The sequence below is a fragment of the Pseudomonas sp. HD6515 genome, assembly GCF_024971855.1.
GTDB classification, from domain to species: Bacteria; Pseudomonadota; Gammaproteobacteria; order Pseudomonadales; family Pseudomonadaceae; genus Aquipseudomonas; species Aquipseudomonas alloputida.
On the sequence record NZ_CP079827.1, the window covers coordinates 5480343 to 5538013 of the forward strand.

At 58.4% G+C, this 57671-nt stretch carries 43 protein-coding genes and 6 pseudogenes (2 of these 49 cut by a window edge); 22 read left to right on the forward strand and 27 right to left on the reverse strand.

Annotated features, from left to right (window positions below; translation table 11 throughout):
* On the forward strand, positions 1–559 hold the 3' portion of the coding sequence (locus KW568_RS25290) for a HEPN domain-containing protein (RefSeq protein ID WP_033968774.1). 89 nt of this gene lie to the left of the window's left edge; only the last 559 of its 648 coding nucleotides appear in the window; its start codon lies off the left edge, out of view; it ends in the stop codon at positions 557–559.
* A gap of 239 nt (positions 560–798) precedes the next feature.
* Here KW568_RS25290 and KW568_RS25295 read toward each other — a convergent pair whose 3' ends face one another.
* The 3 genes from KW568_RS25295 to KW568_RS25305 all read right to left on the reverse strand — a co-directional run bounded on the left by KW568_RS25295 (position 799) and on the right by KW568_RS25305 (position 3075).
* Positions 799–1467 (reverse strand): inovirus Gp2 family protein, encoded by a 669-nt coding sequence (locus KW568_RS25295; protein ID WP_060546511.1) that lies wholly within the window; start codon positions 1465–1467, stop codon positions 799–801.
* Positions 1468–1956: 489 nt separating this feature from the next.
* Positions 1957–2136, reverse strand: a complete 180-nt coding sequence (locus tag KW568_RS25300; protein WP_023442851.1) for an AlpA family transcriptional regulator — start codon at positions 2134–2136, stop codon at positions 1957–1959.
* 78 nt (positions 2137–2214) lie between these two features.
* On the reverse strand, positions 2215–3075 hold the full coding sequence (locus tag KW568_RS25305) for a hypothetical protein (protein WP_124084220.1): 861 nt from the start codon (positions 3073–3075) through the stop codon (positions 2215–2217).
* A 661-nt stretch (positions 3076–3736) separates the two neighbouring features.
* On the opposite strand from KW568_RS25305, the gene KW568_RS25310 reads away from it, so the two are divergent.
* The 3 genes from KW568_RS25310 (at position 3737) to KW568_RS25320 (ending at position 11091) form a co-directional block, all read left to right on the forward strand.
* The gene (locus KW568_RS25310) at positions 3737–4417 is read left to right on the forward strand and encodes a hypothetical protein (protein ID WP_259537129.1); all 681 of its coding nucleotides are present in this window, start codon (positions 3737–3739) and stop codon (positions 4415–4417) included.
* Positions 4418–6142: 1725 nt separating this feature from the next.
* Positions 6143–9388: a DUF726 domain-containing protein gene (locus tag KW568_RS25315; RefSeq protein ID WP_034100798.1), complete on the forward strand. Its 3246-nt coding sequence runs from the start codon at positions 6143–6145 to the stop codon at positions 9386–9388.
* Entirely contained in the window at positions 9388–11091 is a 1704-nt protein-coding gene (locus KW568_RS25320; RefSeq protein ID WP_259537132.1) for a LeoA/HP0731 family dynamin-like GTPase, read from the forward strand. Before KW568_RS25315 ends, KW568_RS25320 begins: the two co-directional genes overlap by 1 nt.
* A 25-nt stretch (positions 11092–11116) precedes the next feature.
* On the opposite strand, the pseudogene KW568_RS25325 reads toward KW568_RS25320, so the two are convergent.
* From KW568_RS25325 to KW568_RS25360, 8 genes and pseudogenes are all read right to left on the reverse strand, one after another.
* A pseudogene (locus KW568_RS25325) lies at positions 11117–11455 on the reverse strand (Mu transposase domain-containing protein); the annotation flags it as partial.
* A 164-nt stretch (positions 11456–11619) separates the two neighbouring features.
* Positions 11620–12690, reverse strand: coding sequence for an Ldh family oxidoreductase (locus KW568_RS25330; RefSeq protein ID WP_232435445.1), 1071 nt, complete (start codon positions 12688–12690; stop codon positions 11620–11622).
* Between the two features lie 152 nt (positions 12691–12842).
* Entirely contained in the window at positions 12843–13676 is an 834-nt protein-coding gene (locus tag KW568_RS25335; protein ID WP_004576158.1) for an ABC transporter substrate-binding protein, read from the reverse strand.
* A 57-nt stretch (positions 13677–13733) separates the two neighbouring features.
* Positions 13734–14393: an amino acid ABC transporter permease gene (locus KW568_RS25340; RefSeq protein ID WP_004576157.1), complete on the reverse strand. Its 660-nt coding sequence runs from the start codon at positions 14391–14393 to the stop codon at positions 13734–13736.
* On the reverse strand, positions 14390–15031 hold the full coding sequence (locus KW568_RS25345) for an amino acid ABC transporter permease (protein ID WP_004576156.1): 642 nt from the start codon (positions 15029–15031) through the stop codon (positions 14390–14392). Before KW568_RS25345 ends, KW568_RS25340 begins: the two co-directional genes overlap by 4 nt.
* Positions 15031–15840 (reverse strand): amino acid ABC transporter ATP-binding protein, encoded by an 810-nt coding sequence (locus KW568_RS25350; protein ID WP_004576155.1) that lies wholly within the window; start codon positions 15838–15840, stop codon positions 15031–15033. The genes KW568_RS25345 and KW568_RS25350 overlap by 1 nt, the downstream gene beginning before the upstream one ends.
* A 13-nt stretch (positions 15841–15853) precedes the next feature.
* On the reverse strand, positions 15854–17161 hold the full coding sequence (locus KW568_RS25355; RefSeq protein WP_004576154.1) for a Xaa-Pro peptidase family protein: 1308 nt from the start codon (positions 17159–17161) through the stop codon (positions 15854–15856).
* Between the two features lie 101 nt (positions 17162–17262).
* Positions 17263–19299, reverse strand: a complete 2037-nt coding sequence (locus KW568_RS25360; RefSeq protein ID WP_004576153.1) for an NADH:flavin oxidoreductase — start codon at positions 19297–19299, stop codon at positions 17263–17265.
* Positions 19300–19422: 123 nt separating this feature from the next.
* Between KW568_RS25360 and KW568_RS25365 the strand changes: the two genes are divergently transcribed.
* Positions 19423–20070 carry a TetR/AcrR family transcriptional regulator gene (locus KW568_RS25365; protein ID WP_004576152.1) on the forward strand — a complete coding sequence of 216 codons (648 nt, stop codon included), beginning with the start codon at positions 19423–19425 and terminating at the stop codon, positions 20068–20070.
* Positions 20071–20198: 128 nt separating this feature from the next.
* Here the strand turns inward: KW568_RS25365 and KW568_RS25370 are convergent, their stop codons facing one another.
* From KW568_RS25370 to KW568_RS25395, 6 genes are all read right to left on the reverse strand, one after another.
* Positions 20199–22592 (reverse strand): TonB-dependent siderophore receptor, encoded by a 2394-nt coding sequence (locus KW568_RS25370; RefSeq protein WP_004576151.1) that lies wholly within the window; start codon positions 22590–22592, stop codon positions 20199–20201.
* Positions 22593–23080: 488 nt separating this feature from the next.
* Positions 23081–23833, reverse strand: a complete 753-nt coding sequence (locus KW568_RS25375; protein WP_004576150.1) for a hypothetical protein — start codon at positions 23831–23833, stop codon at positions 23081–23083.
* A gap of 478 nt (positions 23834–24311) precedes the next feature.
* Positions 24312–24764: a hypothetical protein gene (locus KW568_RS25380; RefSeq protein ID WP_004576149.1), complete on the reverse strand. Its 453-nt coding sequence runs from the start codon at positions 24762–24764 to the stop codon at positions 24312–24314.
* Between the two features lie 360 nt (positions 24765–25124).
* On the reverse strand, positions 25125–26516 hold the full coding sequence (locus tag KW568_RS25385; RefSeq protein ID WP_259537135.1) for an amino acid permease: 1392 nt from the start codon (positions 26514–26516) through the stop codon (positions 25125–25127).
* Between the two features lie 560 nt (positions 26517–27076).
* Positions 27077–28423 carry a glucarate dehydratase gene (gene gudD / locus KW568_RS25390; RefSeq protein ID WP_003249861.1) on the reverse strand — a complete coding sequence of 449 codons (1347 nt, stop codon included), beginning with the start codon at positions 28421–28423 and terminating at the stop codon, positions 27077–27079.
* Between the two features lie 19 nt (positions 28424–28442).
* Positions 28443–29795, reverse strand: a complete 1353-nt coding sequence (locus KW568_RS25395; RefSeq protein WP_033726620.1) for an MFS transporter — start codon at positions 29793–29795, stop codon at positions 28443–28445.
* A 259-nt stretch (positions 29796–30054) separates the two neighbouring features.
* On the opposite strand from KW568_RS25395, the gene KW568_RS25400 reads away from it, so the two are divergent.
* The gene (locus tag KW568_RS25400) at positions 30055–30756 is read left to right on the forward strand and encodes a FadR/GntR family transcriptional regulator (protein WP_004576146.1); all 702 of its coding nucleotides are present in this window, start codon (positions 30055–30057) and stop codon (positions 30754–30756) included.
* 88 nt (positions 30757–30844) lie between these two features.
* On the opposite strand, the gene KW568_RS25405 is transcribed toward KW568_RS25400, so the two are convergent.
* The 4 genes from KW568_RS25405 to KW568_RS25420 form a co-directional block, all read right to left on the reverse strand.
* On the reverse strand, positions 30845–31855 hold the full coding sequence (locus KW568_RS25405; RefSeq protein WP_004576145.1) for an NAD(P)-dependent alcohol dehydrogenase: 1011 nt from the start codon (positions 31853–31855) through the stop codon (positions 30845–30847).
* 164 nt (positions 31856–32019) lie between these two features.
* Positions 32020–32610, reverse strand: coding sequence for an HAD family hydrolase (locus KW568_RS25410; protein WP_003249853.1), 591 nt, complete (start codon positions 32608–32610; stop codon positions 32020–32022).
* A complete protein-coding gene (tesB, locus tag KW568_RS25415; protein ID WP_003249851.1) occupies positions 32607–33476 on the reverse strand; it encodes an acyl-CoA thioesterase II in 870 nt (289 codons plus the stop codon). The genes KW568_RS25410 and tesB overlap by 4 nt, the downstream gene beginning before the upstream one ends.
* A gap of 149 nt (positions 33477–33625) precedes the next feature.
* Positions 33626–34195: a GNAT family N-acetyltransferase gene (locus KW568_RS25420; RefSeq protein ID WP_003249850.1), complete on the reverse strand. Its 570-nt coding sequence runs from the start codon at positions 34193–34195 to the stop codon at positions 33626–33628.
* A 179-nt stretch (positions 34196–34374) separates the two neighbouring features.
* Between KW568_RS25420 and KW568_RS25425 the strand changes: the two genes are divergently transcribed.
* A complete protein-coding gene (locus KW568_RS25425) occupies positions 34375–35061 on the forward strand; it encodes a histidine phosphatase family protein (RefSeq protein ID WP_003249848.1) in 687 nt (228 codons plus the stop codon).
* Positions 35062–35398: 337 nt separating this feature from the next.
* Here KW568_RS25425 and KW568_RS25430 read toward each other — a convergent pair.
* Positions 35399–35809: pseudogene (locus tag KW568_RS25430) on the reverse strand (DDE-type integrase/transposase/recombinase); the annotation flags it as partial.
* A 133-nt stretch (positions 35810–35942) separates the two neighbouring features.
* On the opposite strand from KW568_RS25430, the gene KW568_RS25435 reads away from it, so the two are divergent.
* The 11 genes from KW568_RS25435 to KW568_RS25485 all read left to right on the forward strand — a co-directional run bounded on the left by KW568_RS25435 (position 35943) and on the right by KW568_RS25485 (position 51072).
* A complete protein-coding gene (locus tag KW568_RS25435; protein ID WP_033725392.1) occupies positions 35943–38774 on the forward strand; it encodes an ATP-binding protein in 2832 nt (943 codons plus the stop codon).
* Positions 38761–39957: an EAL domain-containing protein gene (locus KW568_RS25440; RefSeq protein ID WP_003249842.1), complete on the forward strand. Its 1197-nt coding sequence runs from the start codon at positions 38761–38763 to the stop codon at positions 39955–39957. Before KW568_RS25435 ends, KW568_RS25440 begins: the two co-directional genes overlap by 14 nt.
* Before the next feature lie 79 nt (positions 39958–40036).
* Positions 40037–43258 carry a hybrid sensor histidine kinase/response regulator gene (locus KW568_RS25445; RefSeq protein WP_004576143.1) on the forward strand — a complete coding sequence of 1074 codons (3222 nt, stop codon included), beginning with the start codon at positions 40037–40039 and terminating at the stop codon, positions 43256–43258.
* Between the two features lie 64 nt (positions 43259–43322).
* On the forward strand, positions 43323–43970 hold the full coding sequence (locus tag KW568_RS25450; RefSeq protein WP_003249839.1) for a response regulator: 648 nt from the start codon (positions 43323–43325) through the stop codon (positions 43968–43970).
* Positions 43971–44632: 662 nt separating this feature from the next.
* A complete protein-coding gene (locus KW568_RS25455) occupies positions 44633–45217 on the forward strand; it encodes a fimbrial protein (RefSeq protein ID WP_003249837.1) in 585 nt (194 codons plus the stop codon).
* Positions 45218–45274: 57 nt separating this feature from the next.
* Positions 45275–45997, forward strand: a complete 723-nt coding sequence (locus tag KW568_RS25460) for a molecular chaperone (protein ID WP_033725390.1) — start codon at positions 45275–45277, stop codon at positions 45995–45997.
* Positions 45998–46110: 113 nt separating this feature from the next.
* On the forward strand, positions 46111–46482 hold the full coding sequence (locus tag KW568_RS25465) for a FimD/PapC N-terminal domain-containing protein (protein ID WP_259537141.1): 372 nt from the start codon (positions 46111–46113) through the stop codon (positions 46480–46482).
* A gap of 12 nt (positions 46483–46494) precedes the next feature.
* On the forward strand, positions 46495–47475 hold the full coding sequence (locus tag KW568_RS25470) for an IS5-like element ISPa41 family transposase (protein ID WP_003117291.1): 981 nt from the start codon (positions 46495–46497) through the stop codon (positions 47473–47475).
* 89 nt (positions 47476–47564) lie between these two features.
* Positions 47565–49793 carry a fimbria/pilus outer membrane usher protein gene (locus KW568_RS25475; protein WP_259537144.1) on the forward strand — a complete coding sequence of 743 codons (2229 nt, stop codon included), beginning with the start codon at positions 47565–47567 and terminating at the stop codon, positions 49791–49793.
* A gap of 26 nt (positions 49794–49819) precedes the next feature.
* Positions 49820–50818, forward strand: a complete 999-nt coding sequence (locus KW568_RS25480; RefSeq protein WP_003249830.1) for a fimbrial protein — start codon at positions 49820–49822, stop codon at positions 50816–50818.
* A 14-nt stretch (positions 50819–50832) separates the two neighbouring features.
* Positions 50833–51072 carry a DUF2076 family protein gene (locus KW568_RS25485; RefSeq protein ID WP_227743111.1) on the forward strand — a complete coding sequence of 80 codons (240 nt, stop codon included), beginning with the start codon at positions 50833–50835 and terminating at the stop codon, positions 51070–51072.
* Positions 51073–51166: 94 nt separating this feature from the next.
* Here KW568_RS25485 and KW568_RS25490 read toward each other — a convergent pair.
* Positions 51167–51402 (reverse strand): annotated as a pseudogene (locus KW568_RS25490) (chromate transporter); the annotation flags it as partial.
* 231 nt (positions 51403–51633) lie between these two features.
* Here KW568_RS25490 and KW568_RS25495 point away from each other — a divergent pair.
* From KW568_RS25495 to KW568_RS25510, 4 genes and pseudogenes are all read left to right on the forward strand, one after another.
* Positions 51634–52080 (forward strand): annotated as a pseudogene (locus tag KW568_RS25495) (histone deacetylase); the annotation flags it as partial.
* Between the two features lie 148 nt (positions 52081–52228).
* A pseudogene (locus KW568_RS25500) lies at positions 52229–52615 on the forward strand (NAD(P)/FAD-dependent oxidoreductase); the annotation flags it as partial.
* A 182-nt stretch (positions 52616–52797) separates the two neighbouring features.
* The gene (locus KW568_RS25505; RefSeq protein WP_004576004.1) at positions 52798–53712 is read left to right on the forward strand and encodes a histone deacetylase; all 915 of its coding nucleotides are present in this window, start codon (positions 52798–52800) and stop codon (positions 53710–53712) included.
* Between the two features lie 148 nt (positions 53713–53860).
* Positions 53861–55099, forward strand: a complete 1239-nt coding sequence (locus KW568_RS25510; protein ID WP_103518006.1) for a TIGR03862 family flavoprotein — start codon at positions 53861–53863, stop codon at positions 55097–55099.
* A gap of 234 nt (positions 55100–55333) precedes the next feature.
* Here KW568_RS25510 and KW568_RS25515 read toward each other — a convergent pair whose 3' ends face one another.
* The 4 genes and pseudogenes from KW568_RS25515 to KW568_RS25530 form a co-directional block, all read right to left on the reverse strand.
* A complete protein-coding gene (locus KW568_RS25515) occupies positions 55334–55462 on the reverse strand; it encodes a hypothetical protein (RefSeq protein WP_256873205.1) in 129 nt (42 codons plus the stop codon).
* A gap of 72 nt (positions 55463–55534) precedes the next feature.
* Complete coding sequence (locus KW568_RS25520) at positions 55535–56866, reverse strand: DEAD/DEAH box helicase (RefSeq protein ID WP_003249817.1); 1332 nt, start codon at positions 56864–56866, stop codon at positions 55535–55537.
* 43 nt (positions 56867–56909) lie between these two features.
* Positions 56910–57452, reverse strand: a pseudogene (yedA, locus tag KW568_RS25525) (drug/metabolite exporter YedA); the annotation flags it as partial.
* Positions 57453–57570: 118 nt separating this feature from the next.
* Positions 57571–57671, reverse strand: the 3' portion of a protein-coding gene (locus KW568_RS25530; RefSeq protein ID WP_004576857.1) for a PolC-type DNA polymerase III. It continues 535 nt past the right edge of the window; 101 of the gene's 636 nt are visible here — the last part of the coding sequence; its start codon lies beyond the right edge, outside the window; its stop codon occupies positions 57571–57573.

Genomic DNA, 57671 nt, shown 5'->3' on the forward strand with positions numbered 1-57671 from the left:
CTGGCTGAATCGCGCCGAGCAGGCGGATGATCTTGATGGGCGCTTTATCTTTCTGTGGATCGCCTTCAACTCTGCCTATGCCACGGACATTGATGAGCAGTTCCGACTTTCCGAGCAGTCCACGTTCAAGGCGTTCCTGGACAAACTCTGTGCGCTAGACACGGCCAACCTGATCGAGAACCTGGTCTGGTCCGAGTTCTCAGGCAGTATCCGCGCATTGCTGGACAACCCCTACGTATTTCAGAGTTTCTGGGACAACCAGAACGGCAAGATCAGCGAGCAACAGTGGACCGAGCGGTTTGCCAGCGGTCGACGAGCAGCGCAGCAAGCGTTAGCCAACCGCAATACCCCAGCAGTACTCGGTGTTCTGTTCAATCGAATCTATACATTGCGTAACCAGGTAATGCATGGGGGCGCAACCTGGAACAGCAGTGTGAACCGGGATCAACTGCGCGACTGCTCGAACCTCCTCGGCAAGCTGGTGCCTGTGATTATTTTGCTGATGTTGGATAACCCGGAAACGCTATGGGGTGATGCTTGTTATCCGGTTGTTGCTTAGGCAGACCACATTCCAATCCCACGATGACCGGTGACAAACCAAGTGATTCCGCTTGCTGCTTACACTGAGTGGAAGGCGTTCACACGCGTTTGAATATGCGCGAATGCTTTGCCTGTAGGAAGTCAACGCAACAAGAATTTGAATTAGGGGCTCGAATTTGTCCTCAGTGACAAAGCCCTCCAAGCCCTCAGGAAGGCAAACTGACCTGAGGGCTGGACTGGGAACAAGCTACTTACCCTCTATCCTCGGCTGAATCCGAAGCCATGAGCGCCCTCCCCATAACGCTTCGTCGCAGCTTTACAAAGGTAGCTGGCACGATGAAACAGATCAGGTAAGTAATCCACATTCCCTGGCCGGACCTCCCGGTCTACTCGGTATTCCGCATTAGACGGGATATGTACCAAGCCCCTCACTTGCTCAACCTCGCACTTCAACGCACTGGCCCAAGCCTCCTGCATGCGGCTGATCATGTTCGGCCTCTGTGGCTGCAACCGCCCGATTGTGTAGTAGGCGTCCCTGTTGAGCAGGATCAGCAGGTGGTAATGCTGTCGCCCTGCCTCGCTCCTCTCTCTCGCCCAGACGTAACGCACCCTGCAGTCATGGGCGTACTTGTTCTGCTCACGTGCTTTCTCACGATTGTGCTCAATTTTTGCTTTGAACGACTCGACGAACCTACTAATCACACGGTTTGACAACGCATCATCCGGAATACCCCCAAAACGCGGAAGACGCAGGTCCACCCTGAACGCAATCACCCTAGGATACTGATCAAGTGCAAGGTTGATGGTGCGACTCAGGGCTTCAAGGTATCCAAGTATAAAAGGGCCTTTTTCACCCATTATCGGCAGGCCCTGAAAAGTATCTGCTGAGTACAAACGAAGATTACGGTTCTCTGAAAAACGACGCATGGTTACTACCTACTCTACTGAAGTTCATACCTTCAGTCGGCTTGGTAGTTATTTACACGTTCACCGCAACCCATTGAGCTAGACCTCAACGAGCTCATCACGCAGATACCAAAGTTCAATATCGATCATCTAAACCATACTGCCAACCGCAAGGTATAAAGTAGACATTCATGATAGATACCCGTTAGAGGGACATCTATGACCTTAACCTAATGATTCAATATCAGGCCCTGCATGAGTGATAGGCAGGAGTTATTAAACAGTAGCGCTTAGAACACTAAAGCATACTACCCGCACCGAAAGCTCCAAAAGCATAAACCCTAGAGAAAGTTAAAGCATTCCTGTTCAGAGCCAGAAAAACAACGCCACCAAAAGGTCCGGCAAAAAAACATCATGTCCGGGAGTCAACCGGACATGATGTTTTCATTGAAAGAAAATAAAGCAAACAAGAAGCAGACCAGCTGCCAAGAACAAGCCCATCAAGACCTACTAATTTCGCTCAACTAGCCTAGACTGAATCCAGGAATGAACCTCTGACTCCAACCAGCCAACAGAGCGCCCGCCTAACGAAATAGGCTTCGGAAATATCCCTTCAGCAACGTACTTATACACCGTAGATCGGGCCAGACCAGTAATTTCAATAACTGTTTTCATTCGAAGTATGCGCATGACCAACTCCTCAAATCCGTACACAGGATCTAGGAGGCCGGTAAAGAGTTACTGACCATTACTGGCATACAGAGCGATTTACCCCCGATACCGATAGCGCGTGGGAGTATGAACCTGAAAAAGAAGGCCAAAACGATAACGGTCAATCTCAGGCATCTCCTCCTCACTTGAAAACCTCTCACACGTAGGCTCGCCAAGATTGCTCTCATTCATGACATAGCACTCTCCTGCTCGAAAACTATTACCAGGAACAATCAACAGAGACCGGCCAACAGCAAACCGCCCAAAGTATGTACCGGGCTCAAAACTCGGCAGGATCTGCAACCCGGCAATTTCGTACGCAAAACCCTTAGCACTTAAAACCAAACTCTGCACACGCCGAGCCATCAAAACAGCGACTACATAAACGAACTCAAAAAACAGCTCGCTTCGAAGGACATCATCCTTGAAATCTCGCCCTGTGCCCGTTCCTTTACTGAAATCTTTCTTGATTCTCAGTTGCAATTCATCATCAGAATTAAACTGACCTAGTTCCAAGGCTTTCCAATGCTTGGACAGTAGCCCTGACGCGTACTCCTCCAATCTAACCTGAAGCGCCCTCGACGAGCTTCTATCCTTGGCTAAAGAAGAAAACAACCCCGCCAGCGCATTAAATCTATCGCTATCAGGCAGTATTCCAGAAAACTTTTTATGCCTCTCGAATTCCAGCCCTTTGCCAAGCCCCGCAGAGCCAATGATGGCTGCAACCTCACTCATCTCCCCCGAATCCCCACTGGATTTCGAGACGAAAGTTAGCACGATCGCTCCCGAACTACCTTTTTGAAAAAACCCATGATGAAAATTAATAAAGTAAACTGACTTTGAAACGCCCAATACAACAGATGTTGCAACACCCGGAATCACCCCTCTCATGACCCTCAGAGCGATCAGCTTGTGCACCTGGGCCTTTATTCGATCTCGATTCAGACCAGTAGCCTGGGACAGCCTGGATACTCCGATTCCCCGTACAATCCCAAATTGATCGGCGTATAGAAGCAGAGTGGACAGTAGCAACCGATTACAAACACTCAAGCCACCCTTACAATTTTCCGCAGAAGGGTTCAGTACGTGGTCAATTCTCGGTCTATTTATCACATGGAGCTTTTTGTTTTCGTCTTCTAACAACCTAGACAACTTACTTGACGCCCGATACCCACTCTTGGGGCGTCCCCGCCCGCAGACGATAGGTGTGCGTATCAAAAGATCTTCGGCCACCAATTCAGACAGAGCGCTAGTTACCACACGATCCGTAGCACCTGAGGCCTTGGCTAACTCCTTAACCCCGATTGTGATCGACTCCCACAGCCCGTACAGCTGCACGAACCTTACAAGGACAAGCTTCGTCTCAGGGCTGATCTCAGCCAATTCCATCCCCAACAGAACGCAGTGCATCACCCACCCTCACCTTTTCAGGAAGGCAGCTATTAAATCGCAGAATAACACCCTGTTTCAAGAGCATAAAAAATAGACTACGCTACTACGTAACGTCACTCCGTAACGCAACATTAAAAATCATTCTATATAACCTTTAGTTCTAATAAACGCATTAGCGAGGGATTCATTGAAAAAAGCACAAAACAGACTTGGATGGATAGAAAAAGACAACCCAAACATGCTGAAGTGGGCCATCCGATACCTAAACAACCACAGAGCAAATATTCCCGAGCAAACCACCTACGACGGGCTTATAAGGGAATCTGAGAAATGGCCTGAAAGCAGTGAAATACGAGAGCTTTTAAGAAAAATGAAAGGCGCCTGGCGCCAAAAGAAACTGAGAGAAAGCCTAAATGGGAAAAAGCCCAGCAACTTCATACTTTCGGCTTCAGCAAAAAAATGCCTGGAAAATTTAGCCAAATCAAGACGCAGCAACATAACTGAAACACTGGAATGGTTAATTAAAAATGGACTTGAAGTAAAAAGCCAATACCGCGACCAACTCAACGAATTAAACAAGTCCCACCGCAAACAACTCGACAGTTATCAAGTAGCAGCTGTCACTCTCACTGAAAAACTAAGCGAAGCCCTAACCGAAAGCTGCAAATTAACGCTTCAAATTGAAACACTAACCCCTTCCCCAGAAAGTCTCCCAACCCCACAAAAGGACCAGATCGAAAAACTTTTCAGAAAGAAAAAATCAACACTCTTGAAATCAAATACAATCATCAAAAGAGACGCCATACGAACACACGAAAGACAGATACAACCAACAACCCATTACCTTGAGCAGGAGCAGGAGCAATGAAGAGATCATAGAAATCACCCGACCAGTTTTGCAACCGAAAAATCATCAATAACCAGGACGATAGGCGCGCCCTGCGCTCTGCATTTTATATCCGTTTTATAGTTATCCTGTGATCGTTTTTTATTTCGGCACAGCACTGTAATTACACCGGTAATTTTCAATAAAATTCACTTGCCAGCCCGATGCTTCCTACTTCTGAAGATACGACTTGGAGAAGCACCAAGACCAATCTTTAGCATATCATCCACCACCTTCTTACGGACTTCCCTAGCCTGACCACTGGTACCAAATCACACCCATACTGGGAAAGCACCCCTGCCATAACCAAGTTCTCAGAAGTATTCCGTCAAGTCTATTACGGGAGATGCTGCGCTATCACTTTAGGTAGTCTTGAAGGAAGCTCCGCCAGTTTAGCAGCACTAGTCAGATCCATTTTTTTAGTAATTTCAAAACCCTCAAGGTCTATCTTCATATAGACGACAAGAAAACACTTAAAAGCTAAACCTCGATCAAAGTTTTCCGAGCCTGCTCTTCATTGATTGGCCATTTCAGTCAAGATACCCCCAACACCTGAGCGTTCGGACCGACAGAAACATTCCGAGGTAGCAGCTAATAGAAAATACAAATTCTTTATGCCTCGCAAGGTGGGTGCCTTCAGGGTGACGACTGACCCATCGCATATATTCGTAAGCGTCAAGAAAGGTCATACTAATCGCATGACTAGCTCATTACAGTCGAGCGAAAGCCAATTTCCTGCTAGAAAATGAGTGATCAACCACCAAGGACATCCTTATACAACCAAAAACGAAGACATCAATCACGCTTTATCATTCGTGACCATAGCGTCGGCCATGTAAGCCTAAGACTGCATCACCTGACGAAACTCGGCGAGATATCCAGCCTGATTATAACTTGTCCGGATTTTTTGCTTCTCTCGGCATGCGCCAATTCACCCTCGATCACGTCCGAGCGAGATCCCATCTAGTTGAGCATGGTCCAGGCGCTGACGCGAATGCCATGGGCTGAAAAGCCGATGTGGTCCTTACCATTCAATGCCTTCGGGTGTTCGACTCAATGTCGTTGCTGTCATGCACTCGTTCGGCTTGCGATAGTTAGGAAATAGCAGCCGACGCCCTACATACAGGTGGGCAGCTCACGTAGCAACTCGACCGCCGGAAGACGTCATTCGACAGGATCCAGATCAAACCCCGCTCACTGCGCGCATCAGCCAGGCCGATCTCCAGGTAAGTGGTAAAGGAACGATATAGCAAAAGCACCACATCAAGACGCCCCAGGGTACCAAGCAAATCCTATCGGTATTCCAAATGGCATCCCCAAAAACTACCTATTCAGTACTTGTAAAATCACTAGCTTACTCTATCTGTTCAGATTAACCCCGGCGCTCGACTTACCCTACCCAGTCGTCCCCCCTTCAGCCCGAAGTGCATGCAACAACCTCGCTAAGGCTCCCTCCCCCAACATTTCTCTCCTTCCGGGCAAGTCCGGTAACCATGGCAAACAGCCATTAAAACAAGGTAAATTCGCCACAGAAATAAGGTCAACAACCACCGCCCGGCTCAAGACAACAAGGAAGTAGCGATGCTCATCCCTAGGGAACCCCCTCCCAAGCACCTGCCCCTGCCGCACCTGACTCCAGCCATCCCGTACTACCGCTCTCCACAAATGCTGCTCGAAAAGCAGCATGGCCGTAGATAGGAAGCCTTCATGCCTCAACCATTCCGTTTCCAGAGTGCACTGCCCGCCGGCTCCAGCGCCACAGAAGCTAACATCTTCATCCACGGCTACAGCGCCGGGCATAGCGATGAGGACAAGCAGCTTCTTCTCGACAAGATCCCCGAGCAGCTAAAGCACTACACCAACATTTTCGCGTTCTGGCCTTCGAATCATATCTTCCGGTTCGACAAATCTTCGCTCTGGAAAATTGGTTCAGCTGGTCTAGGTGCCGGAGCCACGTTCATCGGCGCGCCCATGGGTTCTCTAGGACTTGTGGGCACTCTCGCCCGAGACCGGTTGGGTAACTTCACTCAGGCTCGCGCACGCGCGGAAAGCATGGGTACGGTATTACTCGACCAACTTCAGGACTACCTGAACAGCCACCATCCACAGATCAAGACCATCAACCTGATCGGCCACTCGCTCGGCGGCCGACTGGTCATCAGCAGTCTGAAAAGTTTTTCGAGCAGGCAACAGTTGATCATCAACGATGTACTGCTGATGGCGGCAGCCGTCGAGGTCACCGCTATCGAGGCACGCAAAATGCGCGGCGCACTTCAGGGCCGATTGATCAATGCCTATTCGAAGGCAGACAAGACCCTGCTGCTGAACGTGGGTGAATCTTGCCTAGGGCGTAACGAAGCCGAGCACTTCGAGAGCATCGAGATGAATGACTTCGGCCACACCGATTACTGGGAGCGGCTGCCCGAAGTACTGACCAAATCACGCTTCAAAGCGTGCTTACCGCCCTCCCCAGAGCCCACTCAATCATCCGCTCCAGAAAAAAAGCCAACCCGCGCGCCCAAACAACCCGCCAAAGCAAACACGATGAAACTCGAACTGAACAGCCCACGTGACGTTTACCAGCAAATCAATGATGAACTGGCACTGATCATTGCTGAACTGCGACACCCTTCGGAAGACGAGGCCTTGAACCAGGCCCGAGAAGAGGCGCTCCAGCGCCTCAACGAACATCGCACAGCCCTTTACGAGCGGCTCGCCGAACTTGAGAAGAACGCCGAGTGGAACACATTCACCATTGCATTCTACGGAGAGACCGGCGCGGGCAAGTCGACCCTGATCGAAACCTTGCGCATTCTGCTACAAGAGCCCGGCAAGCGGGCCAGCCAGCAAGCATTCCGCAAGTTGCGCGAGCAGTATGGGATGACCGAAGAAAAACTGCACCAGCTGCAACAGGACATCAAGCAAACCGAAGCGCAACTTGACGAACTGACGCAGCAACTGAGTGCCACAATGCGGCAGTTCGAACAACCCTTCAGTGAAGCCCAGAGCGCACTCGACCAAGCTGATGCCCGATCCAGCGAATTGCATCAACAACTTGGGACGGAGTTCGAACAACACGAGCAGGCGCATAAGGATGCCCTCGCGGCCGTTACCAGGCTGCATGCGCTTCTCGCCACACGCAAAAGCACCGCCTCTCTCTGGCAGAAGCTCTTGAGTCTGTTCAGGAAGATGCCCGAAGAAATCGAGCTGAACAAGGTCACCGCCTCACTGGCCGAGACCACTCAGGCACGCGACAACGCCGCAGCTATCCTAAACGCCGAACAACAGAAGACCCGCCAAGAACGCCTTGCGCTAGAGTGGCAACTGGATTCGGTAACTGTGGCGCGCGACGACGCCAGTGCGGCACTTGCCGCCCAACAGGCACAGGCAGCCCAACAGCAACAGACGCTCGTTCAGCAGCGCCTGGAAAGTGAGAGCCAGCTGGCAGACCTGGTTGGACAGCTACAGCTGCATGCCGATGGTGAAATCATCGGTGACGGCCGTGCCGACTATACCCGAGAGACACAGCGCTACGAGTTCGAGCTAGACGGCCAGCCATTCGCACTGCTGGATGTACCAGGTATCGAGGGCAAGGAAGGCCTGGTACTCGAGCAGATAGAACGTGCAGTGCAGACGGCTCATGCAGTGTTCTATGTCACTAACCAGCCAGCACCGCCTCAAACGGGCGATGGGCAACACCAAGGCACACTGGAGAAGATCAAGCAGCACCTGGGGGCGCAAACCGAAGTCTGGGCCATTTTCAACAAGAAGATCACCAGCCCCAGGCATTCTTTGGGCAACAGACCGCTGGTTTCCGATGACGAAAGCATCAGCCTTGCTGGGCTGAACGAGAAGATGGGCGAGCAGCTTGGCAAACACTATCAGGAGGTGTTTCCACTAAGCGCGCTGCCGGCATTCCTCGCCTCCACCGACCATCTTGCGCCAGGCTCGCAGAATGCCAAACGTCGCATCAAAGCGCTTGAGGACTTCGGCGCCGACGAGTTGCTGGAAAAGTCCCGCCTGCGTGCCTTCCTGCAGTTGCTGGGTGACCGGTTGATCCTCAACGGCAAAGCCAAGATCGTCCGGGCCAACTTCAACAAGGCCAATGATGCGCTCAACCAGACCACCACGACACTTTCAGGCGTGCAACAAACCCTGAGCGCCCTGTCGAGAAAGCTCTCTCAAGAAGAGCAAAGTGCCAAAAGTCAGCTGAGCAGTAGCTACCAAGCGCTGAAAAAACGGCTGGAAGCCTGCGGCGAGACTTTGATCGATGACTTCGCCAGCACCGTGCGCAACAGTGTCTACAAACAAATCGAAGCAGATATCAGCAACGACGCGTTCAAAAGCACCTTGGCCGAGGAGCTTGAAACCCAGCAAAAACTGCTGGGCAAGCAGCTACCGGTGGCTGTGAACGCAGAAGTCGGCAAATTCCAGAAGGCGGCCGAAGATATTCTCAAACGCTTCGAAAAACATGCTCAGGAACTGACTGCAAGCTATGCAAAGCTGGGCAGCATGCGCTTCAACGAGCATTTCAACCTCAACATAAAAATCGATAACGGCATCAACGTGATCGGGCTACTGGCCAGTCTTGCGGGGATCGCTGCGGCACCATTTACTGGCGGGGCCAGTCTCTGGTTCGTCGGCGCCTCGGTAGTTGCCGCACTCGTCTCGGTCGGTAAAGCCATTTTTAGCGCGCTCAGCTCGGACTACAAAAAGTCCCAACAACGTCTGGCCCTTGATAAGAATCTGCGCAGCGCTACCGAGCAACTGCGCGAAACACTACACGCAAGCCTGGACGCTGCCCTAAACGATATGCAGGAAACGATCGAGCAACTCGACCACGCACTGGAAGCACCTGCCAAACAGGCTGCAAACCAGGTGAACACGCTGACTCGCTCGACCAACCGCCTGAAAATCCTCTCCCGCCAAATCGAAATCGCAGGAAACCTGTAATGGAAAACACCCTCAAGACGTTCAAGGCCCAACAGGCGAGCGCACTGACATTGCTCGACAGGCTGCAAGAGTTTCTCGGGCAAGGCGCACAGGCCGGAATACCGATTGATCCTGCGTTGATCGGCAAGCTGCAGAATGTCATCAGTGGTATGTCTGGTGAAAAACTCAAGGTCGCTCTGATTGGAGGCTTTTCCGAAGGCAAGACCTCTATCGCGGCGGCCTGGATGGAGAAGCTGGATAAGACCAGCATGAAGATTAGCCATCAGGAGTCCTCCAATGAGGTGAAAGTCTACGAGGTCGGCGAAGACTTCGTGCTGATCGACACCCCTGGGTTGTTCGGCTTCAAGGAGCAGGAAAATGCCGAAACGCACAGCCTCGAAAAGTACAAGGACATTACCAAGAAGTACGTGAGCGAATCGCACCTGGTGCTTTACGTGATGAACTCGACCAACCCTATCAAGGAAAGCCACAAGGATGACCTGACCTGGTTGTTCCGCACTCTGGGCCTACTGCCCCGCACAGTGTTCGTCCTCAGCCGCTTCGATGAGGTGGCCGATGTAGAGGACGAGCAGGACTACCAGTCCAACCTGCAGGTCAAACGCGACAACGTGGTAGGTCGACTTCGTGAACAGATCGGACTGACTGACAAGGAGGCGACCGAGCTGTCCATTGTCGCCGTCGCCGCCAACCCCTTCGACCTGGGTGTCGAACACTGGCTGGCCAACCTCGAGCAATTCAAAGAGTTGTCGCATATCGAAACCTTGCAGACGGCTACCACAGGCAAGATCCAGCAGAACGGAGGCAGCGTCGCGCTGGCCAACGAAATGCGCGCCAGCGTGATCCGTGACGTGCTCAACAACCAACTGCCTGTTGCCATCGAGAACGATGAGAAGGTTGCACAGGAGGTTGGCCGGCTTGACGAGCTCAACACGCGTCTGGTCAAACAGCTGGCAGTGACTGGGCAGCAAATCGAAGATGCACGCATCAACCTACGCAACTTTGCCACACGCTACTTCTCTGACCTGATCCTTCAAGCCAAGGGTTCCAGCCTGGAAACCTTCGGTGACTTTTTCGAGCGAGAAATTGGCGCAGAAGGCATTATCGTGTCCACTCGCCTGCAGAACGAGTTCAGCCGTCAAACCCAGTCGATCACGCTTGAGGTCGAGAAAATGCAGGTTGGCTTCGACAGTGAGGTCAACCACTTCAATACCACCGTCAAGGCGCTGGGCAAACAAGGCATCAACCATGTGCTCAAAGGCAACTTGATAAACAACACCACGGTACTGGCCGCGCGCGATGGCCTGACGACGATTGCCAAGACGGTGGGCATGGATATCGGCAAGTACCTGAAGTTCAAGCCATGGGGCGCCGTGAAGTTTGCCAAAGGAGCAAACGGAGCACTGGCCTTTATCGGGGTAGCGCTTGAAGCCTGGGATAGCTGGGAACAATACAAACGCGAAGAAGCGTTCAAGAAGACTGTCGTTGAAATAGTCAGTAATTTCGAGAAGCAGCGTCAGGACTTCCTTGACCTGGTCAACTCCGAACGCTTCAAAGAGCAGTTCTTCCCCGACTACTTGCTGCTCAACACACGTCGACAAGAGCTGCAGGCCAATGTGGATGAAAGCCGTTTACGTCAACAGCGCTTCCAAGCCTGGCGCGTTGAGGCCGAAGCCATCGACGCAGAATTCAAGAGATTGAACTGACTGGCTTCAAGCGCCTGCTGCAAAACGCAGCGGGCGCCTGACGACTGAGCGACCCGCTCGGAGACCAGTCGTAGCTGACCTGATCTCGATCAAACAGTCGCTCATGGCTGACAATCACACCATCATCGGCAATAACGACGATCCGAGGGGGATAGAGCCAACTGCTGACCCACTTTCCAGCACAATCGCAGGGTACTGAATAGCGATTGCGAGCCAAGTTGATCAGGGATGTGCTGGAAACACGAACCGTGCCCTCTACATAGCTGTCGAAAGGCGTTGGCATCGGCATCATTCCGACGCGCTCCAGTTCCAAGACTTCGACGACGGTAAGGCCGCTGTACTGCGGGTGGATCAGCTCGTACCACCTGGATCAGTTTTCGATCAGCAGCGACTAATAGCACCACATCAGGACGCCCAAGGCGCCAAGCAAATCCTATCGGCATTCCAAATGGCATTCCAACGAAAAAAATCAACCGATATTATTTATTAAAATCAATATATTAAACAATCTGTTCAGATTACCCCGGCTCAGCTACAGCCCCCCCCCCGATCCGGTAGGCTACCGCAGCCGGCGATGGCAAAGGATGTAACTACCCCAACTGCCCCCCTAAACGCATCGTACGCCGCTAACGGCAAGCTGATCCCCTCACGAAGCGCACGAGCATAAGCTTGCTCTTTACCCTTCCCCGGCAAGTAAACCCCCAAGGCTTCAAGCCGAGCCATCTGCTCATCCAACCGTGAAGCAAAGCACTCATCCAGCAACCTGGGAGCAATACCAATCACCAGCATCCCAGCCCCTGGCGATTCACTACCAGCACGAAAATCGCCTGCATCCAGCGACCAATTAGCCCCCGTCACCCCCGCCGCAAGCACCTCAACCATCAACGCAATATTAGCCCCACGACCGCCCCCAAACGCCAGCAACGTCCCATGCAGTGCCTCCCGCGCGCTGTGCGTTTCATTGCCTTGCCCATCAACCGCCCAGCCTGCCGGTATCGCCTCCCCTGCTTCAGCGGCCCGCAGCAGGTTTACGTAAGCAGTGGCGCTGCTAGCTTGGTCAATCGCCAGTAACCGCCCCGTGTCACTGGCGGCGGCAAATGCGATGGGGTTGGTGGAGTACAGCGGCCGGCTTTGGCCGGCCACGGTGAGCAGCGGTGAGCCATTGGTGAACGCCAACGCAACCAGGCCCTCGCGCGCCAGGCGACGGGTGTAATAGCCCAACTCGCCGCAGGTGAACGCGTTGAACTGCGCAAACAGGGCGATACCCAGTTGATGCGCATTGCTGCACAGCGCTGGGAAGGCGCGATCGAACCCCAGTTGCGCGATGCCTCGGGCGGCGTCGCAGCGGATCATGGCTGGCGCGACCTGGGTCACGATGGGCTCGGCAGCCGTGGCGATTCGGCCGGCGGCAAAGCCGCTGAGGTAGTCAGGCAAATGGCCGAAACCGACTTCGTGTTGGCCATGGGCCTGGGCTGATACGGTGGCGTTGGCAAGCGCCGTGGCCACGGCGTAGCTGGTGCCGTGGGCCAGGCACAACTGCTGTGCGAAGGCGGTGGCATCGGTCAGCGACAGGCGCTTTTCGGGTTTGTCGTCGTCCATGGGGGCTTCGGTGCTCTCGGGTTGAAGGTGTGCCGCAGCCAGCGAACCTGCAAGGGCGGCGGTAGCCGCGAATGAACGATAACGCGTCATTCCTGAGAGCTCGCGGTGCGTTCATTCGCGGCTAAAGCCGCGCCTACGGGATTTGATTACCTTTACTGAATCATCCTGGGCTCACCTACTTTTGCAGCCTCGCGGTCCAGGCCAAACGAGGCGAGGATTTCTGCGATTTCGCCCGAGGCATGCAAGGCCTGGATGTTCTTGCCCAGTGCCTCGCCCAGGGCGGCGTTGGCCTTGGTGTACGGGAAGGCGCTCTGCCCGGGCTCAAGCGTGGCCTTGACCCGTTGATCGGGCTCGGACACCTTGATGCTCTTGCCGGGGTAGCCGCCCTTCTGCTGCGAAGACACGGCCACCGCGAAGCTGTCCGCGCCAACCTGGATGCGCCTGGACGCCAGGTCCTGGGCCATGGCCACGGGGTTCGGGTAGAGCACCAGGTTATCGCCAAAGGCTTTCTTCAAATCGTCCACCCACAGGTAGCCTTGCACGGTGCCGATACGCTTGCCATCCAGTTCGGAAATCTTCGTGTAACCCTCATCCGAAATGATGCCCATCACGTCCAGGTACAACGGTGCCGACAACCCCAACGCCTTGCTGCGCTCTGCCGTGCGATACCAATCACCGATGCCGACATCGGCGCGCTTTGCCACCACTGCCTGGACGACGGCTGCCGTGTCCACCACCATGGTTTTGACTTTCAGGCATTCGCGCTCGGCGATGCGCTTGATGATCTCGCCGTCCACGCCGCTCAACTGGTTGTTCGGCCCGGGTATCGAGTAAGGCGGGAAGACATACGCCGCCACGGTCAGCACACCCGGGGTGATGGTTTCAAACTGGTTCGCGGGGGTGCATTCGGCCAAGGCGTACGGGGCGCCGGCCAAGGTCGAGCACAAGAACATCCAACGGGTAAAACGCTTGAATGAGCGAGTCATGACGTCACCTTTGCAATAAGAGAGCAGCAGCCGAAATCGGCGCGAGTGGATTTATTGTTATGGCTGGCTGGGGGCCAGTCTTTTTTCCAGCGCTGCCACACCCAGGGTCGCAGGGGCGCAGACAGCGGCATACATCAAACCGGCCAGTATCAGCACCGGCATGTACTCGAACGTGGAAGAGCCAATGGAGGACGCCCGGCTGACAATTTCTGGCAGGGCGATGGTGAAACACAGCGACGAGGCCTGGAACATCATGATCGAGAACCCCAGCAGCGATGGCAGGGCCACCCGCAAGGCCTGAGGCAGGATCACAAAGCGCAGCGCGTCGAACCGGTTGAGGCCAATCACTTCGGCGGCCTCGGTTTGCCCTGCGGCCACCGACTCAATGCCACCGCGAATGATTTCACTGGTGTAGGCGGCCGTGCAGTACGCCATGGCCAGCGCAGCAGCCCAGAACGAGGTCAGGGTGAGGTTGACGCTGGGCAGGCCAAAGTAGAAATACTGCAGCAGGATCAACGCCGGTGCGCCACGCCCCAGCTCCACCACCACCAGGGAGGGGTAACGCAACCAGCGGCTCGGCGACGAAACGCCCAGTGCCAGCAACAGCCCCAGCACAACGCCCAGGCCCAGGCTCACGGCCGTGACCTGCATCGACAGCACAAAGCCCTTCCACAACTCCGGCAACCATTGCATCCACATCGTCAGCAGTTCGCTCATCGGGCAATCCTCTGTTTCAACGTGGCCGACAGCCAACGAGAGAACAAGGCCACTGGCACGCTAAGCACCAGGTACACCACCGCCGCCGCGCTGTAGACGCTCAGGCCCTGAAAGGTTTGCTGTGAAACCTGGTAAGCCTGAAAGCTGATTTCACCAACGCCAATCGTCGAGGCCACGGCCGAATCCTTGAGCAGGCCAATGGCGTAGGTGGCTGAGGTGGGAATGGCGATACGCACCAACTGCGGCAACACCACATCGAAAAACCGTTGCGGCGCCGACAGGTTAAGCACATAGGCGGCTTCGAACTGGCCGGCGGGAATGGCCGCGAACGCACCGCGGTACACCTCGGACATATGCGCCGCCGTGATCAACCCCAGGCCAACCACCGCTGCGGTAAACGGCGACAGGCTGATATAGCCGCCACCGATGCCGAAGAAGATGAAGAACAGCCAGACAATCGGGGGGATTGAGCGCAGGGTCAGTACCAGCATGGCAGCCAGAATGCTCAGCACCTTGAACCTGGACATGCGCAGGGCACAGATGGGAAACCCCAGCACTACGCCGACACAGAATGCGAGCACGGTAACGGCAATGGTCCAGGGTATGCCGTTCAACAGCATCATCAGGATGTCTTTCATCAGCGATTCCTCACTGCCTGAAGGAACTGGATCACCCGTTCATGCTCGGGCTCGCGCATCACTCGCTGGCTCGGCCCGTGTTCGATGATGCGCCCGTCAGCCATGACCACCACCCGGTCGGACACGGTTTCGGCGAAGTGCATCTCGTGAGTCACGACAATCATCGACATGCCTTCGCCGGCCAGCTCTTTCATCACCGCCAGCACCTCCAGGCCCAACTCGGGGTCCAGCGCCGAGGTCGGCTCATCGAACAGCATCAGCTCAGGGTCCAGTGCCAGGGCGCGGGCGATGGCGATACGTTGCTGCTGGCCACCAGAGCAGCGCGCCGGATAATGCTGGGCCTTGTCAGCCAGCCCAACGCGTTCGAGCAGTTGCAAGGAGCGGGCGTCGGCTTCTTTGGCGCTGCGGCCCAAGGTGCGGATTTGCGCCAGGCTGACGTTGCGCAGCACCGTCAGGTGCGGGAACAGGTTGAACGACTGGAACACCATGCCAATGCGCCGGCGCAACTTCAGCAGCTCTGTACGGGGCAACGCCTTGCCAGCTTCGATGTGCACGCCATCCATGCTGACCCGCCCCTTGGTCGGCGGCTCCAGTTGGTTGATGCAGCGCAGCAAGGTACTTTTGCCCGACCCACTGGGGCCGATAATGGCCACCACCTCGCCCTTGTTCATTTCAAAACACACGTCGTGCAAAACGGGGTAAGGGCCAAACTGTTTATGAATGCCTTCCAGGCGCAAGAACGGTTCGGCGCTGGCCACCGGGCGCGGCGCCAAGGTGGGTGCGGTTTCGATCACAGTCATGCTGCTCATGGTTTTGCTCCAGCTATCGATCGCCGTCGACCAAGGGTGTGCGCGAGAGTTTGATCGGCCCGTTGGCGCTGATCAGCACCTGCTCTTCGAGCTTCACCCCTTCCCCACCGCCTTGTTCACCGATGTAACTTTCCACCGACACCACCATGTTTTCCTCGAACAGGCCGTCGTACCCCCACTCGGCGAAATCCACGGCGTAGGCGACGCTGGGGTACTCGTCCACCAGCCCGACGCCGTGCAGCATCATCATGTAGCGGTTGTGCTCGAAGCGCTGAGGCACCGGCCAGCAGCGCTCGGCGAACTCGCGAAAGGACAGGCCCGGGCGCAGCAGTTCGACGTTGTGGTTGATCTGCTGCGAGGCGATGTCCAGCAAGTCGCGTTGGGCCATGGTCGGCGCCTTGCCGGGGCAGATGAAGCTGCGCGAGATGTCTGAAAGGTAACCGCCGGGCCCGACCATGTCGGTGTCGAAACAGACCATTTCACCGGCCTTGATGACCTTGTCGGTGGCGTCCTGAAACCACGGATTGGTGCGCGGCCCGGAGCTGAGCAGGCGGCTTTCGGCCCACTCTCCGCCGTGCGCGACGTTGGTGCCGTGCATGATGCTCCACAGCTGGTTTTCAGTAACCCCCGGCACCAGGCTTGTGCGCATCCGGGCAATGGCCAGGTCGCACACGCCCATGGACACCCGGTGGCTGGCCACTTCTTCAGCCGATTTGATCAAGCGTGCCTGCTCCATCAATGGCTGCGCATCGAACAGTTCAATGCCTTGGTGTGTCAGGCGCTGCGCGCCCCAAGGGTCGCAGCGGTCGACCGCCAAGCGGCGATTGCCGCCACCGTGGCGGGCTATCAGGTCCGCCACCTCCTGTGCCCAGCGCTCGGCTTTTTCCTGCACGCGGGGGCCGGCGAGGAAATACAGCCAGGGAATCGCCGGGCGAATTTCATCGATGGTTTCAACGTGCTCGCTGTTGTGCCGGCTGCTGGTGAACTCGAACAGCACCACCGGGCCGTCGGTGGCGACAAACACATAACGGCTGGGCGAGTGCATCACCCACAAACCAAGGTTATTGGTGTCGGTGGCATAGCGAATATTGATCGGATCGGCCAACAGAATGCCGGCGTAATCCTGGGCGCGCAGTTGCTCGCGAATGCGCTCCAGGCGGTAATGGCGCAAGGCTTTGCGATCGATGGCGGCATACGCATCGAGTAACGCCGTGTCGACCGGCGCGATGGCATGTTCAGTGACCTTGGCATCGCTGCGAAAGCGCAGGTCGCGTTCGGTTAACGCCGTGAGCAGCTCAATGGAATCAGAACCCGTTTGCATGCAACAACCTCCGCTGAGTCAGACCAACTTTCGGGGCAGTAACTAAAAGGTTTCTAAATCTGGTGACGGCTGTCTTTATTGTTGTGGGCGAGATGCGGCAGCTAGAGGTCCTTGACCAGCCGCAGGGCATCGTAGATGGCCGCATGGGTATTGCGCGACGCCACTGCATCACCAATGCGGAACAGCTGGAAGCGCCCTTCGGGGTTGCTGACAACGGTTTGCGGTTTGCCGACAATCAGGTCCATGTACTCCAAGGCACCTTCGTTGCTGGCCAGGGGTTTGAGGTCGAAATACAGCTCGTCCAGCGGCCGGGTGCCGTGGTTGACCACCACCTGATCCACCAGGCGCGTTTTGGTCAGGTCGCTGTAATCGGTGCCGATCGTGGCCAGCAATTGGTCGCCTTGTTTCTCCACGGCCTTGAGCCGGTAGGTGACGGTAAAGGTGGTGTCCAGGTGCTGTAACGCGCGCATGTAGGGCACCAGGTTCATGCCCATGACTTCTGGCGCGAACGAGCGGTCGGGGGTCATGATTTCAGTCTTGGCGCCACTGCGGGCTATGAATTCGGCGGCTTGCAAGCCAGCGTGGTCGCCCGCGTCGTCGTACACCAGCACATTGCGCCCAGGCTTCACGTCGCCGGAAATGATGTCCCAGCTTGAAACCAGAAACTGATTGCCGTGCTCCAGCACTTCGGTGTGCGGCATGCCCCCAGTCGCCACGATCACCACGTCGGCATTTTCATCGAGCACAATCGCGGTGTCTGCCCAGGTGTTGAAGTGGAACCTCACGCCAAGGCGCTCGCATTGCGCCATGCGCCAGTCGATGATGCTGATCATTTCCTTGCGCCGCTCAGACTGCGCAGTCAGGCGAATCTGCCCGCCAGGTTTGTCCGCTAGCTCGTACACCACCACCTCGTGGCCGCGCTCGCCTGCCACACGTGCCGCCTCGAGGCCGCCAGGGCCGGCGCCGATAATCACCACTTTGCGCTTTTGCACAGCCTTGGGTATTTCATGAGGCATGGTGGTTTCACGCCCGGTCGCGGCGTTGTGGATGCAGTAGGCCGCGCCTGCGTTGTAAATGCGGTCCAGGCAATAGTTGGCGCCTACGCAAGGGCGGATATCGTCTTCACGGCCTTCGATGATCTTGCGCACGATGTGCGGGTCGGTCATGTGCGCGCGGGTCATGCCGACCATGTCCACCAACCCCGAGGCAATGGCATGACGCGCCGTGGCCACGTCGGGAATTTTTGCTGCATGGAAGGTCGGGAAGCCGGTCAGCGTCTTGATTTCGCCGGCAAAGTCCAGGTGCGGGGCATTGCGCATGCCCTGGATCGGGATGATGTCGGTCAGCCCGGCGTCGGTGGCGATGTTGCCGCGAATCACATTGAGGAAGTCGATCATGCCACTGTCTTTCAACAGTTGAGAGATCTGCAAGCCCTCCTCTTTTTGCAGGCCTCCGGCGAGCACTTCGTCCCCGGTGTAGCGAATACCGACAATAAACTCCGGGCCCACGCGTTTGCGAATGGCCGTGAGCACATCGAAGGTGAAGCGCAGGCGGTTTTGCAGCGAGCCGCCGTACGGCCCTTCCAGTTCGTTGGTCAGTGGCGACCAGAACTGGTCCATCAAGTGGCCATAGGCTTGCAGCTCGATGCCATCCAGGCCGGCGGCCTTCATGCGTTCGGCGGCATCGGCATAGTCGCGAATGATGCGGTCGATATCCCACTGTTCAAGCTGCTTGGGGAAGGCGCGGTGTGCGGGTTCCTGATTGTGGGAGGGCGACACCACCGGTAGCCAGTCGCCTTTGTCCCAGCGGGTACGCCGGCCCAGGTGAGTGAGCTGGATCATCACCGCTGCACCATGTTCGTGGCACTCGTCGGTCAGGTCTTTCATCCAGCCGACCACTTCGTCCTTGTAGGCCAGAATGTTGTTGAACACGGGTGGGCTGTCACGGGAGATCGCGGCGGAGCCTGCGGTCATGGTCATGGCTACGCCGGCTTTGGCACGTTCAACGTGGTAGGCACGGTAGAGCTTTTTCGGCATCCCATCTTCCGGGTAGGCCGGTTCGTGGGAAGTGGTGATGATGCGGTTGCGCAGGGTCAAATGCTTGAGGCGATAAGGCTGAAGTAGCGGATCGTTTTTCATATCGGTCTCGCAAACAGGTCATCAGGCACGCCGACAATATGCCCCCATGTACACAGGTGTCAATACTCTTGACGATGGTGTACAGTTACCACAAAGCGCACATTGAAAAGGGAAGAGATGCCCATGAAAGAAACCACCTCAAAGGCGGAAGCAGCAGGCCGAGGCTCACTGGAAGGCTGGCTTAATGCGGCCTATGAAAGCCTGACCGAGTCAGGTGTTGATGCCGTGCGAGTGATGCCGCTGGCCAAAAAGCTGAATTTGTCGCGCACCAGCTTCTACTGGTTTTTCGAAGACCGCGATGCCTTGCTCGTGGCCTTGATCGAGCAATGGAAAAACAAGAACACCTTCAACCTGGTGACCAAATCCCAGGCCTATGCCGAGTCCATCACCGAGGCGATTCTCAACGTCTTCGACTGCTGGCTGAACAGCGAATTGTTCGACTCGCAATTCGAGTTCGCCATGCGCAGTTGGGCGCTGCAGTCGCCGGAGGTGGCGCAGGAAATCGGCCAGGCAGACGCGCAACGCGTCGAGGCATTGCGGCAGATGTTCGACCGTTTCGGCTTTGAACACGATGCTGCGATTACCCGCGCCCGCTCCATCTACCTGACGCAAATCGGCTACATCAGCATGAAAACCCGGGAGCCCCTGGCCCAGCGCATGCGCTACATTCCCGAGTACCTGAAGATATTCACCGGCAGGGAACCGGAAGCTCGTGAGCTGGAGCGCTTTTATCAGCGCAACGGTTTTAGCGGCGCCGATTTGAAGGTCTAAAAACACCGGCTCACAAGTGAGCCTCTTTGAAGATACGGGGGTTCATTGCAAGCGTCAGGATCTTGCGCACCTGTGGGCACGGGCTCACCCGCGAACAGGGGCGCAACCCGTGCCATCCCCTACCCGCCTTACCAGCTATAACTCACCTTCGCCGTCACCTCCCGCCCCGGGTTGTAGTAATTCGCCGTCCCCGACCCCACCACATGCTGCTCGTCAAACAGGTTGCTCACGTTCAGCGCCAGGTCGGTCCCTTTGGCGATCTTGTAGTTCAGCGCCGCATCGAACAACGTGGTCCCATCGCTCTTCTTGGTATTGGCAGCGTCCATGTAGTACGCCCCCACATACCGCGCGCCCAGGCCGACGCTCACGTCAGTGCCAGGTATGTCGTAGTAGCTCCACAGCGATGCGGTGTGTTTGGGCGCCGTGGTGAACTCATTGCCCTTCAAGGAAGAGCCGTCATACAGCGACCCGCGCAGCACCTCGGACTCCATGTAGGAGTAAGCACCAATCACGCTGATGTCTTGCGTGACTTGTGCCTTGGCTTCCAGGTCAAGGCCACGCACGCGTGACTCGCCCACCGTCTGCTGCTCGATGATGCCGCTTGGCAACACCACGGCAATGGTGACGTTCTCTTGGGTCAGGTCATAAACAGCGGCGGAGAAGAGTGCGTCCATGCCCATGGGCGAATACTTGATGCCCACTTCGTATTGCTTGCCGGTCTGCGGGGTAACGCCCACTTGCGGGGGCGAGACGGACTCCACCATGCTCACGTAGGTCGACACTTCATCGTTGACGATATAGGTCAGTGCCGCGCGGTAGGAGGTTTCGGAGAAGTTGTCCTTTTCCGTCTGCTCGCCACCGATGTACTCCTTGCTCGACAGGTCCATCGAGTCGTTACGCACGCCTGCGGTCGCGATGACGCGGTCAAAGAACGACAGGTTCTGCTGCAGGAAAACCGCCTTGGTGGTGGCGTCATTCTTTTTGCGGGTATAGGGCGTGATGCCGCCAGGCACGCCGGTAAATACCGGGTTGGCGATGTCGATGGAGGGCGCCAGGCCGTAGACCGAGCTCTGTTTGGTCGTCGAGTCGAGGTACTCGACGCCCACCAGCGTGCTGCTGTCGATGTGCTCGAACTGGGCATCGTACTGCAGCATCAAGTTGCCATTGAGCTGGTCGGCATCGCTGTCGGTGCCGAAGACGTAGCGTGGAATGGTGGTGCCAACACGCGAGGCGTTGTCGCTCAGGTAGACATAGCCGAAGTCATCGGTCAGCTCGCTGTAGCGCAGGTTGCTGCGCAGGGTGAAGCCGTTGTCGAAGTCGTGGGTAATGTTGCCGCTCAGGCTGGTGCGCTCGACATCGTGGAAGTTGTAGCCGGGCTCGCCGTAGAAGTCGCTGCGGTCGTATTCCTTGTCCAGCGGGTAGCCACCGCTGTTCGGCGAGCTGTTGGTCTTCAGGTAATCCAGCACCACCGTGGCCGAGGTGAAGTCGGTCGGCGCCCAGGTCAGGCCGCCCATGACGAAGCGGTTGTCGTCCTGCGAATGGTCGTACTCGCGGTCGCTGTTCTGCATCTTGGCCGTGAAGCGGCCGGCCAGGGTTTGTTCGTCGTTCAGTGCATCGCCTACATCGATCCCGGTTTCGGCATGGTCATAGGAGCCGTAGGTCACGTAGCCTTGGCCAAACTTCTCGAAGCGCGGTTGCTTGGTCACGAAGTTGACCGAGCCACCCGGGTCTGCCGGGCCGAACAGGGTGGAGTTGGCACCCCGCAGAATTTCGATACGCTCGTAGGCGTAAGGGTCTTCGCGCACACCGCGCATCGAGCTGAGGGTCAGGCCGTCTCGGTAGGTGGTGGCCTGGAAGCCGCGGATCAGGAAGTAGTCGTTGCGGTCGTCCGAACCGTAGTAGTCGCTGACCACGCCGGGGGTGTACTGCAGCGCCTCTTCGGTGGTGCTGACACTGCGCTGCTGCATTTCCTTGTTGGTCACCACCGACACGGACGCGGGCGTGTTGAGGATGCTGGTCGCCACCTTGCCCCCTACCCACAGCTCCTTGGCAACCACCGAGTTGGCGTCATCGTCGGCGCTGGCCTTGAACTTGGCATTGATGATGACAGGTGCCAGGCGGTAGTCCTCGGTCGCGCCCAGTTCCAGCGGGCCGGCAGGCTTTGGTTGCGGTATTACCAGGTACGCATTGGGGCCCTGCGGCTCAATCTGCAACTCGGTTCCGCGCAGCAGCGACGACAGTGCCGACCGTGTATCCAGCGCGCCCTGCACCCCGTTGGTATTGCGGTTGGCCACGTTCTGCGCATCGAACGAAAGGCTGATGCCCGCCTCGCGCGCAAAGCGGTCCAGTGCCGGCGCCAGCGGGCCCGCGGGAATGCTCCATTGCTTGAGTGGGCTGTTGTGACCAGCGCTCAAAGGCTGTGCAAGCGACGGCAGTGCGTAGGTGCTGACTGCCAGGCCCAACAGTGCAGCATGCAGGGCACGACTCAAGGGGTGGCGCTGTGGAACCGGGGTAAAACTCATTCTCTCGCTCCGTGTCGGGGGTCGGCGGGCTGGCCTGTAATCCGGCCTTCTCTACATGCCGAACGAGAATGAGAAAACACCTCATTTATTTTTACACTGGGCATCTTGCGCGAACCACCCGCCTACCCCGATACGAAACTGCGTGGTGAATGGCCTTGCGTTGACACAATCGTTGCAGGGAATGGACGGCACACGGGCTGCGAAGCGAGCTTACCCCGATCGACCCGCTTGACCTCAGGGCGCATGGCGTTCTTGGCCATTTCGCCAAGTCGTCCCGCAACGCCCAGCGCTACGAGAGGCAGCAATACCCCGCCCAGGTGTGCGCGGCCTGGGTCTGTATGCCTGTCGAGGCCCTGGCTGCTGGCGCCACGAGTCCCCCAACTGCCTCCGACAGCCCCGCCAGCGAAACAGCCAGCACCCTGGCCCCTGAGGGCTGATCAATTACATCTGGCGCAATCCCTGTAGCGGCCTTGTGTCGCGCATGTCATTCATGGCGCCGGGGCAGATTCGTCACCATCCTGTTCGGGAGCAGCCGACTGCAGCATGTCCATGATGAACCGCTGCGTTTCCGGCAGCTGCTTGCCGAACACCTCATCCAGTTCAGGGGCGACCTGGATTTCGCCTGCACGCAAATCCCTTGCAACCTGGTCCTGGTAACGCTTCACAAAGCGTTGCCGGATGTCCCGCGCTTCGGGGTTATCGCCGTGAACCAGTTCTTCCAGTAGCCCTTGCACCGCCCGCATGAACACCAGGCTGCGCTTGTATTGCAGCTGCCTCAGCCTGGACTGCTCGAGCGCAGCTGCATAATGCATGTCCATCACCTCGAGCCTTGCCTTGAGCAACTCATTACTGCTCTGCAGGGCTGCAAATGCTTCGGACTCGCAAGCCGTCGGTTTAGCCTCAGCGCGCTTGGCCGCGCCGGCGACCTGGGACAATTGCTGGTACATCAGGTCGATGATGGTTTTCTGGCGCTGCACAACAGCCCGAAGCTGCACCGCCTCCTCGAAGTACTGCCTCACGTACCCCCTGAGCGGCTCCAGTTTCTGGTTAGCACATGCCACCCCTGCGTCCCAGCCTTGCGCATAGCCTTGAGAGCGCCCCTCGTCGAAGCCCTCTTTACGACCTTGCTGGCGCCCCTGACTACGCCCGACATGCAGGTTGGAGATTGCATGATCGAGCGACCCGGTATATCCACCATCCAGGCCGCCGCCCGCTCTACCCGTACCCCAGTTATTGTCCATTTCGCCATCTCCCTGGTTCGACGCGTCCCTAAAAAATGCGACGCTAGATTCTGGTCAATGCCAAACCCGATACTGTCGACCGGGTTCAACGCATGATCTTTACCTCGCTCCCAGCTGCTTGCTGGGCCTCGGCCTGAGGCAAGGCAAAATTGCCCAGCCGAGTGCCACGCAGTAACGCCACGCAAACCTGTATGCGCTGAAAGGCGTCACGCCATGAGCTTCAGGACACTGGCTGCAAGTTTCTGAAAACGGTCAAGGACGCCCTGGGTATCCCTGCCCGTTTACGCCAGGTCATCGCCGCCGCCCCCAAGCTACGCATGCAGGTGCATAACACCGCCCGTCATCGCCTCATCACGCATGGTGCGCTGGCAGGTGTGGTCGCAGCGTATCGGTTTCGACCAGGGCAGCGAGCGCAACGGTGAGGTCAGGGGCGGGCGTGGTAGTGACGGCCACTACGAGGGTGAACATCGGCAGATCATCAGCCCTGATTCAACTTCAGAATATGCATCTTTATGGCCTGCCCGGCGGCATCGACAAGGCTCATATAGAACGCCTTGCCCAGGCCGAGCAACGGTGATCCCTTCAATGATTCAGCCGTTGCCTTCAGCGTGATGACGCCGAATTGCTCTGCGATGGTCTCAATACTGCGCTGGCGCTTCCCAGGCTGGTCGTACGGCTTTTGATACCACGTGGCAATCTGGTACTGGGCGTCCTCTCTTTCGAATGCCGCGTACAAGTGCTGGGCCAGCGCAGTAACCGTTTCACGAATCAGCCCAGGGTCGGTATCGTGATTATTCAGCAATGCCTCGAAAGGGGCATTGGCTACCGCCAGAAGATCTCCGATGGTGTAGCCCGCCATCGGTGGAAACACACCAGGCGGCAACTCGACGGCTGCGCCATTCGCTAAAGTTGAACTGCCTTCGTCGTGCATAAAAAGCTCCTTTCTCTTAGCGCGAAGCGCTCTTGTATCCGTGCAAAGCATCCCTGCACGAGAGTGACGAAACGGTGAAGCTCACCACATACTGCATAAAGTCACCAGGCGCAATATTGGCCGGGTACGCGCCTCTGTCGACAGCCGAACGGTGGGTAAGTACGGCATCACAACTCTCCACAGCGGCCAGCACGGGCAGGATGAGTTTACACATGGTCATGCCAGTTTCCTTACTTGAAAAGTCTGCTGGAGCACACCAGAAGAACCGCCCCATGTCTTGCTGCTGAACCTTCGTCTGGCCAAAAAAACAAAGGGCACCCATCCTCGGGTGCCCTTTGCCTTACAGCCAGGTGAACTGAATCACCCCATCGATCGCGCTGCCACCGGTTGCGCATGGCCCCTCGACGTCACGATCCCCAGGAAGGAAATCACGATCGCCAGGCCCAATGTCGAGCTCACTTCCGCCCGATGCTCAGGCGTGTACATCATCACCGCCAGCGCCCCGGCAATGAAAATGATCACCGCCCAGGTCAGGTACGGGAACAGCCACATGCGGAACTTCAGTTCGGTGTTCTCGCGCTCCAGACGGCGGCGCATGCGCAGCTGGGAGATGGCGATCACCATGTACACCAACAGGGCGATGGCGCCGGAGCTGGCCAGCAGGAACTCGAACACGCCCTTCGGCGCGAAGTAGTTGAGGACTGCGATGGCCGCACCGATCAGGGTGCTGCCGAACACCGCAGCACGCGGTACACCGACCTTGGAGGTCTTGTTGAGGAAGGCCGGGGCGTCACCGCGCTTGGCCAGCGAAAACATCATCCGCGAAGCGATGTAGATGGACGAGTTCATGCAGCTGGTAACGGCTACCAGCACCACCAGGTCGACCATGAACGCGGCGTTGGGGATGTTCATGATTTCCAGCGCACGCTGGTACGAACCCACCACCGCCAGCTGCGGGTCGTTCCACGGCACCACCGAAATGATCACGAAGATCGACAGGATGTAGAAGGTGCTGATACGCCAGATCACCGAGCGGGTGGCCTTGGCGATGTTGCGCGACGGGTCGCTGGACTCGGACGCGGCAATGGTCACTGCCTCTGTACCGATGAAGCTGAACATCACAGTGATGAACGCGCCGACCACCGCCGACCAGCCCTTCGGTGCAAAGCCGCCGTATTCGGCCATCAGCCCGCTCAGCCCACTGACCTCACGGTTGGGCAGCCAGCCCATCAGCGCGGCGAAGCCCAGGCCGATGAAGCCCAGGATGGCGGTGACCTTGAGGATGGCAAACCAGAACTCGAACTCGCCGTACTTGGCCACGCTGAACAGGTTGGTACCGGCCAGCAGCAACACCGAAGCCAGGGCGAAGATCCAGCTGTCCACCTGCGGGAACCAGGCGTTCAGCACATGCCCGGCGGCCAATGCTTCGATAGGAATCACCAGCACCCAGAACCACCAGTACAACCAGCCGATGGTATAGCCGGCCCAGCGGCCAATGGCCTGGTCGGCATAGGTGGAAAACGATCCGGTGTCGGGGTGTGCCACGGCCATTTCGCCGAGCATGCGCATGACCAGTACCACCAAGGTCCCGGCCACGAAATAGGAAATTATGGTTGCTGGGCCAGCTGCCGCGATGGCATGGCCAAAGCCGACGAAAAGTCCGGCGCCGATGATGCCGGCGATGGACAGCATCGTTACGTGACGTGGCTTGAAACCTTGTGCAAGGTTGCCATCAGATCCCACGGTGTTCATTGATGTTGTTCTCTTTTTGCTGACACAAGGAAGGACGGGCAGGCGTAGGCGAAAAATATCTCCTTTGAAATCAATAAGTCGACACGTTGTTCGCGCGCTGTTGTTGATATTTGGCACGCGTCACAGAGCAAGGTGTCAGTGCGGTTCGGGGTTCATTTAATCCCCGCATGGCTGTGGGGAATTACACGAGAACGCCACGGAACTGTTCGATCACGACAGGGCATTTCCATCAACGCCAGATGTCGCGAATGGCATATCAGTTCGCGCCACAGGCCCAAATGGAGCTTTTGTTTTTCATTTGAATGTGTGTTGCCTGTGCCGGCCCTTTCGCGGGTGAACCCGCTCCTACAAGGGTGCGGGGCGACGGTACCGATTGGTGGATGCGGTGGCGGCTGCGACGGTGCCGATTGGTGGATGCGGTGGCGGGTGCGGCGGTGAATGACTGGGGGTATTGGGCGGCAGGGTCGGCCTATTCGCGGGTGAACCCGCTCCTACGACGGTGCGGGGCGACACCACCGGTTGATGTAGGAGCGGGCTTGCCCGCGAAGAGGCCCGCAGCCTCAACGCACCAGGCAAGGCCGTTTGTTATCGAAGCTCCAACCCGGAATCAGGAACTGCATCGCCACGCTGTCATCCCGCGCACCCAGCCCCATGTTGCGGTAGCACTCATGGGCCTTGGCCAGCTGGTCTTCATCCAGTTCCACGCCCAAACCCGGTCGTGCCGGCACTCGCACATGCCCGTCGACAATGCGCAGCGGCTCACGGGTCAGGCGCTGGCCATCCTGCCAGATCCAGTGGGTGTCGATCGCCGTGATTTCACCCGGCGCCGCAGCCGCCACCTGGGTGAACATCGCCAGCGAAATGTCGAAGTGGTTATTGGAATGAGAACCCCAGGTCAGCCCCCAGTCGTTACACATCTGCGCCACCCGTACCGAACCCTGCAAGGTCCAGAAGTGCGGGTCGGCCAGCGGAATGTCCACCGACTGTAACTGAATGGCATGGCCCATCTGTCGCCAGTCAGTAGCGATCATGTTGGTCGCGGTGGGCAGGCCGGTGGCGCGGCGGAACTCGGCCATCACCTCGCGGCCCGAGTAACCGTTCTCGGCGCCGCACGGGTCTTCGGCGTAGGCCAGCACATCGTGCTTGTCGCGGCACAGGGCGATGGCCTCCTTCAGCGACCACGCGCCATTGGGGTCGAGCGTGATGCGCGCTTCGGGGAAGCGTTCGGCCAGCGCTGTCACGGCCTCCATCTCTTCTTCACCACGCAGCACGCCGCCCTTGAGCTTGAAGTCGCTGAAGCCATAGCGCGCCTTGGCGGCCTCGGCCAGCCGCACCACTGCTTCCGGGGTCAGGGCCTTTTCGTGGCGCAGGCGGAACCAGTCGTCATCGCTGTCGGCTTCGTTGCGGTAGGCCAGGTCGGTCTGCTGACGGTCGCCGATGTAGAACAGATAGCCGAGCATCTTCACCGCATCGCGTTGCTGGCCCTCGCCCAGCAATGCTGCCATCGGCACATTCAGGTGCTGGCCGAGCAGGTCGAGCAATGCCGACTCGATGGCCGTCACCGCATGCACGGTGATGCGCAGGTCGAAGGTCTGCAGGCCGCGGCCCGCCGAATCGCGGTTGGCGAAGGTATGGCGCATGGCATTGAGCACACGCTGATAATGGCCGATCGGCTGGCCGACCACCAGGCTGCGGGCGTCCTCCAGGGTCTGGCGAATCTTCTCGCCGCCGGGCACTTCGCCCAGGCCGGTATTGCCGGCGCTGTCGCGCAGCACCACCACGTTGCGGGTGAAGTACGGGCCATGGGCGCCACTGAGGTTGAGCAGCATGCTGTCATGGCCGGCCACGGGGACCACGCGCAGGTCGGTGACCACCGGGGTACTGGTGTGAAGGGTCTGCATATTCATGGTTGTTGTCTCGCAGTCATCAGTGGGTCTGGCCCAGGGCCGAAGGGGCCTTGAGGTCATCGGAAGGGACGCCCTTGGGGCGAATGCGTACGAAGAAGATGGCAATCGCCGCCAGCACCGAGGTCACCGCCAGGCCGTACAGGCCGCCCTGGATCGAGCCAGTCTGCTGCTCCAGCAAGCCGAAGGTGGTGGGGGCAACGAAGCCGCCGAGGTTGCCGACCGAGTTGATCAGGGCAATCACCGCCGCAGCGATGCGGGCGTCCAGATAGCCCTGGGGGATTGGCCAGAACAGTGACGACGCTGACTTGAAGCCGATCGCGGCGAAGCACACGGCGACGAAGGCAAACACCGGCCCACCCGTGGTGGACATGAACATGCCCGTGGCAGCGACCAGCAGGGCGCCGGCCACCCAGGCCTGCTGGAACTTCCAGCGAGCGGAACCGGCGGCGAAGGCGTACATGGCCAGGATCGAGATCAGCCAAGGGATCGAGTTGAAGAAACCGACCTGCATGTCACTGAGGTCGCCCATGCGCTTGATGATGCTGGGCAGCCAGAAGGTGGCGGCATAGATGGTCAGCTGGATGCAGAAGTAGATCAGGCAGAACAGCACGATCTGGCGGTCCTTGAGCAGGCTCCAGGCCGACGGCCTGACCGCGCCGATGGCCTCACGCGCTTGCTGCTCGCGGTCGATGGTGGCGACCAGCGCGTCCTGCTCGGCCTTGCTCAGCCACTTGGCGTCCTGCGGCTTGGAGTCGAGCCAGAAGAACACAAAGAAGCACAGCACCACCGAGGCCATGCCTTCAATGAACAGCATCCACTGCCAACCATGCAGGCCCAGGCCCTGGATCTGCATCAACGCCCCGGCCAGCGGCCCGGAAATCAACGAAGCCAGCGCCGAGCCACTGAGGAAGATGGCAATGGCCTTGCCGCGCTCTGCCGCCGGTAGCCAACGGGTGAAGTAGTAGATCACGCCAGGAAAGAAGCCTGCTTCGGCCACCCCGAGCAGAAAACGCAACACGTAGAACTGGGTTTCGTTCTGCACGAAGGCCATGGCCGTGGCCACCAGCCCCCAGGTGAACATGATACGGGTCAGCCACAGCCGGGCACCGACCTTTTGCAGCAGCATGTTCGAAGGGACTTCGAACAGCGCGTAACCGATGAAGAACAGCCCGGCACCAAAGCCAAAGGCCGCAGCGCTGATGCCCAGGTCGCTTTCCAGGTGCGGGCGGACGAAGCCAATGTTGACGCGGTCGAGGTAGTTGACGATGAACATGATGACGAACAGCGGCAGGACGTGGCGCTTGACCTTGGCCACGGCACTGGCCAACGCGTCGCCTTCATGCCGGGCAGACGGAGCGAGGGTGTCGTTCACTTGCGGATCTCCCACTAATTGTTTTTGTGCGGGTCGGGTTGTCTGACATGGCAGTGGGGAGGAGCTTATTCGCAGCGAGGTTGTACGACAAGATCATTAACGTCGGCAAAATAGCAAAATACAAGCTGTCATAATGCCAATTTGATCCTAACGTGCAAAAACAGCTCAACTACATGCTGAATTGGATGCGCGAAAAATCGGCAAAAAATATTTCTATCGATTAACTTGTCGTACAAGCCAATCAAGAACCGGATCACACATGGAACCCGAACACGCGCGCAAACGCGGCCACAGCCGTGCCCACGACCTGGTTTCCAGCCTGACCCAGCAGATTCTGCTGGGCACCTTCAAACCAGGCGACAAACTGCCTTCGGAAAACACCTTGGTGCGCGAGCACGGGGTCAGCCGCACGGTGGTTCGCGAAGCCTTGTCGAAGCTGCAGGCCTCTGGGCTGGTGGAGCCGCGCCACGGGATCGGTACGTTCGTAATGGAGCGCCAGGCCCAGGCCGGGCTGCGCGTTGCGGCGGAGAGCGCGGCGAATGTGCGCAACCTGCTGGAGCTACGTATTGGCCTTGAGGGCCAGGCTGCCGCGCTGGCCGCACTGCGTCGTGATGAGGGGCAACTGGCGCGCATGCGCCAAGCGCTGGATGACTATCAGGACCTGGCCGCTGCCGGCGACAGCTGCATCGAAGCCGACCGGCGCTTTCACCTGCTGATTGCCGAGGCCACCGGCAATCTGTATTTCACCGAGATGCTGCTGCAACTGGGTAACGGCCTGATACCGCGCAACCGCATGGCCCTGGCCGAGCGCGCGGGGGCCAAGCTGGCGCGGCAAGCGTACCTGGCCAACCTGGAGCATGAGGCGATCCTCAATGCCATCCGCCGACAAGACCCGGATGCCGCGCGGGCGGCAGTGTGCCTGCACCTGTCCAACAGCCGCGACCGGCTACTGCCGGACTGACTGTGAGGCAGTGCATGGCCTCGGGCTTGATGCTACGAACAGAGTGACATGCAGGGTGGCCGTTACAGCCAGCTACCCTGCCCTCACTTCACCAGGTCAGGCAGATCTTGCCGAAATGCCGGTTGCTCTCCTGGTACCGGAACGCCTCGACGATCTGTTCCAGCTCGAAATGCTTGTCCACCACCGGCCGCAGGCCGTTGGCGTCGATCGCCCGCACCATCGCCTGCTGCTGCGCTCGGCTGCCAACCAGCACCCCTTGCAGCCGAATCTGCCGCACCAGCGCCTGCACCAACGGCAACTGCCCGGCCACCCCGGTAAGGATGCCGATCAGCGAAACATGCCCGCCAATGCGCGCAGCAATCATCGACTGCTCCAGCGTCGCCGGGCCGCCCACTTCAATCACATGATCGACACCGCGGTTGCCAGTCAGCTCGCGCACCTTCTCACCCCAGGCCGGGGTGCTCTTGTAGTTGATCAGGTGGTCGGCACCCAGGGCCTTCAGGCGCTCCAGCTTGGCATCGCTGGACGAGGTGGCGATCACGGTCGCGCCCGCCAGCTTGGCGAACTGCAGGGCGAAAATCGACACACCGCCGGTACCCTGCACCAGCACCGTGTCGCCGGGCTTGAGGTGATCGTCGCTCATCAGCGCGCGCCAGGCGGTAAGGCCGGCGGTGGTCAGGGTGGCAGCCTCGGCATGGCTGAAACCCTGGGGTGCCAGGGTGAAGGCGGTGGCGCGGGCAGTCACCTGTTCACGGGCGTAGCCATCGATGCCGTCGCCGGGCACCCGGGCAAAGCCCTCGACATTGGCCTGGCCATCGAGCCAGTCGGGGAAGAAGGTGCTGACCACATTGTCGCCGACCTGGAACTCAGAGACGCCAGCCCCCACCGCAACCACCTCGCCGGCGCCATCGGCCATGGGGATGCGTCGCTCGCTTGGGCCCCACATGCCGCTGACCACGGCGAAATCGTGGTAGTTGAGGGAACTGGCGTGCAGGCGCACGGTAATCTCGCCGGCCTTGGGGGCCTGGGCCTCGCAGGTGCCGACCTGGACCTTGTCGTAGCCGCCGCCGGGTTGTACGTAGATGGCCTTGCTGCTCATGGGTGGGTCTCCGTATCAGAGCAAAGAATGGGGTTCAGCATAGACAGATCCGGCCCTTTCGCGGGCACGCCCGCCCCCACAGGGGCACCAAAGGCCCCGAGACGTGCGCAATACCTGTGGGAGCGGGCATGCCCGTGAAGAGGCCCGCATGGCCAACACACGCATCAGCCCAGCATCACCTTCAGCGCCCGGCAATCCGCCGCATGCCAATCCACCAGTTCCGGCCAGGGATTGTCCGGCAGGTTCACCAGCACCGTGCGCGCCCCCGCCGCCCGCCCACAGTCCAGGTCAAAGCGGTAATCCCCCACCATCACCAGTTCGCTCGGCGTCACGCCCCAGGCGCTGGCAATCTTCAGCAGCCCATCCGGGCTCGGCTTGGGCGCAGCCTCGTCACGCCCGAGAATGTGTTCCACCGGGAAGCAGTCCGCCAGGCCGATGGCCTCCAGCGTTACATGCGCCAGCTCACGCGCATTGCGGGTCAGAATACCCAGCCGGCACCCGCGCCCGGCCAACTCGCGCACCAGCTCCACCGCCCCGGTGGCCGCCGTGGAGGCCGTTGCCAGGTCCCTTTCGTGCTCCAGCAACCAGGCATGCTTGGCCGCCGCTTCCTCTGCCGGCAAGGCCGCCAGGTGGGTGAGGATGTCGTGTTCGGCCGGGATGTCCAGCGCCACCCGAATGGCGGCGAAGTCGTGCACGGCCACGGTCAGGGTGCCGTCCATGTCGAACACCCAGTTGCGCACCTCGCCCAGGCTCATGCCCAGTCCTTGCGATGGCGAATCAGGCCTTCCTGGCTCGACGATGCCACCAGTTGCCCGGCCTGGTTGAAAATGCTGCCGCGGCAGAAGCCACGGGAATTGCCGGCCCAGGGGCTATCGGTGGCGTACAGGAGCCACTCGTCGGCGCGCAGGTTGCCGTGAAACCACAGCGAATGGTCGAGGCTGGCGATCTGCATGTCGCGCTGCCACACCGATTTGCCATGGGGCAGCAACGCCGTGGTCAGCAGGCCGAAGTCCGAGGCGTACGCCAGCATGTACTTGTGCAAGGCAGGCACGTCCGGCAGGTTGCCGTCGGCGCGGAACCAGGCGTATTTCACCGGGTCGCCCGGCTTGGGGTTGAACGGGTCGCGCTCGGTGACCGGGCGGATCTCGATCGGCTTGGCACACAGCACCTTGTCGCGAATGCGCTCGGGCAACTGGTCGGCCATGGCACGGGCCAGTTCGACTTCGGTAGGCAGGTTTTCCGGGCCGACCACGTCAGGCATCTGCGCCTGGTGCTCGAAGCCTTCCTCGTCGTACTGGAACGACGCGCTGCAGGTGAAGATGGTCTGGCCTTTCTGGATCGCCGTCACCCGCCGTGTACTGAAGCTGCCGCCATCGCGCACGCGGTCTACCGAGTACACCACTGGAAGGCTGGCATCGCCCGGGCGCAGGAAGTAGCCGTGCAACGAATGCACATGGCGCGCGTCCTCGACTGTCTGGCTGGCAGCCGACAACGACTGGCCCAGCACTTGGCCACCGTAAAGCTGGCGGAAGCCCAGGTCCTGGCTACGTCCACGGAACAGGTTCTCCTCGATGGATTCGAGGCTCAACAGGTCGACCAGGTCGTCCAACACATGACTCATCGGCGGTTCTCCGTAGGAGCGAGCCTAGCTCGCGATGCGCCGCCCGAGCGGCGCTCGATTTCACAGGCGCTGAACGTGTTACGGGCAAGCGCCTTCCAAGTAGGCAAATGATACAGCGTTTGTCATTCGCGCCGGGCATGGCAGTGCATTCAGGCGCGCAGGGTGCGCTCCCAATGCGCGCGATCGATCCGGTACAGCACATGCGGGCGCAGCGGGTGGCCGATGGGCAGGCGGGGGTGCTCGAAGCTGCCGTGCAGGTCCTGCTGCATGCCGATGGCTTGCATCACCTTTTGCGACGGCAGGTTGCATTCGCTGGTGAACGACACGACCTCCTCCAGGCGCAACTGGGCAAAAGCACAACGTAGGCAGGTCCACGCCGCTTCGCTGGCAAAGCCCAGGCCCCAGTGGCGACGTGCCAGGCGCCAGCCGATCTCCACCGCCGGGGCAAAAGGCGCGTCGAAGTTGACATTGAGCAACCCGGTCATGCCGATGAACGCGCCACTGTCCTTGCGCTCCAGGGCCCACAAACCAAAACCGTATTCATTGAAATGCCCACGCACGCGGCCGATCAACGCAGCCGCCTCAACGCGCGTCAGCGGCGCCGGAAAGTAGCGCATCACCTGTGGGTCGGCGCACAGTGCGGCGAACTCGCGCAAGTCATCGTCATGCCATTGGCGCAGCACCAGCCGTGCGCTTTCCAGTTCGAGGATGGGGGTCATCGGGCCTGCTCCGGTTTACCGCCTTGCAGTTTACAGCGTAGGCGCGGGCGCGGGTTTCACCCAGCCGGCAGCCGCCAAATGCAATTTTCACACGCCCTTCACCGGCCCCCGACAGGCCGCTTGGCAGGATGGCGCCACCCACCACCGCGCCAGCCGCGGCACTGCCAACGGAGCAACGCATGCTATCGAGCAACACCCTGGGGCACCCCGCCATTCATGCCCGGCGCAAGCGACGCCTGACTCGCAACGCCGTCGGAGCCGCCCTGGGCCTGTGCATGGTCGTGGCGGCGTTGACCACCTGGCTGGCGACGAGGACGCATATCGTGGACCTTGGTAACGAGCAACAACTGAGTGACAGCGGCCTGCTGCAGGACTGGGCCGACGGTGCGGTGATCGTGATGATCCGCCACGCCGAACGCTGCGACAGCGCCCCCGGCCCCTGCCTGGACGACCCCACGGGGATCACCCTGAGCGGCAGCCAGGCCGCTGCCCGCGTGGGCCAAGGGCTGCACCAGCTGGGCCTGAACAAAGCCGACCTGCTCAGCAGCCCGAAACTGCGCACCCGGCAAACCGCACACTTCATACTGGGTCAGGCGGTGGCCAGCGAGGACTGGCTCGAAAGCTGCGACAGCCAGTTCGCCAACGAAGCGCTTGCACACAAACGCGCGGGCCACAACCTGGTGCTGGTGACTCACAACGGCTGCATCGACCACTTTGCCCGCCAGCAGCACGTTGCTGGCGGCGAACGTCAAAGCAACTATGCCAGCGCCCTGTTCGTATCGGTGGATGGCAATGGCAAGGCACGCATCCTGGGGCGCTTGAACGAACCGGACTGGCAACGGGTATTGGCCAGCGCCGCAAAGTAATTCAGGCCACCGCAATCCTGTGCAGGCGATTGAGCAGCAAAGCTGGCCCGGCCATGGCAAGATCAGTACCGGGCCCTGATTACGACCTCGACCATGCCGTCTGAACCGCTCCAACCGGACACCTGGACAAGACAGTAAAGTGACGTGGCGTCAGGCCCTTCTTGGGTCACACGTATCGGCAAGGCGGTCACCTTGACGTGCAGTGTTCCCGGATGGTCGACAGGCCCAGGGAAAGACACAAGGGTCGATCGAAGTGTGGGTCAGGCCACCCGGGACACTCCACGACCAGATCATCCATCATCGGTCTATCGCTGTGTGAGTCAGACCCTATGGAAACACTGGCCAGTACATTCTTACTGTCTGAATAAATCATCACTTGCTGCTGTGGCTTGCGTCGCCAAACGGCCATCAACATCGCGTCGATAGCCAAGTCGCTGCACACCCTTGGCTTCATTGACCAACCAATTACTTGGTGTGAGAACAGATCCAGCACTACCGCTAGGTAGAGCCACCCTTCATAGGTGCGGATGTAAGTGATTTCTGTCACCCAGACCGTGTTCGGCTCACTGACCTTGAACTGCCGCGCGAGGCGGTAGCCGTACACACCTCCGCTTTCCAGCCAAGCATGTTTGATCAAGCCAAGTAGACGTTGATCTTCTTTTGCTCGGGCAGATTGAGGCTCGGTCAGCCAGGCGTAGTAGCCGCTGGGGTTCACCTTGAGGGTTTGGCAAAGGCGCCGCACCGGGTAGCCATTTACGCGCCTAGCGCGGTAGATCTGCTAGCAAGAGTTTTTGGGTCGGTTGGAACACGTTCACTGGGGCCATTCAACGATTAAGAATTGTCTGATGTCCGATTGCCGGCTATCCGCACAAAGTTGGCTAATGCGATTAAAACGTTACCTTCTGCACATCAATCCCTTACTGTCCAACCCCGAAGCGGCCCGGCGGTTGCTGCGATTGTTCGCCATCGTTTTATCGATCGGTATCTTGAGTGGTGTCTACAACTTTTTGCTGTTCACCTTTAACAACGACATCTCCCAACGTCGTGGCTACATGAGCAGCGCGATTGCCGAAGCCCATGCATTCTTCACCAACCGCGAAGCCTTGCTGGAAAGCCTGAGCCTGTCGGCTGTACGCAAGGAGCAACAAGCCAAGCCATTGGTCTACCTGCCTTCGAGCGAAGAAATCCACCTGCAGCTGGGTAGCAGCCCCAACAACCTGTGGAGTATCTGGCTGACCAAACGCATGCGCAGCTATATGCAAGACAAGCAAGTCAGCCTGCTATACGTAGGCACCGGTGCACAAGCCCAGGTCAGGCGGCTCTTTAATGCAACAGCTGAGGTGCCCGAACTCTCTGCCGCCATGCTTGAACAACTGCATGTACTCAAGAATCGTGCAGCCGCGCCACTGAGCGAGTTGTGGTTGACTGACCACAATGAGCAACGCTCGCACCTGTACATCTTCATTCGCCTGGACGAACGCGCCCCCGAGTCCGGCTGGCTGGGCCTGGAAATGGATACGCGTGAGGTATCCAGAGCCTTGAGTGATCATAGCGCCGGTGCGTTCATGATGCTCAATGCCGATGGCATGCACGTGTTCAGCAACAATCCGCAGGAGAGCCTGAACCAGAGACTGCTCAGCCCCCAAGGCGAAAACTTCTTTGGCTTTATCGGCAACGGCCTGATGCCCGATCACCTGGTGATCCGCAAACACCTGAAGTCTTCGGACTGGCAACTAGTCTACTCGATCGACCTGCTGGCAGTGCTGGGGGGCTTGTGGAAACAATTGCTCGGATCACTGCTGTTCTGCCTGTTCAGCATCACCCTGATCGTGCTGTTGATGCGCCGTTTCGAACAGCGCTTGATCGCCCCGGCAGTCCATCGCATTGAAGCCTTGATAGAAAGCGAAGCGTTCAGCCGTGACGTCATCGAGACCGCCCCGGTCGCGTTGTGCGTTCTGCGTCGCAGTGACGGCAAGGTGGTGCTGGAAAATCATCTGGCCCAACAATGGTTAGGTGAAGGCCTTGAGCGTGATGTGCTGTGTGCCGGCTGGATCCGCGACGCCTTCGACTCGGTCGATGCCAACTGCAGCGATTACTTTGAAACGGCCGATGGCCGCCACTTGCACCTAAGCAGTGCGCCCACCCGCTACAAGGGCGAAGACGTGTTGTTCTGCGCCTTCAGCGACATCAGCACACGCAAGCAGGTGGAAGCTGCGCTGGAGGAAGCGCGGCAATCGGCCGACGCGGCCAACGAAGCCAAGACCCTGTTCCTGGCCACCATGAGCCACGAAATCCGCACGCCCCTGTACGGCGTCCTGGGCACCCTCGAGCTTCTGTCCCGCACCCGTCTCGACGGCCAGCAGAAAGACTACCTGCATGCCATCGAAGGCTCTTCGGCAACACTCTTGCAACTGATCTGCGACGTCCTGGACGTATCGAAGATCGAGGCTGGCCAGTTGATTCTGGAAGTGAGCGAATTTTCACCACTGGAACTGGTGCACGAAGTCGTCCAGAACTATAGCGCCGCAGCAACCAGCAAAGGCCTGCAACTTTATGCCTGTCTCGACCCACACCTGCCTGAACGACTGATTGGTGATGTCTCGCGAATCCGCCAGATCCTCAACAACCTGCTAAGCAACGCGGTGAAGTTTACCGATTGCGGGCGTGTGGTGCTCAGGGTCCGCTTGCTGAATTGCGAAGGCGAACGATCAGGCCTGTTGTGGCAAGTTTCGGATACTGGCAAAGGTATTGCCGAGAAGGATCAAGCCTACATTTTCGAGCCCTTCTACCAGATCGAAGGCAATACTCATGTAGTCGCAGGAACCGGGTTGGGACTGCCCATCTGCCAACGCCTGACGCAATTGATGAACGGTCATATGCGCATGGTCAGTGAACCCGGCCTGGGCAGCAGCTTCACCTTGACCTTACCGCTGGAAGTCGCCTTCGGCACGAGTGACACAACCGTGCCGCACAGCTTGTTGGCCGAAATCATCTACATCGTTTCACCGATTCGCGAACTGGCAGAGTCTATCGCTGGCTGGCTGCGCCGCTGGGGGGCCCGAGCGCAGATCGGCTGCCCTGCCGAGACCTGCGCAACCCGTACTCAGGTATTACTTGAGCTGCACCCAGGCCGCGTCGAGCAACACCTGCAGCCGGACTGGCCAGGTCCACGGATCCTGATCAGCAGCAATGGCTGCAGCGAACCCCGGCATGAAGACGGTATCTGGTGCGTGAATCTCAACCACCTGAATGCTATTTACCAGGCTGTCAGCCAGGCCCAGGGACTGAGGGCTACCACAGGCGATGAACACACAAAGCCGCAGGAGATGCGACAGCTTGACCTGCGCGTGCTGGTCGCCGAAGACAACATCATCAATCAGCTGATTCTCAAGGGTCAGCTCGAAGAACTCGGATGTACCGTCGTGCTGGCCAGCGATGGCGATGAAGCGCTGCAGCACTGGAGGCCTGGCCGGTTCGACGTCGTCCTGAGTGATGTGAACATGCCCCGTATGAATGGCTATGCCTTGGCCAGAGAACTGCGTCGACAAGGCTGCCTGGCGCCGATCATCGGTGCGACGGCCAATGCAATGCGCGGCGAAGAAGAATTATGTCTGGCCGCCGGCATGAACCGTTGTCTGGTCAAACCTTTTGCATTGCAAGCCCTGTTCAACTGCCTGGCGCCCTATCAAGGAATCACCCGTGAAGCCCTATAACATTCTGATTGTCGAAGATCACCCGTTTCAGCGTATGTACCTGCAGCACCTGTTAAGCGAACTGGGTGAATTCAATCTGGAGTGCGCACGGGACGGCAACGAGGCGCTGCAGCGCCTGCAACAACGTGACTTCGACTTTGTGCTGACCGACCTGTTGATGCCCGGCATGGATGGTGTGCAGTTCATCCAGCGTCTGGCCGGGCTGCGTTGTAAACCTGACCTGGCAATCATGAGCGCCGCCTCTCGACGTATGCTGATGGCGGCCAGCCTGGTCGCCAAAAATCTCGGCGTCGATGTGATCGGACTGATCTCCAAGCCCGTGTCGCCTGGCGCCCTGCGTAGCGTGACCGAGCAACTGCGGCGCAAGCATCAAGTCGCTGCGCAAGCCGCTGCTGCCCCGATCGCCGAGTTTGACCGCCAGACCCTGCTCCAGGCCCTTAACAGCCGTGCTTTTCAGGCCTGGTTCCAACCCAAGAAATCTTTGCACAGCGGTCGTATCGTCGCTGCCGAAGCCTTGGTGCGCTGGATGCATCCTGAACAGGGGGTGTTATTGCCCGGCTCGTTCCTGCCTGCACTGAAAGCGTTTGGCATGGAGGAGCGCTTGCTATGGCTGATGCTCAAACAGGCCATGGATGCCCAGGCCCGCTGGCGCGAACAGGGCTATGACATTCCGGTGTCGATCAACCTGCCCACCCACCTGCTCAATAGCCACGACCTGGCGGACCGTCTGCTGGAGTTTGTCCTCCATCATCAGGGTATACCCGGCAAGCTCTGCTTCGAACTGATGGAGAGCTCTACGCCAGAAGACCTCAGCAACTTCTACGCCGGGGCCTGTCGCTTGCGCATTAAAGGTTTCGGCCTGTCTCAGGATGATTTCGGCCAGGGTTACAGCTCCTACCTGAGCCTGGTGTCGGCGCCGTTCACCGAGCTGAAGATCGACCGCGCACTGGTCCAGGGATGTCATCAAAACGAGAACATGGCCTCAGCCCTGGCCAGCATTGTCGCCCTGGGGCGCAAGCTCGGCCTGACCGTGGTGGCCGAAGGGGTGGAAACCTCCCAGGAGCTTGCCCTGTTGCGCAAAATCGACTGCCATCAGGCCCAGGGCTTTCTGATTTCCCACGCTGTGTCACCAGATCAGTTTCAGCAACTCTTGAACCTTGATGGGGCGGCGACTCTTTATTGATCTGCCCCCAACCCTCGACCACTATTCAGAGGTAACATTCATCGGATATCGGTATTTTAAGGCCCTGCGGACACTGTTCATGAAGCAAAACAACGCCTCACTGGAAAACCTCACCCGCAGTTCATTACGCCTGAACAAAGGGGTGATGATTCTGCTGGTATTGGCGTTGCTGCTGGTCGGCACCAGCTTCTGGTCGATCCAGCGCCTGGTCGAAGAACACCATGACACGGTGCGCTTTCATTTTGCCCGCCTGCTGGAAAACATTCAGGAGCAGGAAGCCTTTTTGAAAACGCTGGCTGCGCAGGGGACACAGCTGTCTGACGAAAGCCCACAGGTGCATTTGCTTTCACCCTTGCCGAACGAGGGACCAAACATTTACCAAGGACAGGCGTTCTCGTTCTCATTACCCTTCAGCGTCAAACTCGACAAGGACAAAGTTGTTGCTCATGAACACCCCAAGATCTTTGGCCTGGGGGCAAACCTGGCAGACCTCTACAGTACGTTCTGGTCAGCTTCGCACTTCCCTTCACCGCAAGTGTTTCTGTTCGGGCCACACGACAGCTACGACATTACCGTGCCTGCGACCGGACGTTCACGCGGCAAGATGATGAACATCAACGAAAGTTTCGTCGATGTGTTCAACACCGTCCGGGCTCGCACACCGCAAGACAGCCAATACTTGATGAACAACGGGATCGATTGGCGAAGCTATGTCGAAGTGCCCGACCGCACAACACCTGCGCGCTTGTTGGCGTATGTCAATCTCCAGTCCAAATCCGAACAGGCGCAGGTCAAGGGGAGCGACGCCCGCCGTATTGTGGCCTCGCTGCTCGACCTGTCACAGATCAACGACTTTGAACGCATCATGGACTGGATGGTGTATGACCGCTTCACCCTGATTGCTCCGGCCGGTGAAGTACTGATTGGCATTCAGCGCCCGGAATCACATCTGCACGAGGGCGTGAACCTCAAGCCAGAAGGTCTGGTGTTCAAGCTGGTCAACCACGACGGTCCCGGCTGGGCGGCCATCTACACCATTAGCTTCAAAAGTTTTTTCCGCTACGCATTCTGGTCACTGACCACCTTGCTGCTCTCGCTCCTGGCCATCATCGGCCTGGGCTGGCTGGCCAGCCGCTGGTACAAGAAACAGGTTATCCTCCCAGCGCGCCAGGCCCACGCAAGCATCGCCGAGAGCGAGGCTTTCAGCCGCGTGGTGATCGACACCGCGCCGACCGGACTGTGCGTGGTGCGCTGCGCGGACCAGCAGATACTGCTGGAAAACCAGCGGGCCCGGCAATGGCAAGGCACCGCCGCACTGGTCAAAGCCCTGAATCTTCAACAGGACAACGCTAATACCGCAGAGCACGATCTGGAAATCGACGGCCGTCACCTGCAAGTCGGCTTCGTCGCTACCCGTTATCAGGGCCAGGACGTGCGGCTGTATGCCTTCAACGACGTCACACGGCATGTCGAAGATGCCCATGCCCTGGAACACGCCCGGCGCGCCGCCGATGCCGCCAACGAAGCCAAGACCCTGTTCCTGGCCACCATGAGCCATGAAATCCGCACACCGCTGTACGGCGTGTTGGGCACGTTGGAACTGCTTGGCCTGACCCCGTTGGAGCCACGCCAGCTGGCTTACCTCAATACCATCCAGCGTTCTTCGGCCACCCTGTTCCAACTCATCAGCGATGTGCTGGATGTCTCCAAGATTGAATCCGGCCAGATGGCCATCGAGCCGGTTGAATTCTGCCCGCTGGACATGCTCGAAGACACCTTGCATACCTACGCCGCCTTCGCCGAGCGCAAGGGATTGCAGCTCTACGCCTGCACCGACGCGCGGCTGCCTGGCAGGGTGCTCGGAGATCCGATGCGGATTCGCCAGATCCTCAACAATCTGCTGAGCAATGCCATCAAATTCACCGACACCGGCCGGGTGGTGTTACGTACCCGTGTGCTGGAGCTCACGGAGGGAAAGGTCAGCCTTGAATGGCAAGTCACCGATACCGGTATCGGCATCGGCGAACCACAGCAGGCGAAACTGTTCGAGCTGTTCTATCAGGTCAAGGATGCATCCAGCGAAGGCGGTGCGGGGTTGGGCCTGCCAATCTGCGGCTGGCTCAGCGAGTTAATGGGCGGGCAGATGAGAGTGGTCAGTGAGCCGGGGCTGGGCAGTAGCTTTTCCCTGAAAATGAATTTGTCGGTGTTGCCTGGCGAGCTGCCCGACTGCCCCGCCATCGAACGCGACCCGACACCTGTGTATGTGCGCGCGCCACTCCCGGAACTGGGGCAAAGTTACTGCGACTGGCTTGAGCGCCTGGGCGTGGATGCGACCCTGACAATTCCCCCACAAGCGCCAGACAACCCACAGGCGCTGCTGGTTGAAGTCCTTGCAACCACACCTGAACTGCCCTGGAACGGGCCACGGATCTGCTGTATCAGCGGTGGGCGCAACCCCGCCCAATACAGTGATGGCCACTGGGACGTCGACATGCATGATCTGCGAGCAGTAGCTCAGGCCATCGTGCTGGCCCGTCAAGGGACTTGCCGACCAGCCGGTGAAGCCCCCGAACAACGTAGCGTGAACCTGCAGTTGCATATCCTCGTAGCCGAAGACAACCCGATCAACCAGGCCATCCTCAAGGAGCAGCTCGAGGCCTTAGGGTGCAGCGCCGTTGTCGTAGCCAATGGCGAACAGGCCTTGCACCTGTGGCAACCCGAGGTCTTCGACCTGGTGCTCACCGACGTCAATATGCCGGTCATGAACGGTTATGAACTGGCCAAGGCCCTCCGCGCGCACGACAGCCGCTTGCCGATCATCGGCGTGACTGCCAACGCTATGCGCGAGGAAGGCTTACGCTGCATGGAAGTGGGGATGAACGCCTGGCTTGTCAAACCGCTGAGCCTGAAAACCTTGCGGGCACAGCTGATCAAACTGTGCAAACCCATGCTGCACAGTGCTCCTTCACGGCTCGACGCCGAAACCCTGAGCACTTCGCACACCGCAACGCCCACTGATAGCGTAAAACTGTCACCGACAATGCGGCCGCTGTTTATCAATACCATGCGACAGGACATCGAGCTCATCAGCAGCGCGCTCGCACAGCAAGATGCCAGAGCCATCGCCGAGCGCCTGCATAGCATGGCCGGCGCACTCGGTGCGGTCCAGGCCAGCCGCCTGGCCAGCCAGTGCGTCGACCTGGAGGATCAGTTGCACAACGCGAAGCTCGATGCCCCCATTACGCAGAAAGTACAGCAGGTACTGGAACGTCTTGCGACAATCCTGGACACCCTCGCGTAAACTCACCACACCACTACGTGCAACCGTATGGACCCCCTTCGCACCGGTATAACGGGCCGTATTTATGGAAAAACTCAAGGTCATCATCGCTGACGATCATCCCATCGTCCTTCTCGGTGTTCGCGAGCTGGTCGAGCGCGACCCACGCTTTTGTGTGGTTGGCGAGGCCGTGTGCTCCAGGGGCCTGATCGAACTGCTTGAACAACAAACGGTCGACATCGTTATCAGCGACTACAATATGCCCGCTGATTCACCCTATGGCGACGGGCTCAAACTGGTCGACTACCTGAAACGTCGTTACCCTCACGTCCAGGTTCTAATATTGACGATGATCTCCAACCACCTGATTCTTACCCGCCTACAGGAGCTGGGAGTCGTTGGTGTCATTCAGAAAAATCAACTCCATACGGAAATCGAACTGGCCCTCAATGCCATCGCCCGTCAAAGCACGTATCAAAGCCTGGAACCTGCGAAAACTTCAGTAATTGATTCCAATACCGCTATCGATGAGCGTGTGGCCAGCCTATCGCCGAAAGAGTTTGAAATACTGCGATTATTCGTTGCCGGGAAAAGCGTAAGCGATATAGCGCGCAGCCAGAGCAGAAGTGCAAAGACCATCAGCGCACAAAAAATATCTGCCATGCGCAAACTCGAAGTCAGCAGTGATCAGGATTTGTTGACCTATTGCCTGGCGCGTAGCATTTTCAACTAAACCCCCCATTAGAAAATTGCATTGACTGGTGCCATCGACAACGATGCCTAGTCCTATGATGTCACCATTGCCGAGCGCATGATCGTCATGGACATAGGCATCACCGAAAGCCTGCCTAAGGACGCGTTAAGGGCAAGTTCTGTAACCTCGACATCCACTGCAACCTGGCGCACCAGAAGTTGGTGGGTATCCCTTGCTCTTTGCTTAGCGTGCAATGCTTTCGGCTGACGTTCACGGTACCGCCTTATCGAAAGCATCCGAATTAAGAATCGTCTGATGTCCGCAAATAGCTATAGCCGTTATTGTTCACGGGCATTTCCACAAATGCCCTTACCCGACCAATAGCAATGGACATGACATGAAGAACATTTTTCTATAATTGTAACCACTTCCTCGTTCATCCGAGCGCTCCACAGCCAGCAGAAGTGCCAACTTCACCGGCCTACCCAATACGCCGTCTGATCAGAAAATAGTGCAACCCTGGCTGCGTGATCGCTGCAGTTGTGGGCATTAATTACAGGTGTACTTTCGAAAGCCCTAACGCCGACCACATGGCCTGCAAGACTTTCAATCTCAGCACCCATCACTTAAGCAGCCCGCGCTCGCAAACAACCTAATCTGAAGAATATAGCATTTCAAATTTGCATTAAGGAGTTAAAACTGTGTGTAAACCCATTAAAGCACTCCTGGCCATCACTGCCACAGGTTTTATTGCCAGCAACGCCATCGCAGCCGACGGCACCGTGAACTTCTCCGGTGAAATTGTCGCGGCGTCCTGCAGCATCAGTGGCGGTGCAGGCACAAGCGTCAGTGGCGCGGCCGGAGATCAGGTTATTGACGTCAAGCTCGGCAAAATCAGCTCCAATTCGCTCAAGGGGGTAGCCGGTGGCGGAATCACGGCAGGCCAGGCTATCAACCTCAACCTCGATTGTGGCACGACCGCTGCCGACTTGACCGCAGTGACCATGCAATTTGATCCAAGTAGTGGTTCGGGCATCGACGGCAAGAATCCTAGCTTGCTGAGAACCGCCGGCACCGCTGCCGGTGTTGGCATCGGCATCTACAACACCGCCAACAAGCTACTGAACCTGTCGTCGAACGAAAGCATCAGAGGCGCTCTGTCAGGCGATGCGACAGCTGGCTACAAAGCCAGACTAAGTCTGCGTGCGGCCTATGTGGCCAATGGCTGGACAGTCAAGCCAGGTACTGCCACCGGTACTCTGCCGTTCACCCTGAGCTACGAATAATCCCGTCGAGTAACAAAGGGGTGTAGTTACACCCCTTAGCTATCTACAGAGTTGTCGATGAAAACGATGATGTTTGCAAAAGTGGCACTGCTCGGGGCGCTGACCTGCTTCAACTCGCTGGCCAATGCGGGAATCATGCTGGGCGGAACGCGGGTGCTGTACACCGAGCCTAGCAAGGAAGCCTCCATCTTGGTGATGAACCAGGGCGCGCAAGACATCATGATCCAGTCCTGGATCGAACCCGAGGTCAAAGATGGTGCGCAAAATGTGCCATTCGTGATAACACCAGCGCTCAGTCGTCTGGGAGGTAACAAACAGCAGTTGTTGCGAATTTTCTACTCCGGCGAGCATTTGCCAGGCGATAAAGAATCGCTGTTCAGGCTGAATGTTCAGGAAATCCCGCAGAAATCCAAAGACGACAACAGCCTGCAGATTGCGGTGCGCCAGCGACTGAAGCTGTTCTATCGGCCAGCCAGCCTGGTGGGCAAGCCCGATGAAGCCCCACAACAACTGCACTGGCGCCTAGTCGAACAGTCAGGCAAAGCGGCCGTTGAAATACGCAACCCTTCGGCGTTCCACGTCTCTTTCGCGAGCGTCACGCTGAACAACGGCTCAGCTAGCTACCCCGTCTCCGTCGGCATGATTGCCCCGGGCAAGACGCAAGTCTTCAACGTGCAAGGACTCCCCGCCGGTAAAACGGTCAAGCCCACGACCGTAGAATTCAGCAGCATTAATGATTACGGCGGTCATGACACTCACTCAATCAAACTGAGCCACTAGCACGCGTCGAACGCCACCTCTGGCTGAAACTAAGCACGGGCAAAGTCTAGACAGTTTATTAATGAAAATCTTGATTTCTGGCACTTTCAGAAGTCAGGCTGACGGGTGGGCACATGCCAACTTTAACGAAATTTAGGAAAGCCAGGAAATTTAACGCCGCCTTCCTTCCCGGAGTTTCGTGCGTCATAACCTTGGGGGTTACAGCACAAGCAGCGGCAACAGAGGTACAATTCAACGAACTGTTTTTGAACAAAGCAGGCACTTCGATTGACCTTAAATATTTTGAACAGGGCAATACGGTGCAACCCGGCACCTACAATGTTGATATCTATTTTAACCAGTCACTGTCGAAGCGTCAGGATATCAGCTTCATCCTCGACAGCAGCTCTGGTAAGGTAAAGCCGATCATCCGACTGGCACTGCTCGAAGAGTTAGGGAATCTCCGAACAAGCCTTCAGTTATGCGAGAATCCCCGCAACACCTGATCCGAGCCGCCCATGAGCCAGATGAGCTTTTCCGACTTTGAGTACGCCGGCAAGCGCAAGCAAACCCGCCGAGAGCGCTTCCTCGCCGAAATGGATCAGGTGGTGCCCTGGGCAGGCCTGCTGGAGCTGATCGAACCGTTCTACCCCAAGGCCGGCGGCGGTAGAAAACCCTATCCTCTGGAAACCATGCTGCGCATCCATCTGTTGCAGAACTGGTTCTCCCTGAGCGACCCGGCCATGGAGGAAGCGCTCTACGAAATCACGCCCATGCGCCAGTTCGCACGCCTGACGCTGAGCGCGCCAATCCCCGAAGACACCACGATCATGAACTTCCGGCACTTGCTGGAGAAGCATCAGCTCGCACCGGCAATCCTTGCGGTCATCAATGGTTATCTGCAGGAAAAAGGCCTGTCGCTGCGCCAAGGCACCATCGTCGATGCCACCATTATTCATGCCCCCAGCTCGACCAAAAATAAAGAAGGCAAGCGTGATCCCGAGATGCACCAGACCAAGAAAGGCGGTCAGTATTTCTTCGGGATGAAGGCGCACATCGGTGCCGATGTCGAGTCCGGCCTGGTGCATCACGTCCATGGCACCGCTGCCAATGTGGCCGATGTCACGCAGGTGGCTGAACTGCTGCATGGCGAAGAAAACGCCGTGTATGCAGATGCCGGTTACACCGGTGTCGAAAGGCGCGAAGAGCATGAAAATCGGGGGGTGATCTGGCAGATTGCAGCGCGTCGCAGCACCTATTCCAAGCTGAACCAGCGCAGCGTACTGTACAAAGCCAAGCGCAAGATCGAGTTCTGCAAGGCTCAGACACGGGCCAAGGTCGAGCATCCGTTTCGCGTGATCAAGCGGCAGTTTGGTTACGTGAAAATACGTTTTCGTGGGCTGATGAAAAACACGGCTCAGTTGACCACGCTGTTCGCCCTGGCAAACCTGTGGAGGGTTCGAAAACAGCTCATGGGTATGGGTGAGGTTCGCGTTTAACACGGAGAACCGGTCGAAAAAGCTCTCCGTACATGATTTTTCGGTCACTTTTCGTCCAATGACGCTGTAGGTGCCTGGAAAATTGCAACTTGCCGCGGCTGCACGACAAGTTGATCGGAGCATCCTTAGGGGTCGATATCCAGCGCCTGAAGAAAGATGGCGTTATTCCGACTAACGCCAACCCTTCACAGATCGTCGATCTGATGGCGTTGATCAAGGGCGCGACACTAGAGTTCGAGGTGACTCGCCTGGCCTTGGAAATCAGCGTGCCGCAGATTTACGTAAAACGTCAGGTGCACGGCTATGTTGACCCTTCCCTGTGGGATCAGGGCCTTACCGCCTTCTATACCGATTACCAGGCCAATTTCAGTCGTAACGACTCGAACGGCAATCGTAGCGACTATCGCTACCTTGGTCTGCGCAGCGGTTTCAACATCTCGGGCTGGCGCCTGCGCAACGAGTCTGCATGGACCGGCGGCACCGGCAGCAAAAGTACCTTTCGCAGCAACCGCAACTATGCCGAGCACGACCTGTCGAGTCTCAAGAGCAAGTTTGCCATTGGCGAACTCTACAGTCAGGGCGAGATATTCGATAGCGTGCGTTTTCGCGGCGCTCAGATCAATTCCGATATCGGCATGTTACCGGATAACGAGATCGGCTATGCGCCTGTAGTGCGTGGTATCGCGGAGACCAACGCGACCGTTGAGGTGCGGCAAAACGGCTATGTGATCTACTCCACGAGCGTGCCACCAGGAGCGTTTGAAATTGCCGACATCTACCCCAGTGGTTCCAGTGGTGATCTGACGATCAAGATCATCGAGGCTGATGGGCTGGTGAGAGAGTATTCGCAGGCCTACTCTTACCTGCCGGTAATGACCCGTCAAGGTAACTTCCGTTACAGCCTGGCTGCTGGTGAGTACGCCTATGACGGCCAGCCTTCGCCCAGATTCATCCAAGGCACAGTGGTATATGGATTATCGAACAACCTAACGACTTATGGCGGTGGATTAACGGCACAGGATTACAAAGCCGCAAACGTTGGCTTCGGGGTCAACTCGGGGATAGGCGGCTTTTCTTTTGATGTAACCAACAGTCAGTCAAAAGGCTTACAGGGCAACACTGATGAAGGTCAGAGCGCGCGGTTTCTCTACTCCAAGACTTTCAACGCGACCGATACGAGCTTCACGATGGCCGGTTACCGCTACTCAACCGCTGGCTATCGGACCTTCAGCCAGCACATCGATGACCTGACGTACTTCAACGAACAATCGTCCGGACGGCAAAAAAGCCGGTTAGACATGAACATCAACCAATCACTGGGACAACGTGGCTCGATGTACGCCAGCCTGGGCGAGAGCAGCTATTGGAACCGTCAGGGCCGAACGCGCAACTGGCAGTTCGGCTACAGCGGCACCCTGGCCTATGCCAGCTACAGCCTCGCCATCGCCCATACCGAAGGCTCTGGCGGACCGAACTCGGATACTCAGTTCACCGCGTCGCTGAGTATTCCATTGGGACGTAGCGACAGATCGCATCGTTTGTATGCCAATGCCCTGGCCTCACAGCACGGCGACTCCAGTGTGCAAAGTGGTGTTTCGGGATTTCTCAATGAGGGCAGTACGCTCAGCTATTCCGTCCAGACCGGGCACAGCAAGCAGAGCGGTAACTCCAGTGGCATCGGCCTGGGATGGGACACCCCTACTTCGCGGATCAATGGCAACTACAATCAGAGTCGCGACAACAAACACATGGACCTGAGTGCCGGTGGATCTGTGGTGGTGCACCAAGACGGCATCACCTTCGGCCAACCGCTGGGGGAAACCTTTGCGTTGATCGAGGTTCCTGACGTCTCTGGGGCCGGCGTGGACAGTTCAGCTTCCATTCGCACCGACCGTAAGGGATACGCCGTAGTGCCCTACGTTCAGCCCTATCGCTACAACTGGATCAACCTGGATACCACCACGCTGGGCAACAACACTGAAGTGAGCGAGAGCAGTGCCATGCTTGTGCCGACCCGTGGCGCCATCGTCAAAGCGCGCTACGCCTCCGTGCAAGGTCGGCGCGTACAATTTGACCTGAAGCAGGACAGTGGCCAGCCAATTCCCTTCGGTGCCCAAGCTCGTGACTCACAGGGCAAAGTGCTAGGCATCGTCGACAATCTGTCGAGACTTTTGGTGTTCGGCATTCATGATCAAGGCGTACTGGAGCTCAACTGGAGCTCAGGCAGTTGCAAGGCCGAATATCATCTAACTCCTGTGAAAAGAGATAGGGCCTATGAGCGCTTTGAGCTGCGCTGCCGCACGTCGTCAGCACAGTAATTAACTTTCACTGCTAGGAGATTAGAATGCGGCTATTGGTTGGGTTGATCGGAATTTTTGTGCTAGTTGAAAGTAGCTCATTATGGGCCGCTTGCAAATGGGATCAGGTGATGTCGGGATTTCGACCTGATCCGTACAATAGTGTTGTTGTTCCCCCGAGCATCACAATGAGCCTCACTCCAATCGGCGGTGTACTGGCCAGCTTTTCTGGGGGAGGGGCTAGGCTTGGTGTTGTTAATTGTGACCGGCTTGATAAGCTAGAAGCCATCTTGGACATCAAGGGGTTGGAGCCTGCAGGTATCATGGATGTCTATAAAACAAACGTTCAGGGTGTGGGTATCCGCATCACTGGATACGCCAACTCAAGGCTGGTGTGGACCCCGCCGCAGAAGACAATTGTCTATGACGAACCCAGATATGAAGCGAGCCCGACGAGCATAAAAGTCGAGTACATACGTACAGGCTTCGTGGTCGGGTCAGGAAAAGTAACCTCTGATTTCCGTGTCTTATTTAAAGCTCCCGGTATAAGTCCAAGCACAATAGAATTTGCCTCTTCGGCACAATCTAGCGAACTAATCAATGAAACGTATTTTACTAGTTGCGCGTCAACTACTAGCAACCTTAATGTATCAATGGGAAAGCAGCAAATTAAAATGATTGGCGCTAACACCTCGCCCAAGAAAGATTTTTCTTTTGAGGTGCGATGCCTTGGCTTAAAGCCAAATAAACCAGTTCCTATTAAGATATATTTTGAGGGCGATTCTCCAGGCGCCGGCAAACTAAATCTTTCTGGGGCTGGGCAGGAGGGTGTAGCCAGTGGCGTTCATATAGCGCTCACCACAAACAAGGGGAAAGTGCTACCCTTTAATAAAAACAACTCAATTGAGCTCGAGTGGTTACGCAGCGAAGCCATGGCAGAGGTCTACCGGTTTTCCGGCGTAGCACAGTATGCTCCGAGCCAGACGGGGAAGTTGAAACCAGGTCGGGGAGACGCGACCATGACCTACGTACTGGAATACAACTGATATTCCAAGAACTTATTACTTTAGAGCAAGGTGGCGGATTCCTTTCGGGCGCCTTGCAAACGACCGCCGGTGTGGCGGGTGGCATGGTGCTTGGTAACATGCTGATGGGGATGTTCCAGGACGATGGTGCTGGTCAACTCGAGAGCCAGGCACCTGCAAAAGAACCACCTGTGGCACAGGAAGAGCCGGTATCAGATGCCCACTATGCTGACGAGGGCTTCTTCGGTGGAGGAGACGACGAAGCGTTCGTTTAACTTCCTCAAGTGAGCACAACATGCAGGTCGTCAAAACCGGCATGTTGTGCCTGCTGACGACTGCTTCCCGTCAAAACAGGCAGGACGTTCAGCATTATTTAATGATTTGGATAATAAGTCCGGCCAATGCAGAGGCGTACAATACCTAGTCACACTCCGTTTGAATCGAAAGAGCGCTAGCGCAGCACCGACTGCAATCAGCGCAGGTGACCAATCGAAAGCGTCTTCAAATCCATTGGGCCAACGCATGTGGTAGCCGAAGGACAGCGCCAAGTTGAGGATCACGCCAACCGTACCCGCTGTGATTCTGGTCAGAAGGGCGGTGTACTTCCCACTGAGCACGGGCATACCGTCTCGCCTTGTACAAAGGACAGGAAACCGTTCGCCACTTTCGAATCGCACGAGCTTGATTTTATAAGGGTTCATTGTTTACAGAACCAATAGGTAAATAATAATTACCCCTGGATCACAATTCATCATTTCGCAAAAAAACGCAATAACCCTATTATTTTATTGGCCTTTTACTAAATAAGTTTACATGTAAGAAATGGTCATGCTGACTGCATTTTCAACGACCTGGCGGTCATCAGCCGCTACCTGCTGGAAGCAGGCCGGGTACACAGGGTGCTGATCTTCAACTGCGACGTGCACCAGGGTGACGCCACCGCGCGCATCCTGCACGACACGCCCGAGGCCATCACCGTGTCGCTGCACTGCGAGCAGAACTTCCCCGCCCGCAAGGCACAAAGCGACTGGGACATCCCCCTGCCCCGAGGCATGGGCGACACTGCCTACCTGAAGGTGGTGGACGACGCCCTGGGCTACCTGCAACTGACCGACGCAGGCGTTGCCGCCCGTGACGAAGCCGTGCTGCGCCACTGCCTGAGCCGCGATATCCCGGTGATGGGCGTGATCGGCGGAGGCTACAGCAAGGACCGCACAGCCTTGGCCAGACGCCACGGCATCCTTCACCACAGCGCGGCACGTGTCATAGGTTGTTCACAATGACTGTGGAACCGCTTGTGGATAACCTGCGCGAAAGGCGCTGTAGCCCTTTACTGGCAAGGCCTGCATAACACTGGCTATTTTTTGATCAGTGCTACCATGGGCAGCGCTGCGGTAGAATGCGCCTCTTTTCCACAGCCTGCTGCCCACCATGCCCGATCTGACCCCCGCATCCCCTCACCCCGCTGTCGTCATCGGTGGCGGCCCCGCCGGCCTGATGGCTGCCGAAGCACTGGCCAAGGCAGGCCTGGCGGTCGAGGTGTTCGATGCCATGCCTTCAGTGGGCCGCAAGTTCCTGCTGGCAGGTGTCGGCGGCATGAACATCACCCATTCCGAGCCCTACCCGGCGTTCGTGGCACGCTATGCCGAACGCCAAGGCGAAATCGGGGCCCTGCTACGCGAATTCGATGCTGCCGCGTTGTGCCAGTGGATTCATGGTTTGGGCATCGAAACCTTCGTCGGCACCTCGGGCCGGGTGTTCCCCACCGACATGAAAGCCGCACCGTTGCTGCGTGCCTGGCTCAAGCGCCTGCGCGATTGGGCTGCGCAGCAGCCCCAAAATTTCAGCGCAGATGCACACATTGCTGGGGCTGCTGCGCAGCCCAATCGCGACACAAGGCCGCTCCCACAAAGGGCCGGTACCGGCGCAAGAAACAGGTACTCCCATTGCAGTCACCCGTCATGGCAAGATCAGCACTGGCCCTGATTGCGACCCCATCCATGCCGTTGCCGTTGATCTACCACGAAGATTACAGCCCGGAGTTCCCCGCTGAACACCGCTTCCCGATGGACAAGTTCCGCCTGCTGCACGACCACCTGGTCGGCAGCGGGCTGACCACCGACCAGGCCCTGCTGCGCCCGGACATCTGCCCCAACGACATCCTCGCCCTGGCCCATGACCGCAGCTACATTGAGCGCTACATGAACGGCGAACTGTCGCGCGAGGACCAGCGCCGCCTCGGCCTGCCCTGGAGCGAGGCCCTGGCCCGGCGGACCGTGCGCGCTGTCGGGGGCTCACTGCTGACTGCCGAGATGGCACTTCAGCACGGCATCGCCTGCCACCTCGCCGGTGGCACCCACCACGCCCATTACGACCACCCCGCCGGCTTCTGCATTTTCAACGACCTGGCGGTCATCAGCCGCTACCTGCTGGAAGCAGGCCGGGTACACCGGGTGCTGATCTTCGACTGCGACGTGCACCAGGGTGACGGCACCGCGCGCATCCTGCACGACACGCCCGAGGCCATCACCGTGTCGCTGCACTGCGAGCAGAACTTCCCCGCCCGCAAGGCACAAAGCGACTGGGACATCCCCCTGCCCCGAGGCATGGGCGACACTGCCTACCTGAAGGTGGTGGACGACGCCCTCAACTACCTGTTGCCGCTTTATCAACCCGACCTGGTGCTGTATGACGCCGGTGTCGATGTGCACAAGGACGACGCCCTGGGCTACCTGCAGCTGACCGACGCAGGCGTTGCCGCCCGTGACGAAGCCGTGCTGCGCCACTGCCTGGGCCGCGATATCCCGGTGATGGGCGTGATCGGCGGAGGCTACAGCAAGGACCGCACAGCCTTGGCCAGACGCCACGGCATCCTTCACCACAGCGCGGCACGTGTCATAGGTTGTTCACAATGACTGTGGAACCGCTTGTGGATAACCTGCGCGAAAGGCGCTGTAGCCCTTTACTGGCAAGGCCTGTATAACACTGGCTATTTTTTGATCAGTGCTTCCATGGGCAGCGCTGCGGTAGAATGCGCCTCTTTTCCACAGCCTGCTGCCCACCATGCCCGATCTGACCCCCGCATCCCCTCCCCCCGCTGTCGTCATCGGTGGCGGCCCCGCCGGCCTGATGGCTGCCGAAGCACTGGCCAAGGCAGGCCTGGCGGTCGAGGTGTTCGATGCCATGCCTTCAGTGGGCCGCAAGTTCCTGCTGGCGGGCGTCGGCGGCATGAACATCACCCATTCCGAGCCCTACCCGGCGTTCGTAGCACGCTATGCCGAACGCCAAGGCGAAATCGGGGCCCTGCTACGCGACTTCGATGCTGACGCGTTGCGCCAGTGGATTCATGGTTTGGGCATCGAAACCTTCGTCGGCACCTCGGGCCGGGTGTTCCCCACCGACATGAAAGCCGCACCGTTGCTGCGTGCCTGGCTCAAGCGCCTGCGCGACAACGGGGTAGTTATCCACACCCGCCATCGCTGGCTGGGCTGGAACACCGATGGCAGCTTGCGAATTGCTTATCCACAGGGCGAACGGCAGGTGAAAGCCTCGGTCGTGGTGCTGGCGCTGGGTGGCGCCAGCTGGGCGCGCTTGGGTTCTGACGGCAGCTGGCAACCGCTGCTGGCAGAACGGGCTGTGGATATCTCGCCTTTGCAGCCGAGCAACTGCGGTTTTGAAGTAGAGGGCTGGAGCGCGCTGCTCAAGGACAAGTTCGCGGGCGCACCGCTGAAGAACATCGCCCTCAGCGTCCCGGGCAGCGCACCGCGCAAGGGCGAGTTCATCCTCACCGCCCACGGTGTGGAAGGCAGCCTGGTGTACGCCTGGTCGGCACCGGTACGCGAGGCCATCCACCGTGAAGGCCGCGGGGTGTTGTTGCTCGACCTGCTGCCGGACAAGCCTGTGGACAAGATTGCCCAGGCATTGGCCAAACCACGCGGTTCACGCTCCATGGCCAAGCACCTGCACAGCCAGCTGGGGATTGATGGGGTCAAGGCCGCACTGCTGCGCGAACTGACCGATCAGGCGACCTTTGCCGACGTTGATGCTTTGGCCCGGGCCATCAAGGCATTGCCCATCACCCTGGTACGCACGCGGCCGCTGGATGAAGCGATCAGCAGTGCCGGCGGGGTCCGCTTCGAGGGGCTGGATGAGGGGTTGATGGTCAAGGCCGTGCCGGGGGTGTTCTGTGCCGGCGAGATGCTGGACTGGGAGGCGCCGACCGGGGGTTATCTGCTCACGGCGTGCTTTGCCAGCGGCTTGCGTGCCGGGCGGGCAGCGGCGGACTGGGTGCGGGCTTCCTGACAGCTTGCCAGGGCGGCTTCCACAAGTACTGCGTCAATCCAGATTGCGCAGCCCATGTGGGAGCAACTGTCTTGCTCAATTTCTGGAAGCTGGCGCGATCCGTGTGGGAGCGGCCTTGCGTCGCGAAAGGGCTGCACAGCAGCCCCGGGGTTTCAGCGTCGATGCAAATAATGCCGGGGCCGCTTCGCGGCCCTTTCGCGACACAAGGCCGCTCCCACAGGCCGGTGTTCAGCCTCAGCCCAGCGCAGTGTAGAGAAACATCATCACCGCAAACCCGCCCATCAACCCTGGGTAATGGAGCTGGGTGCAGCGCTGGGCATCAAGGTCGAGCCGGCGCTGGAAGCCCTGAAAGTCGCCGTACACATCTAAAGCCTGGCGCAGTCCTTGTGGGAGCGGCCTTGCGTCGCGAATGGGCCGCAAAGCGGCCCCAAAGCCTCAAGGCTTGCGCTTGCGCGGCCCACCATTGAAGCTCGGCACCTTGCGTACAGCCTTCACCGCCGGTTCCGCACTGCCGGCTTCACTGCTGTCCATCCAGCGCCCCAGCCCGCGCTTGGCGCTGTTTTCTTTCGGCTTCTTGGGTTTCTTCGGTTTCTTGATAACCTGCCCACTGGCATCGGTCATCGGTACTCGGTGCTCGGGGATGAAATCCGGCTCTTCATGACGCGGCAGGGTCTGCCGGGTCAGCACCTCGATAGCCGCCAGCAGTTGCACTTCATCCGCACACACCAGCGAAATCGCCTCGCCCTTGTTGCCCGCCCGCCCGGTACGCCCGATGCGGTGCACGTAGTCTTCGGCAACGATCGGCAGGTCAAGGTTGACGACCAGCGGCAAGTCATCGATATCCAGGCCACGGGCCGCCACATCGGTCGCCACCAGCACTTGCACCTCACGGGCCTTGAAGCTGTCCAGCGCACGCTGGCGGGTCGCCTGTGGGCGATCACCGTGGATGCCGTCGGCATTCACACCTTCGGCCAGCAAGCGCTCCACCAGCTGATCGACGCCATTGCGGGTCTTGGCGAACACCAGCACCTGCTTCCAGCGCTGCTTGCGCAGCAGGTGGCAGAACAGGTCGGCCTTGCGCTTCTTGTCCACAGGCACCAGCCACTGCTTGACGCTGGTGGCCGTGGCGTTGCGCGGGCTCACTTCGATACTGAGCGGGTCATTCAGCGCCAGCCCCGCCAGCATGCGAATCTGATCGGAAAAGGTGGCGGAAAACAGCAGCGTCTGGCGCTTGCGCGGCAGTGCCGCATACACCGACTGCAGCTCTTCGGCAAAGCCCAGGTCAAGCATGCGGTCGGCTTCATCCAGCACCAGGGTCTGCACCTGGTTGAACTTCACGGCGTTCTGCCGGAACAGGTCGAGCAAGCGGCCAGGGGTAGCCACCAGCAGGTCGACACCCCGGCGCAGGCGCATCATCTGTGGATTGATACTGACCCCGCCATACACCGCGTAAGTACTCAGCGGCAGGTTCTCGGCGTATTCGCGCACGTTGTTGTGCACCTGCTCGGCCAGCTCGCGAGTGGGTACCAGCACCAAGGCGCGGATCGAGTTGCTGGCCACCTTCTCGCCCTCCAGCGCCAGGCGCTGCAGCACAGGCAGGGCAAAGCCTGCGGTCTTGCCGGTACCGGTCTGGGCTGCGGCCATCAGGTCGCGGCCGGCCAGCACGGCGGGGATGGCTTTGGCCTGCACCGGGGTCGGGGTGGTGTAGTCCAGTTGCTGCAGCGTGCGCAGCAGCGGTTCGATCAGGCCGAGTTTGGCGAAATTCATGGCAATACCGTCAGGGGGTTCAGCGAAGGCGGCAAGTTTACCGCATCGGCCCCTGGGGCAGCGGCAAGGTCTTGCTCCACACCGAGCCGAACGCCCAGGACGCTGCCGCGAAGATGATCAGCGCCGCACCTATCGGGCTTGCCTGCAGATTGGAGCCCAGGTTCAGCAGGCCGATGCCCACCAGCCCAAGGGCTATCCCCGCCCATTCCAGCTTCGAATTGCGGTGCCCGAACAACAGGCCGAACAGCAAGGTGAACAGCGGCACCGTCGCCACCGCCAAAGCCGCCACGCCCGAAGCCACGCCGGCATGCTCGGCCACGGTCACCCCGCCGTTGCCACAGCTGAGCAACAAGAAACCGATCGCCCCTGCCGCCCGCCATTGTGGCCAGGTAGGTGCCGGCACGCCGCGCCAACGCAGGAAGCCGTACAGCAGGCCACCGGCGATCAGGAAGCGCACACCGGCCATGAGCATCGGAGGCCAGCTCTCGACGCCGATGCGAATGAACAGGTAAGTGGAACCCCAGACCAGATAAAGGGCCAGGAAGGCGCCAATCAGCAGCAGCGGGAAACGACGGGAGGCAGGCATGGGGAAAACTCGAAATCCGTTTACGGGTGCCTCAGTTTAACGGCCTGCCTGGGTGAAGGGACGTTACAGAACGGGTGCAAATGAGCGGCACAATTCTGGTGCATCCGGTGTGGTTGGCTTATCGCCTGGGACGATCACCTGCCAGCCCCTGACCGTACTTGGCCAGCGCTTCGCGCACTTTCGCAGCCGGGGTCTTCTGCAGCCGGCAAAGCAGCTCGT

Bases quoted from the DNA above. Each gene is read 5' to 3' on its own strand.
- KW568_RS25365 (WP_004576152.1), top strand. From the start codon at position 19,423: ATGAAAGAAACCACCTCAAAGGCGGAAGCAGCAGGCCGAGGCTCACTG.
- KW568_RS25470 (WP_003117291.1), top strand. From the start codon at position 46,495: ATGAGCCAGATGAGCTTTTCCGACTTTGAGTACGCCGGCAAGCGCAAG.
- KW568_RS25465 (WP_259537141.1), top strand. From the start codon at position 46,111: ATGCCAACTTTAACGAAATTTAGGAAAGCCAGGAAATTTAACGCCGCC.
- KW568_RS25480 (WP_003249830.1), top strand. From the start codon at position 49,820: ATGCGGCTATTGGTTGGGTTGATCGGAATTTTTGTGCTAGTTGAAAGT.
- KW568_RS25510 (WP_103518006.1), top strand. From the start codon at position 53,861: ATGCCCGATCTGACCCCCGCATCCCCTCCCCCCGCTGTCGTCATCGGT.
- KW568_RS25335 (WP_004576158.1), bottom strand. From the start codon at position 13,676: ATGACTCGCTCATTCAAGCGTTTTACCCGTTGGATGTTCTTGTGCTCG.
- KW568_RS25340 (WP_004576157.1), bottom strand. From the start codon at position 14,393: ATGAGCGAACTGCTGACGATGTGGATGCAATGGTTGCCGGAGTTGTGG.
- KW568_RS25400 (WP_004576146.1), top strand. From the start codon at position 30,055: ATGGAACCCGAACACGCGCGCAAACGCGGCCACAGCCGTGCCCACGAC.
- KW568_RS25520 (WP_003249817.1), bottom strand. From the start codon at position 56,866: ATGAATTTCGCCAAACTCGGCCTGATCGAACCGCTGCTGCGCACGCTG.
- KW568_RS25360 (WP_004576153.1), bottom strand. From the start codon at position 19,299: ATGAAAAACGATCCGCTACTTCAGCCTTATCGCCTCAAGCATTTGACC.
- KW568_RS25385 (WP_259537135.1), bottom strand. From the start codon at position 26,516: ATGAACACCGTGGGATCTGATGGCAACCTTGCACAAGGTTTCAAGCCA.
- KW568_RS25315 (WP_034100798.1), top strand. From the start codon at position 6,143: ATGCCTCAACCATTCCGTTTCCAGAGTGCACTGCCCGCCGGCTCCAGC.
- KW568_RS25425 (WP_003249848.1), top strand. From the start codon at position 34,375: ATGCTATCGAGCAACACCCTGGGGCACCCCGCCATTCATGCCCGGCGC.
- KW568_RS25330 (WP_232435445.1), bottom strand. From the start codon at position 12,690: ATGGACGACGACAAACCCGAAAAGCGCCTGTCGCTGACCGATGCCACC.
- KW568_RS25300 (WP_023442851.1), bottom strand. From the start codon at position 2,136: ATGCGCATACTTCGAATGAAAACAGTTATTGAAATTACTGGTCTGGCC.
- KW568_RS25420 (WP_003249850.1), bottom strand. From the start codon at position 34,195: ATGACCCCCATCCTCGAACTGGAAAGCGCACGGCTGGTGCTGCGCCAA.
- KW568_RS25405 (WP_004576145.1), bottom strand. From the start codon at position 31,855: ATGAGCAGCAAGGCCATCTACGTACAACCCGGCGGCGGCTACGACAAG.
- KW568_RS25380 (WP_004576149.1), bottom strand. From the start codon at position 24,764: ATGCACGACGAAGGCAGTTCAACTTTAGCGAATGGCGCAGCCGTCGAG.
- KW568_RS25345 (WP_004576156.1), bottom strand. From the start codon at position 15,031: ATGAAAGACATCCTGATGATGCTGTTGAACGGCATACCCTGGACCATT.
- KW568_RS25460 (WP_033725390.1), top strand. From the start codon at position 45,275: ATGAAAACGATGATGTTTGCAAAAGTGGCACTGCTCGGGGCGCTGACC.
- KW568_RS25355 (WP_004576154.1), bottom strand. From the start codon at position 17,161: ATGCAAACGGGTTCTGATTCCATTGAGCTGCTCACGGCGTTAACCGAA.
- KW568_RS25370 (WP_004576151.1), bottom strand. From the start codon at position 22,592: ATGAGTTTTACCCCGGTTCCACAGCGCCACCCCTTGAGTCGTGCCCTG.
- gudD (WP_003249861.1), bottom strand. From the start codon at position 28,423: ATGAATATGCAGACCCTTCACACCAGTACCCCGGTGGTCACCGACCTG.
- KW568_RS25295 (WP_060546511.1), bottom strand. From the start codon at position 1,467: ATGCGTCGTTTTTCAGAGAACCGTAATCTTCGTTTGTACTCAGCAGAT.
- KW568_RS25450 (WP_003249839.1), top strand. From the start codon at position 43,323: ATGGAAAAACTCAAGGTCATCATCGCTGACGATCATCCCATCGTCCTT.
- KW568_RS25445 (WP_004576143.1), top strand. From the start codon at position 40,037: ATGAAGCAAAACAACGCCTCACTGGAAAACCTCACCCGCAGTTCATTA.
- tesB (WP_003249851.1), bottom strand. From the start codon at position 33,476: ATGAGTCATGTGTTGGACGACCTGGTCGACCTGTTGAGCCTCGAATCC.
- KW568_RS25375 (WP_004576150.1), bottom strand. From the start codon at position 23,833: ATGGACAATAACTGGGGTACGGGTAGAGCGGGCGGCGGCCTGGATGGT.
- KW568_RS25505 (WP_004576004.1), top strand. From the start codon at position 52,798: ATGCCGTTGCCGTTGATCTACCACGAAGATTACAGCCCGGAGTTCCCC.
- KW568_RS25320 (WP_259537132.1), top strand. From the start codon at position 9,388: ATGGAAAACACCCTCAAGACGTTCAAGGCCCAACAGGCGAGCGCACTG.
- KW568_RS25410 (WP_003249853.1), bottom strand. From the start codon at position 32,610: ATGAGCCTGGGCGAGGTGCGCAACTGGGTGTTCGACATGGACGGCACC.
- KW568_RS25435 (WP_033725392.1), top strand. From the start codon at position 35,943: ATGCGATTAAAACGTTACCTTCTGCACATCAATCCCTTACTGTCCAAC.
- KW568_RS25350 (WP_004576155.1), bottom strand. From the start codon at position 15,840: ATGAGCAGCATGACTGTGATCGAAACCGCACCCACCTTGGCGCCGCGC.